Raw genomic sequence first — 56,446 nt, forward strand, 5'->3', positions numbered from 1 at the left:
GGTCACCCAACTGGTAGGCGTGCAGCACCGGATCGCGGCGCAGCAGCGCGGCCAGCTCGGCGCGGTCGTGTTCGGCGCGGACCGGCACCGGTCAGCAACGACCCGTGGGGAGGTTCTCGTCGGCCCACCGGGCCAGCTCGTCCAGCGCCGGCAGCAGGGCCGCGCCCCGCCCGGTCAACTGGTAGCTGACGCCCAGCGGGGGACCCTCGCGCACCGTGCGGCTGACCAGGCCGACCCGGGCCAGCTCACCGAGCCGGTCGGACAGCACCGACTCGCTGATGCCGGGCAGCGCCCGCGCCAGCTCGGCGAAGCCGGCCGGCCCCTGGGCGAGGGTGCCCAGGATCATGCCGTTCCACCGCTTGCCGAGGAACGCGAACGCCCGGGACAGCCCCCCGGGGCAGGCGCGGGGCCCGCCGTCGGTCGGGGAGCACGTCGTCATCGACCCAGCATACGTGGTCCGCAACTCACCCTAGCCACTTCGAAAAAACTAGCTGCTACTCTGGCCGCAGCACATCGTCGATCCGACCGGAGGACACCATGACCGACGTACTGCCCGACCACCTCATCACCCTCGACCCGCAGGCCCAGGCCCAACTGTTCACCGAAGCCCGCACCGCCAACACCTTCACCGACACCCCCGTCAGCGACGAACAACTCCGCGCCATCTACGACCTCGCCAAGTACCCACCCACCGCCATGAACGTCCAACCCCTGCGCGTCCTGTTCGTCCGCCCCGGCGACGGCCGCGACCGCCTCCTCACCCACGTCGCCGAGGGCAACCGCGCCAAGACCGCCACCGCCCCCGTCGTCGCCGTCCTCGCCGCCGACACCGACTTCCACGAACACCTCGACACCATCTTCCCCATCCGCCCCGGCATGCGCGAACACTTCGCCGCCGACCCCACCACCCGCGACGGCATGGCCCGCTTCAACGCCGGCCTGCAGGTCGGCTACTTCCTGCTCGCCGTGCGCGCCGCCGGCCTCGCCGCCGGACCCATGGGCGGATTCGACGCCACCGGCGTCGACAACGAATTCTTCACCGACACCGGCTGGAAGTCCCTGCTCCTGGTCAACATCGGCCACCCCGGCCCCGACGCCTGGCACCCCCGCCTGCCCCGCCTCGACTACGACACCGTCGTCCGGCACGCCTGACCCACCCCTGACGACCAGTGGCTGGCCCGCCGAGCACCCACCCCGCTCAGCCGGCCAGCCACTGGTCGTACCCCAACTTCGCCACCAACGCCAACACCACCACCAGCAACACCACCCGCACGAACCCCGCACCCCGACGCAACGCCATCCGCGCCCCCACCAGCGCCCCCACCACGTTGCACACCGCCATCGCCGCACCCAACGCCCACCACACGTGCCCGGTCAACCCGAACACCACGAGCGCACCCAGATTCGTACCCGCGTTCACCACCTTCGCCATCGCCGAGGCATGCACGAAATCCGACCCCAGAACCGCCGTGAACGCCAACACCAGGAACGTGCCCGTACCCGGCCCGATCAACCCGTCATACAGAGCGATACCCAGACCCGCCACCCCCACCGCCACCACCACCCGCACCGGCGTGCGCCGCTGCGGTGCCGCCACCACACCCAGCGACGGCCGCGCCAGCACGAACACCGCCACCGCCACCAGCACCACCAGCACCACCGGCCGGTACACGCCACCCGGCACCGCACCCGCCAACGCCGCACCCAACCCCGCCGTCAACACCGCCAACCCGGCCGCCGGCCCCGCCACCGCCCAGTCCAGCCTCGTCCGCCGCGCATACGTCACCGCCGCCGTCGACGTACCGAAGATCGCCGCCACCTTGTTCGTCCCCAACGCCGTCGCCACCGGCACCCCCGGCGCCGCCACCAACAACGCCGGCAACAACAACAACCCACCCCCACCCACCACCGCATCCACCCACCCCGCCAGGGCAGCCGCAGTCAGCAGAGTCGTCAACGACACAGGATCCACGGCCGGCCATTCTCCCCGCCCCACCCGGCCACCCACCCGCCCAGGTGGCCCACCTCACCGCCCACGCCGCCGCCGCAACCACACCCCCACCACACCCACCGCCACGAACACCAGCACCGAACAACACAGCAACTTGATCATCCAGCAACTGTCCCACGCCACGTAGGGTGCACACGTGCGCCTGGCCACCTTCAACCTGCTCCACGGCCGCTCCCTGACCGACGGACTCGTCGACCCCGACCGGCTCACCGCCGCCGTCCACGCCCTCGACGCCGACATCCTCGCCCTCCAGGAAGTCGACCGCGACCAGTCCCGCAGCGGCCACCACGACCTCACCACCATCGCCGCCCACGCCCTCGACGCCCCCGAACACCGCTTCGCCGCCGCCGTCGTCGGCACCCCCGGCGAACACTTCCGCCCGCTGCGCCACGACGACGACGGCCACGGCGAACCCTGCTACGGCATCGGCCTGATCAGCCGCCACCGGGTCCGCAGCTGGCACGTCACCCGCCTCAACCCCGCACCCGTACGCTCACCCCTCTACGCCCCCGGCCCCGGCGGCGGCCTCATCCTCCTGCGCGACGAACCCCGCGTCGTCCTCGCCGCCGTCCTCGACACCCCCCACGGCCCCCTCACCGCCGCCGCCACCCACCTGTCCTTCGTCCCCGGCTGGAACGCCTACCAACTCCGCCGCGTCGTGCGCGCCCTGCGCGCCCTACCCGCCCCCCGCATCCTCCTCGGCGACCTCAACCTCCCCGCCGGCCCCGCCCGCCTGCTCACCGGCTGGCAACCCCTCGCCCGCCACCCCACCTACCCCGCCACCGCCCCCCGCGTCCAACTCGACCACATCCTCGCCGACCCCCACGACCGGCACCGGCTACCCCCGGTCACCGCCACCGCCACCCCCCGCTCCACCATCTCCGACCACCGCCCCCTCGTCGTCGACCTCGGCTGAACCGCCCCCACCCGGTCACCCCCGTCCCACCGCCCGCTGCGCCGCCCGCAACGCGTTACGGAACAACATCGCCACCGTCGTCGGACCCACCCCACCCACCCGCGGCGTGATCGCCCCCGCCACCCGCGCACACGACTCGTCCACATCCGGCAACAACCGACGACCCTCATACCGCACCCCACCACCCACCACCACCGCACCCGGGCGCACATGCTCCGGCCGCACGATCCCCGGCACCCCCGCCGCCGCCACCAGGATCTCCGCCCGCCGCGTGTACCGCGGCCAGTCCGCCACCCCCGTGTGCACCACCGTCACCGCCGCGTTCGCCGTCGGCCGCTTCTGCGCCAACAACATCGCCAACGGACGCCCCAACGTCGCACCCCGACCCAGCACCACCACCTCCCGCCCCGCCACCGGCACCCCGTGGAACGCCAACAACGCCTCGATCCCCGCCGGCGTACACGGCAACGGCCCCGGCAACCCCAACGCCAACCGGCCCATGTTCACCGGATGCATCCCGTCCACGTCCGAATCCGGATCCAACACCTCCAACGCCCGGTCGTAATCCAGATGCCCCGGAACCGGATGCTGCACCAACACCGCGTGCACCCCGGCGTCGTCGTTGAAATCCCGCAACACCCGGTGCAGATCGGCCTGCGACGCCGACCCGGGCAGCCGCACGTGCGGCGACGCGAACCCCAACTCCGCCGCCTGGCGAGACTTGATCCGGATGTACCCGACGCTCGCGTCGTCGTCACCCACCAGCACCGTCGCCAACGCCGGCACCACCCCGGCCGCCCGCAACGCCGCCACCCCCTCGGCGACCTCGGCGAGAATCCGCTCCGCCACCGGCCCACCCGGCAACAACCGGGCCGTACCGGACATGGGGGAGAAGGACGAGGAAACAGACATGACCCACCTCGACCACGGAGGCCCAGGCGGTCGACCCCCGCGACGAGCTCCCCGATGGTTGACCCATCCCCGTGCCGCCAGTCGCATCCACCACCACCATGCCACAAACCCGCCGCACACACCGCCCGCCACCACCACACGCGCCGGGCCCGGCCGCCACACGACGACCGGGCCCGGCTGACCGACCCGCTACGAGACCGTGATCTGCGCGACCCCACCAGCCGGATTGCTGATGATGCCGACCATCGACCGGCGACACGACCCGATGAGCGGATCGTTCGCACACCCCGGGGCGCTGTAATCCACCGCCACCACCTGGATCCGATGATTGGCCACCGTCGGCGAGTAGTTGAACGGCGAACCCACCGGACAACTACTGCCGCTCCACTGCGAACCCAGCAGACCCAGATCCGTCCAGACACCCCCGGCATCCATGTCGTTGATCCAGATCCGCAGCGGCCGCCGGTCGTTGTGACAGTTGTACGTCAACAACGTCCGCACCCCGGTCACCCCCGAATCCGGCGGCGTGACCATCGCATCACCCGACCAGATCAGATTGACCCCCCACGGCCGACTGCCGTACACCACATAGTCGTTACGGCTGCGGTTGAACAACGCCTGACCACCCGCCGTGGTGATCAGATTCCACTCGTACACCGCGGTGGCCGACCACACCAGGTCGATGCCGTAACTCTGCGCACCCCACCGCAGGTAACCACCGCCCGGAACCCGCAACGCCACCTTCGTGGTGCTCGTGATCGGCGCATTCGTCGGCAGACCCTCCCCGTACACCTCCCACCGGGAATTCGGCCAGTCGGTCCAGTTCAGATTGATGCCGTAGTCGCGCTCCGCATACCGCAGCGCCTTCAGACCATTGCTCTGGTTACGCATCGGGCCGTACCCACCACTCCACGTCGGCAGGCCCTCCCAGTCGACGACCGCACTCGGCGGCGCCGCCGCCGACACACCCGACGCCGGAACCGCCGACACACCCGACCCGGCCGACGCCGGCACCGCACCGGTCAACCCGGCGAGGACCACCGCCACCACCAGGCAGAGCACTCTGTGAACACGGGACATGTCTCCTCCGAATCAAGACACCAGCACGGACACCCCTAACGGCGTTCCACCCCGTGCCATCCCGTTCCACCTCCCTCAGTACGCCGCACCCACCTCCTCCGGCGCCCGCCGCGCCATCGCGGCCAACAACGCCACACTGCCCCGCAACGTCTCCACATCCGGCGACGACGTCGACAACCGCACCGCATCCGGCACCGGCACCCCCACGACCGCATAGTCGGCCGCCGGACTGATCACCACCCGCTGCCGGGCCGCAGCGGACACGAACGCCCCCGCCGACCACCCACCCGGCAACCGCCACCACACGTGGTACGACCCAGGATCAGCACGCACGTCGAACCCGGCCAACACCTCCGCCACCACCGCCTGCCGCAGCCGCGCATCCTGCTGCTTGAGCCGCACGATCCGCTGCGCCGTACCATCGGCCAACACCGCGGTCGCACACGCCAACGCCACACCCGGCACCCCCCACGTACCGGAACGCACCGCCGCCGCGACCCGCCCGCTCAACCTGGCCGGACACACCAGCAAACCCAGATTGAGCCCCGCACCCACCCGCTTGGACAAACTGTCCACCAGGATCGTCTGCTCGGGAGCATGCGCGGCCAACGGCAACTCCCCGTCGCACAGAAACGAATTGATCCGGTCCTCGATCGCGACCAGACCCAACCGCGCGAGCCGCCCACCCAACTCGGCCCGCCGACCCGCCGACATCGTCATCCCCAACGGATTGTGCAACGAGGGCTGAAGGTAGACCGCCGCGAGCGGAGCCCGACGATGCGCCTGCTCCAACGCCGACCCACTCAACCCCTCCCCATCCATACCGATCGGCACCAACGTCACACCGTGCCGCGCCGCGATCGTCTTCACCACCGGATACGTCAACTCCTCCACCCCGAGCCGCTGCCCCGGCGCCACCAACGCCACCATGGCCGCCGCGATCGCCTGCCGCCCACTACCGGTGAACAGCAACCGCGCAGGATCCACCACCCACCCCGGCCGAGACAGGAAGGACGCACCGACCCGCCGCGACTCCCGCGTCCCGTCCACCGGCACCGGATGCATCGCCGCCTCCAAGCCCGCCGGCACCAGCACCCGCCCCAACGCCCGCGCCACCATCGACGACTGCCCCGGCAACACCGGAAAGTTGGCCTCCAGATCGACCAGGCCCACATCCCCCGACCACACCGAGGAATCCGCCACGAACGTGCCCCGCCCCACCGCCCCGGCCACCAGACCCCGCCGCGCGAGCTCCTGATACACCCGAGCCGCCGTCGACACCGCCATACCGTGACGCCGGGCGAACTCCCGCTGGGGGAGCAGCCGCTGCCCCGGCCGCATCCGCCCCGACCGAATGTCGGCCGCCACCGCATCGGCCACCAGCCGGAAATCGTCGCGCACCGTCACCCTCACCTCCACCGGACCAGGCACACCCACGCCCCCGCAGCGCCTCCGATCAATCCGACCACAACCTCGGTGCAATAAACAGACGCCCAACCACGGAAAACCCCCGAATGTCAGATTCCCGGCCGCAGACGCCGTTGACGCCACCAACCAAACCGATGCGAGACTCACCTCAATCACCCCATTGACTCGGTTCATTGAGAGGTGTGACCCGTGAGGACACCCACCACCACCCACCCGACCGAACTGCTCCGCCGCGCCACCGACGCCCTGTGGACCGACGGCGACCTCACCACCAGCCGCATCCACTTCGACGCCGCCTACCGCGCCGCAGAAGCCGCCGACGACCACCACACCCGCACCCTCGCCGTCACCGGCATGGGCGGCCTCTGGGTCCACGAACACCGCACCACCAGCGACGCCACCCTCCTCCTCCACCGCCTCCACCACGCCATCGCCACCACCGACCCCCACACCCCCCTCGGCATCCGACTACGCGCCCGACTCGCCGCCGAACACGACTACCGCACCGCAACCCACACCGACACCCTCACCCTCGCCACCCAGGCCCGCACCACCGGCGACCCCGTCACCATCACCGAAACCGCAAGCCTCGCCCACCACTGCCTCCTCGGCCCCGACCACACCCGACTACGCCACGAACTCAGCCAACACGCCCTCACCGCAGCCCTCGCCACCGGCCGCCGCAGCGACCTCCTGGTCGCCCTCCTCTGGCGCACCGTCGACCAGTTCCTCGACACCCACCCCCAAGCCGAACGCAGCCTCACCGAACTCCACACCCACCTCACCCACCGCGACCACCTCGCCGTGTCCTACGTCGCCCACGCCATCGACGTCATGCTCACCATCCGCGCCGGCAAACTCACCGAAGCCCACGCCCGCGCCGCCACCTGCGCCCAACGAGGCATCACCGCCGGCGACGCCGACACCACCGGCTGGCACGGCGCCCACCTGACCACCATCGCCTGGTACCAAGGCCACCTCGCCGACCACCTCCCGACGCTGCGCGAACTGGCCGTCTCACCCACCCTCAGCGCCGTCGACCACTCATACCAGGCAGCACTCGCCGTCGCCTCCGCCCTCGCCGGACACCGCCGCGAAGCCACCGCCGCCCTCGCCCGCCTCCGCCAACCCGACCTCACCACCCTGCCCCGATCCAGCAGCTGGCTCGTCACCCTCCACGGCATCGTCGAAGCAGCCCACCTCCTCGACGACGGCCACCTCGCCACCGAGGCCTACAACCTCCTCACCCCCTACGCCGACCGACCCATGCTGGCCAGCCTCGCCATCACCTGCTTCGGCAGCACCCAGCACGCCCTCGGCACCGCCGCCCTCACCGCCGGCGAAACCGACCGCGCCATCACCCACCTCCACGCCGCCGTACACGACAACCTCAGGCTCGGCCACCTCCCCGCCGCCACCCTCTCCCGCGCCCGCCTGGCCCAGGCCCTCGACCAGCGCCCCGGCCAACACGACCGCCGAGAAGCCGAACGACAACGCCACCTCGCCCACACCGACGCCACCGAACTCGGCATGACCCTCCCCACCCCACCACCACGCCCCCGCACCCCCCACCGCCCACACATCCGGTGCCACCGCCACGGCCGACACTGGCAGCTCAGCCTCGGCCACCGCACCGCCACCATCGACGACTGCGTCGGCGCCCGATACCTCGCCACCCTCATCGCCAACCCCGGACACGACATCCCCGCCATCCAGCTCGCCGGCGGCACAGCACCCACCACCGACCACCAACCCGTCCTCGACGACACCGCCAAACGGGCCTACCAGCGACGACTCCGCGACCTCACCGCCGCCATCGACGAAGCCGACGACGCCCACGACCCGCGCCGCGCCGAACAGGCCCGCACCGAACGCCAGTGGCTCATCGACGAACTCGCCGCCCACACCGGACTCCACGGTCGCGACCGCACCTTCACCGACAACACCGAACGGGCCCGCATCGCCGTCGGCAAGGCCATCCGCCGTGCCCTGGACCGCATCACCATCAGCGACCCCGTACTCGGCGACCACCTACGCACGACGATCAGCACCGGCACCCGCTGCTCCTACCGCCCGAGCTGAACCCGACACCAACCCCACCAACACCCGGTTCGTCCGGTTCGACCGCACCGCCGCCCGCTGCTGACCCGCCGTCACCTCGATGTACGTCTGCGACGACGCCAACGACGCATGCCCCAACAACCGCATGATCTCCGCCGCCCCCGCCCCGTCCTCGGCCAACCGGGTGGCGAACGTGTGCCGCAACGCGTGCAACCGGGCCCCCGCCGGCACCCGGTCGGTGATCCCCGCCCGCCGGTAACAGGAATCCACGAGATACTGCAACCCGCCCCGCCGCAGCGGCTCACCCCGCCGGTCCACCAACAACACCCCGTCCCGGCGTACGCTGCGCGCCCCGAACCGCCGCCGCCGACTGTCCAGGTAGGCCGACACCACCTCGTCCAGCTCCGGCTCCACCGGCACCACCCTCGGCCGGCCACCCTTGCCGTCCACCGCCACCCGCCGCTCACCGACCCGCCCCGACACCGACGACACCCGCAACGCCAACAGCTCCGCCAGGCGCAGCCCCGCGCACAACGCCAACGCCAGCACCGCCACGTCCCGCTCCGGCCACGGATCGCGCTGCCGCGCGTCCTCCCGCGACACCGATTCCAGGAGCACCTCCGGCGTGTCCTCACCCCGCAACGGCTTGGGCTGGGGGAGCGGGGTACGGGGACGCCCCACCGCCGGCATCGGGTTGCCCGCCACCACCTGCTCGGCCACCAGGAACGAGAAGAACCCGTTCCAGCTCGACCAGGCCCGGTGCACCGACGCCGCCGCCCGGGGCGCGGCGAACCGGGCGAACGCCGCCCGCATCAACCGCGGGGAGAGAGCGGAGATCGTCAGCTCGTGGGGGGACAGGGGAGGGGTGCACTCCTCGCCGGCCAGCGCCGCGACGGTCCGCAGATCCCGCCGGTACGCCTCCTGGGTGTGCGGTGAGGGTTTGCGGGCGGCGCGCGCGGTCAGGAACTCCTCGATGAGCAGCCCTACCGATTCGTCCTGTTTGTCATGCATAAGGGATATTATGCAGCTTTCTCGGGTTGTCGGCGACCGAGGGGAGGGGAGCGACGTCAGGCTGCTCCGCGGTGCGTGCGGACCGGGTCGCACCCGCCGACATCGCCCACGCTCTCGGCGGAGCACCAGCGCGTGGGGTCCTACGGCTGGACGTTGGTCCGGTCGGCAGTGGAGGCCGGCCATGCGCGGCCAACTGGCGCGTCCTGCCGCCTGGAAGACCGACGGCTCGCCCGTGGGGCCGGCGGCGGTGCGACCCCGCTGCTGCGGGTTTCCATCGCGCGGGTGTGAGAAGCAGCGGGGCGTGGCTGTGGAGACGGGCAGTCCGCCACCCGGGGGTCCGAATGCCGGCAGGGGCCCCTCTCCCGGTCAACTTTACATAATGTACATTATCGAATCGAGGCCATGGTGGTGGCGAGGGCGGTCGGGTGACCGTTTGCTCACCACGATGACCCGGCAGCCGCCGGGTCGACGGTCTCGGGGTCGGTGCCGGCGAGCACTTGTACTCCTCGACTTCGCGGACGCGGCCAGCCCCTCGTATCCCACATCGCGGGTGTAAAGGCTTGGTCGGCAATAGCGTGGCTAAAACCGGATCGGACGGGTGCCGGCGGTTGGCCGGGTTGAGGTCAAATGGAGACATGCCCCCCAACGTCCGGATGTCCCGAGCCGCTTCCCTTCCCAAACATGGTCCTGTCGTCCGTTTGCGCGACGGCAGCCGGAACCGCGTCATGCGCCTGGAGCATGCGCCGATCGACCTCAGGCCCGACCCGTGGCAGCGGTGGATCGCCGTCGGCCAGGTGGTCTCGGTGCTCGTCCTCGCCGCCGGCCTGTACCTGACCTATGAGGCCAACCAGGAAATCAGCAGGGCCAACCGCGAGCAGCGGCGCCTGACTGAACAAGGACAGATCACCGACCGATTCACCAAGGCCGTCGAGCAGCTCGGCCAATCCGGCCCGGAAAAGGTCGACGTACGCCTCGGCGCGATCTACGCCCTGGAACGCATCATGCGTGACTCTGCCGAGGACCAACCCGCCGTCGTTGACGTCCTTGCCGCGTTCGTCAGGGTGCATGCCCCTGCACCCCCGAAGCCCGCACGCCCGGTCCCACGTCCAACCGCCGACCGTCCTGCGGTCCCCCCGTCGGTGGATATTCAAGCCACACTAACGGTGCTGGGCCGTCGGGACATCACCCACGACGGCAGCACCCGGCTCGACCTCACCCGCTCGAACTTGTCGGGCGCGAACCTGACCCGTGCGAACCTGGCGCGCGTGGACTTGCGCGACGCATACCTGGCCGGCGCAAACCTGAATCTCGTGAACCTGAACAGCGCGGGTCTGCGCAACGCGTATCTGGCCGGCGTAAGCCTGGGCGGGGCGAATCTTGACGACGCATTCCTGACCAACGCGGACCTGACCAACGCGGACCTGAGCGGTGTGAATATGAACGAGACCGACCTGGGGAATGCGAAACTGGTAAGTGCGAACCTCGGAAGCGCGAACCTGGTGAGCGCGAATCTGACCAATGCGAACCTGACTGATGCGAGCCTGACTGATGCGGACCTGAGCGGTGCGTACCTGACCAATACGGACTTGAGCGGTGCGTACCTTGGCGGGGTGAAGGGCATGAATACCGACTCAGTGGGATGTGCCCGAGTGGACGACGAAACGGTGCTGCCTGATGGGGTGGCCCTGCCAGCAGTTATCCCGCCGCGGGATAGAGAGGGATGTTGAGTTGATCGGAGGAGTCTGAGCTGGCGGCGAATGCGAGGCGTCTGTCCGTGTCCTTCGGCTGACCCCCAGAACGGGCGGTCGTTTACGAGACCGCTGTGACCGGACCAGAATTAAGCCGTGTGCAGTACATCGAAAGGCGAACTTGCGAGCAGGTCAGACCTGAAGTGCGGCGCACAGCAGGCAGCGGGCTTCGTCCCGGCGGCCAGCGTCGGTGGAGAAAGGGTGCACTGCGGTCAGGACGCGGAGCTGTGCGCGGCACTGGCCCTGGCCGGCCGGCCAACAGCGTTGTTCGTGCTGCTGAAGTGCGGCATCCTGTCGTTCTACAGCGGTGGGTTCGCGACGGTTCCGATCGTGGGTTCCTGGTCGGTGTCGGTGCTGCTGGTGTACGGGGTGGTGCAGACGGTGCTGACGGCGGCGAAGCTGTTCACCGGGTGAGAGGGTGTGGCGACGGCGGTCAGAGGCCGCCGGCGACGCGTAGTACCGCGCCGGTGGTGTAGGTGGCGTCGGGTCCGAGTAGCCAGGCGACGGCGCCGGCGACCTCGTCGGGTTCGCCGGCGCGGCCGAGGGGAATGCGGTCGGCGGCGGTGTCGGCGCGGTCGGGTACGCCGGAGTCGGTGTGGATGTCGGTGCGGATGATGCCGGGGGCGACGGCGTTGACCCGGATGCCGCGGGGGGCGAGTTCCTTGGCCAGGCCGATGGTGAGGGTGTCGGTGGCGGCTTTGACGGCGGCGTAGTGGATGTACTCCCCCGGGCTGCCGAGGGTGGCGGCGGCGGAGGAGATGTTGACGATGGCGCCGCCGTGGGTGAGGCGGTGGGCGGCCTGTTGGGCGCAGAGGACGTAGCCGATGAGGTTGACGTCGACGACGCGCCGCAGGTCGTCGGGGCGCAGCGCGGTGAAGGGGCCGATGGGGCTGGTGATGCCGGCGTTGTTGACCAGGGCAGTGAGGGGGCCGAGGTCGGCGGCGGCGGTGAAGAGGCGGTCGACGTGGGTGGGGTCGGTGGTGTCGGCGGGGACGGCGACGGCGCGGCGGCCGAGGCGGTGGATGTCGGCGACGACGGCGGCTGCGGCGGCGTGGTCGCGGCGGTAGCCGATGGCGAGGTGGTGGCCGGCGGCGGCGAGTCGTCGGGCGGTGGCGGCGCCGATGCCTCGGCTGCCGCCGGTGATGACGGTGACCGCGGTCATTGTTCCTGCTCCCCTGCCGGTCCGGTGTGCGGTGGGGTGACGGTACCTCCGTCGGGGGTGTGGTGGGCAGGGTGTGGGTGCTCACGTGGCGCGGTGGCGCGGCGCTGTGCGTGGTGATCGCTTACGCTCTCCGCGTTTCGGACGGATCGGATCGGTGGAGGTGTGTGGTGGGTGTGAGTGTCGGTGATCTGGTGGAGGATTTCGTGCTGCCGGATCAGACGGGTACGCCGCGGCGGTTGTCGGAGTTGTTGGCGGCGGGACCGGTGGTGTTGTTCTTTTATCCGGCGGCGATGACGCGTGGGTGTACGGCGGAGAGTTGTCACTTCCGGGATCTGGCGGCGGAGTTCGCGGCGGTGGGGGCGCAGCGGGTGGGGATCAGTCGGGATCCGGTGGAGAAGCAGGCGGAGTTCTCCCGGATGCACGGGTTCGACTATCCGTTGTTGTCGGATGTCGACGGTGCGGTGGCGCAGGCGTTCGGGGTGCGGCGGCGGTTGCCGTTGGGGCCGTTGAGCACGCGGCGGATGACGTTCGTGATCGGTCGGGACCGGCGGGTGCTGGCGGTGGTGCACAGCGAGTTGGGGATGAACGAGCATGCGGACGAGGCGTTGCGGGTGTTGGGGGGCTGATCGTCCGGTTGTCGCGGTGGGCTGGTATCAAGGCAGGATCAGACACGTGTACGAAAGAGGGTTGTGATGGCGGGCCAGGGTTTGTCCGATGACGAGGTGCGGGGTATCCGGGAGGCGTTGGCGGCGGGGCGGAAGCCGAAGGTGGTGTTCACCGCGTCGGCGGGGCAGATCGCCGGGCAGGTGGGTCAGGTGGTGGAGGTGACCGATCCGGCGGTGTCGGACGAGTTCGTGGTGGTGCGGTTCGGGCGCGACGAGTTGCCCTTCTCCCCCGCTGATCTGGCGGTGGCGCCGCGGGGGGCGGGTCGTCGGGTGGTGGAGGCGAAGTCGGAGCCGGTGGTGGAGCAGGTGGAGCCGGCGGTGAAGGCGGAGCCGGAGTTCGTGTTGGACACGCCCCGGGTGCCGGTGCCGCGTCGGGAGGAGTCGAGGGTGGAGCAGCAGTCGGTGCCGGTGGAGAAGCCGGCGGCGCGTCGGCCGGCGAAGGTGGCGAAGCCGAAGGGGCCGGCGGGGTTGACGGTGACGTTGGCGTATGCCGACGGTGAGTGGACGGTGGCGGCGCAGCAGGGGGCGAAGGCGTTGGCGAAGCCGTACGTGGTGAAGCCGGCGGAGGCGTTGCGGATGGTGGCGTTGGTGGATGTGCCGGGGGTGCAGGAGGCGGTGGAGCAGATCCTGTCGGCGGAGCGGTCGGAGGCGGAGCAGCAGGCGGAGAAGTTGCGGGCGGAGTTGGCGGAGATCGAGGCGCGGTTGGCGGAGTTGCGTGAGGCGCGGTGAGGTGGGGCCGGTGACGGCTGTGGTGGGGGCCGGTCGGGGGCAGCAGGCCCGCAGGCCCCCGGCCGGGGTGGGTCAGAAGTAGTCGCCGAGTTGGGCGGGGCCGCCGGCGGCGAGCAGGTCGAGTGGGGTGGGGTCGGTGCCGGTGGGGTGGTGCAGCAGGCCGGCCTGGGCGACGGTGCGGGCGGTGGCGGCGCCGGTGTAGAGCAGGGCGAAGCCGCGGACGGTCAGGTGCAGGTCGGCGGGGGTGGTGGTGCGGCGTAGTTCGGCGTGGCCGTCGGTGATCTCCAGGTGCCAGGTGCCGGTGTTCCAGTCGGCGAGGGGGTCGTCGAGGGTGAAGGTGACGGTGCCGTGCAGGTGTGGCGGCCAGCCCCGGTCGCGGATGGCGCGGGTGACGTCGACGGGGCGGTGCATCCAGGTGTCCTGTTCGTGTTCGCGGGCCTTTTCCACGGGAAGGTGGGGGGTGAGGGGGTCGCCGGGGAGCAGGGTGAGGCGCAGGGTGGGGGCGACGCTGTGCCAGCTGGCGAGGATGCCGACGAGTTCGCGGGCGGCGTCGGCGGTGGTGGCGGCGAGGTCGTCGACGGTGATGGTGCCGTCGTCGCCGTAGTGGTTGCGGCGGTCCCAGCCGGCGTAGCCGACGAGGTGGCCGTGGTGTTCGACGAGGGTGAGGCCGTCGTAGGGCAGGGTGTTGTCGGTGGTGTGGCGGGTGCGGTGGTGTTCGTGCAGGGGGCCGCTGCGGGCGAGTAGGCCGCGGCGGTGGCGGGTGGTGTGGGTGTGCAGTTCGTCGACGGCGGTGAGGTCGGCGGGGGTGCCGGGGCGGACGGTGAGGTGTGGGCTGGGGCGGTGGCGGGTGAGCAGGGCGGTGGGGAGGTTGACGGTGCGTAGGGTGCCGGCGGTTTCCCAGCCGCAGGCGCGGTAGGGGGCGGCGACGGTGGGGAACAGCGCGCTGACGGCGGCGCCCCGGTCGTGTGCGTCGCGGAGGAGGGTGGTGAGTAGGGCGCGGGCGATGCCGCGGCCGCGGGCTTCGGGGGTGACGGCGACGCCGGCGATGTCGGCGGCGGCGATGGTGCGGCCGTCCCACCACTGGTGGTGGTGCAGGTCGACGGCTTTGCCGATGAGGCGGCCGGTGTGGTCGAACGCGCCGTAGCGGGTGGTGCCGGGGGTGGTGGTGGGTGGTGGTTCGGGTTGCGGGTCGGAGCCGAAGGCGGTGCGGCCGAGGTGCCAGGCGGCGGCGTGGTCGTCGGCGGTGAGTTCCCGGACGTGGGGGTCGTGCGGCATGCGGCGACGATAGCGGTGGGTGGGCGGGTGGGCGACGGGTTTGTGGTGGACGCGTTGCGGGGCCGGTGCGACCCCCTCGCTCCGGCCCCGCGTCCCCGCGCCCCTCGCGCGTCTTTTCAGTGTTGCGGGATGTTCTGTACCCCGATTCGCTTGCGGAACACCCAGTAGGTCCAACTTTGGTAGGCGAGGACGATCGGGGTGAAGACGACGGCGACCCAGGTCATGATTTTCAGGGTGTAGGGGGTGGAGGCGGCGTTGGTGGCGGTGAGGGTGCCGGCGGGGTCGCCGGTGGAGGGCATGACGTTGGGGAACAGGGCGGTGAAGAGGGTGGCGACGGCGAGGGCGATGGCCAGGGCGGTGCCGGTGAAGGCCCAGCCTTCGCGGCGTGCCCGGGCGGCGGCGAGTGCGCCGAGCAGGGCGAGGGCGGCGCCGACGGCGAGGGTGATGGCGGCGGGGTTGGCGCGGATGGTGAGGGTCCAGGTGAGGAAGGCGACGGCGGCGACGGCGGTGCCGGTGCCGAGGGTGACGGCGAGGGTGCCGGCGCGGTGGCGGATGTCGCCGGTGGTCTTGAGGGCGAGGAACACCGCGCCGTGGGTGAGGAAGAGGCCGAGGGTGGTCAGGCCGCCGAGCAGGGCGTAGGGGTTGAGCAGGTCGACCAGGCCGCCGACGTATTCGTGGTCGGCGGAAAGCGGTACCCCGCGGAAGATGTTGGCGAAGGCGACGCCCCAGAGTAGGGCGGGGATGGCGGAGCCCCAGAAGATGGCGTGGTCCCAGCGGCGTTTCCAGGCGGCTTCGGGGCGCTTGTGGCGGTATTCGAAGGCGACGCCGCGGGCGATGAGGGCGAGCAGGATGAGCAGCAGCGGCAGGTAGAAGCCGGAGAAGAGGGTGGCGTACCACTCGGGGAAGGCGGCGAACATGGCGCCGCCGGCGGTGATGAGCCAGACCTCGTTGCCGTCCCAGACGGGTCCGATGGTGTTGATGAGGACGCGGCGTTGCCGGTCGTCGCGGCCGAGGACGGGTAGGAGCATGCCGACGCCGAAGTCGAAGCCTTCGAGGATGAAGTAGCCGGTGAAGAGCACGGCGACGAGGAGAAACCAGATGGTGGTGAGTTCCACGGTGGGGCTCCGGGTCAGTAGGCGAAGGCGAGCGGGCGCTCGGCGTCGTCGGTGTCGTCGGGGGTGGGGGTGACCTCGGGTACGCCGGCGCGGGCGTAGCGCAGGAGGAGTTTGAACTCGATGACGGCGAGGACGGCGTAGATGAGGGTGAAGGCGGTGAAGGAGGTGAGGACTTCGGTGAGGGAGACGCTGCGGGAGACGCCGTCGCGGGTGAGCATCTCGCCGAAGACGATCCAGGGTTGGCGGCCCATCTCGGTGAAGATCCAGCCGAAGGAGTTGGCGAGCAGTGGTAGCACGGGCATGATCAGGCCGGCGCGCAGCAGCCATCTGTTGGTGGGGGTGCGGCCCTTGCGTTGGCTCCAGAGGATGAGCAGGGCGATGGCGGCGGCGGCGAGCCCGAAGCCGATCATGAAGCGGAAGCTCCAGTAGGTGACCGGGATGATCGGGGTGTAGCTGCCGGGGCCGTACTGGCTGGCGTACTGGGCCTGGAGGTCGTTGATGCCGTGGACGGTGCCGTTGGGGTCGCCGGTGCCGAGGTAGGACAGCAGGTAGGGGATCTTGAGGGCGAAGACCTCGCGGCTGCCGTCGAGGCTGCCGACGGTGAGTACGGAGAACGAGGCGGGGCTTTCGGTGGTGTAGAGGCCTTCGGCGGCGGCCATTTTCATGGGCTGCACCTGGGTCATGATCTTGCCTTGGATGTCGCCGGTGAGGACGACGAGGGTGGCGGAGATGAGCACGACCCAGGCGCCGAAGCGGGTGGCGTGGCGGTAGGCGTCGGTGTCTGGGTTGTCGCGGCGGCGCATGACGTGCCAGAGGCCGACGGTGGTGACGAGGGCGCCGGCGACGAGGAAGGAGCCGGCGAGGGTGTGCGGGAAGGTGATGAGGGCGACCTTGTTGGTGAGGACGGCGACGAAGTCGGTGAGTTCGGCGCGTCCGGTGTCGGGGTTGAAGCGGTAGCCGACGGGGTTCTGCATGAACGAGTTGGCGGCGAGGATGAAGTAGGCGGACAGGTTGGTGCCGATGGCGGCGGCCCAGATGCTGGCGAGGTGCAGGCGTTTGGGGAGCCGGTCCCAGCCGAAGATCCACAGGCCGATGAAGGTGGATTCGAGGAAGAAGGCGACGAGGGCTTCGATGGCCAGGGGTGCGCCGAAGATGTCGCCGACGAAGCGGGAGTAGTCGGACCAGTTCATGCCGAACTGGAATTCCTGCACGATGCCGGTGACGACGCCCATGGCGAAGTTGATCAGGAAGAGTTTGCCGTAGAACTTGGTGAGTTTGAGGTATTTCTCGTCGCCGGTGCGGTGCCAGCGGGTCTGGAGGATGGCGACCAGGACGGACAGCCCGATGGTCAGTGGTACGAAGAGAAAGTGGTAGACGGTGGTGACACCGAACTGCCAGCGGGCGACGTCCAACGCGTCCACCGGGATCCCCCTGCCATTGATACTACGAGACGTAGTAGATACTACCGCGCGTCGTAGGCCGTGGGGCAGGGTCGGGGGTCCCGACCCGACCCGGGACCAATGACCCTGATCACCACAGGCCGCACGACCCGGCGTTCGGTCCTCCCCCACGCCCGTGCGACCATCGGCGACTGATGGACACCCCGCGCCCCGGCTGGCAGCCACCACGGTTCTGGCGTGCCGCCCAACTGCTCGCCCGGCTGGTCGTCGCCCTGTTCGCCCGGCTGGAGGTCAGCGGGGACGTCCCCGAACACCTGCGTCGGGGGCCGCTGATCCTGGCCGCCAACCACATCAGCCCCTTCGACCCGATCGTGCTGGGCGCGGCCTGCCGGGCCCGGGGCGTCTCGCCCCGCTTCATGGCCACCGGTGGGCTGTTCCGCACCCCGGGGCTCGGCGCGTTGATGCGCCACGCCGGGCACCTGCGCGTCGACCGGGGCAGCAGCGCCGTACGCCGGGCCCTCGACGACGCCGCCGCGGCGGTCACCGCCGGGTCGGTGGTGCTGGTCTACCCGGAGGGACGCATCGGCCTGGACCCCGGCATGTGGCCCGAACGCGGCAAGACCGGCACCGCCCGCCTCGCCATGGCCTGCGACGCCCCCGTGGTGCCCGTGGCCCAGTGGGGATCGCACGAGGTGCTGCCCTACCGGGCGCCCCGGGGCATGCTGCGCGCGTTGGCCCGGACGCTGGTGCGCCGCCCGGTGATCCGGGTCCGCTTCGGCGCGCCGCTGCACCTGGCCGACCTCTCCCCCGTCGCGCCCGGCGCGGCCCGCCGGGGCACCGACCGGATCATCGACGCGATCACCGACACCCTGGTGCCACTGCGTCCCGACGAACCCGACCGGCCCCGGCACGTCGACCCGGGACGTCCCGTCGACACCAGCCGGGTCCACCGCCGCCCCACCTCGGCCTGACCCGTCGCCGGTCGGCCACCCGCCGGCCACGCCGGGCGGGCATACTGCGCTGCGTGTCGACCCGAGCCGGCTACCTGGACGCCCCCACCCCGCTGGCCTTCGCGCACCGCGGTGGCGCCGCCGACGGCGACGAGAACACCGTCGCCGCGTTCGCCCGGGCCGTCGACCTGGGCTACCGGTACGTGGAGACCGACGTGCACGCCACCGCCGACGGGGTGTGCGTGGTCTTCCACGACTCCACCCTGCGCCGGGTCACCGGGCAGCGGGGCCGCATCGCCGACCTGCGCTGGGCCGACCTGGCCACGGTGCGGGTCGGCGGCGCGGCGGTCGTGCCCCGCCTCGACGACGTGCTGGCCGCCTGGCCGCAGGTCCGGTTCAACATCGACGTGAAGGCCGACGGTGGCGTCACCCCGGCGGTCGAGGCGGTGACCCGGGCCGGCGCGGCCGACCGGGTGCTGCTCGCGTCGTTCAGCGACGCCCGGCTGGCGCGGCTGCGCGCGGCCACCGGCGGCCGGGTCGCCACCGGCCTGGGTGCGCGCGGGGTGGCGCGGCTGTGGTGGGCGTCGCGACACGGCCGGCCGGTGCGGTTGCCGCCGTCGGTGGTGGCCGCGCAGGTGCCGCCCCGCTACGCCGGGGTGCCGGTGGTCGACCGCCGCTTCCTGGCCTACTGCCGCCGGCTGGGCGTGCACGTGCACGTCTGGACGATCGACGAACCTGCCCGGATGCACGACTTACTGGATCGTGGCGTGGATGGCATCATGACCGATCACGTCGGCGTGCTGCGCGACGTCTACCGCAGCCGCGGCCTCTGGGCCGCCTGAGCCCCGAGGACCCCGATGGCCGACCCGGTCACCACCACCCCCACCACCGTCGACACCCCGGCGGGCCTGCGCCGGGAGCGGCGCGGCTGGTACCTGTACGACTGGGCCAACTCGGCCTTCCAGACCACCGTCATCACGGTGTTCCTCGGCCCGTTCCTCACCACCGTCACCGAGTTGGCCGCCGGCTGCGAACTCGGCGCGGACACCTGCGACGGGTACGTGCACCCGCTGGGCGTCCGGGTCGCCGCCGGCTCCTACTACCCGTACCTGATCTCGCTGTCGGTGCTGTTGACCGTGTTCGTGCTGCCGGTGGTCGGGGCCATCGCCGACCGGACGGTGCACAAGAAGCGGCTGCTGGCCGGGGCCGCGTTCACCGGCGCCGGGGCGACCATCGCGATGGCGCTGGTCACCGGCGACCGGTACCTGCTCGGTGGGGCGTTGTTCCTGGTCGCCAACATCGCCTTCGGCGCGGCGGTGGTGGTGTACAACTCGTTCCTGCCGCAGCTGGCCGGACCGGACGAACGCGACGCGGTGTCCAGTCGCGGCTGGGCCATCGGCTACCTCGGCGGTGGTCTGCTGCTGGCGTTGAACCTGGTGGCGGTGACCCTGCTCAGCGAGGACGACAACCCGCAGCGCACCCTGGACCTGGCCCGTTGGTCGATCGTGTCGGCCGGGGTGTGGTGGGCGGTGTTCACCCTGGTGCCGCTGCGGTGGCTGCGGGAGCACCCCACCGCCGAGGCGCTGCGCGGGGCGGGCCGCAACGTGGTCACCGACGGGTTCCGGCAGCTCGGCCGGACCCTGCGGGAGATCAAGGCGTATCCGTTGACGCTGTTCTTCCTGCTGGCGTTCCTGGTCTACAACGACGGCATCCAGACGGTGATCACCCTGGCCAGCCAGTACGGCACCGAGGAGCTGCGGCTGGGGCAGAGCACCCTGATCGTGACGATCCTGCTGGTGCAGTTCCTCGCCTTCGGCGGGGCGTTGGCGCTGGGGGCGTTGGCCCGGCGCATCGGGGCGTGGAAGACGGTGCTGCTGTCGCTGGTGCTGTGGACCGGGGTGATCATCGGGGCGTTCCGGTTGCCCGCCGAGGCACCGCTGCCGTTCATGATCCTCGGTGGGGCGATCGGTCTGGTCCTCGGCGGCAGCCAGGCGTTGAGCCGGTCGCTGTTCAGCCAGCTCATCCCCGCCGGCAAGGAGGGCGAGTACTACGGGTTCTACGAGATCAGCGACAAGGGCACCAGTTGGCTCGGCCCGCTGGCGTTCGGCCTGGTCTTCCAGCTCACCTCCTCCTACCGGGTGGGTCTGGTCTCCCTGCTGATCTTCTTCGTGGTGGGGTTCGCGTTGCTGGCCGCCGTGCCGATCCGTCGGGCCATCGTCGCCGCCGGCAACACCCCGCCCCGGGTGCTCTGACCATCGGCCCGATCCACCCGCGCCGATGGGCTAGGCTGCCCCGACGTGACCGACGACGCCGCTGCCACCCCCACCTGCCTGGCCCGTCCCCTGCCCGGCCCGCATGACGGGGGGACCGGGTGCGCCGCCGCGCGGGGCGTCGACGGCCGCCCGTTGCACGCCGCCGCGTTGAAGTTCTTCTGGGGTCCGATGGACTGCGGCAAGTCGACGATGGCGTTGCAGATGAACTACAACCACGCCCGGCAGGGCCGGCGGGGGCTGGTCACCACCCGCATCGACAGGTCGTTGGGGCCGCGGGTCACCACCCGCATCGGGTTGGCCCACTCGGCGGTGGAGGTGACCGACGGGCTGGACCTGCGGGCCCTGGTCCGCGACACCTGGGCCGAGGGGGTCCGCATCGACTACCTGATCTGCGACGAGGCGTCGTTCTACGACGTGGCGCACGTCGAGCAGATGGCCGAACTGGTCGACGGCTACGACGTCGACGTGTACGCCTTCGGTCTCGCCACCGACTTCCGGTCCGACCTGTTCCCGGCCGCCCGGCGGCTGTTCGAACTGGCCGACGAGGTGGCCCGCATCCAGGTGGAGGTGCTGTGCTGGTGCGGGCGGGAAGGGCTGCTCAACGCCCGCGTCGTCGACGGGCGGGTGGTCCGCGAGGGCGCGCAGGTCGTCATCGGGGACACCGTCGACACCGCCGACGTGCGCTACCAGGTGCTGTGCCGGCGACACTACCGCTCCGGCGACCTGGGTCCGCGCGCCTGACCGGGCCGGCCGGTCAGTACGGGTCGCCGCAGACCCGCCACTTCCCGTCCTCCTTCACCACCGGCAGCCGCCGCTGCTCGTCGGCCCCGCCGTCGCGGGTGACCCGCACCGCCACCTCCCCCGCCGGCCGGCCTCCCCGGGTGCGTACCGACACGTCGAGGATCTCGTAGCCGGTGACCACCGGCGGGGTGCGGACCCACCCGGCGAAACCGACCTCGCTCCACCGGCTGCGGGTCGGCGCGCACAACCGCCGGTACGCCTGGTCCACCTCACCGGCGGACAGCTCCCGCAGGAACCCGTCGGCGGTCTCCCGCACCGGGCCGGTGGCGCCCGCCACGACCTGCACGTTCCACAGTCCCAGCCCGGCCACCCCGACCAGGCACAGCCCGACGGCGAGACCGGCCAGGAACAGGCCGGTACGCACCGGGCGACGTCGCCGCGCCGGTCGGGTCCACGCCTGCTGAACGCTCATCACCTGCGACGGTAGGCGGGCGGGCCGGGACCGCGCAGGCGGTTCGCCCCCTGTCGCGCCGCCGGGGCGATCGTCTACGGTCGGCGCACACCCCTGGTGAAGGAGCGACGGATGAGCCGCTACGTGCAGCCGGTGCCGGACATTGACGACCCGTACGCCGGTGACCGGCTGCTGCGGTCGTGGCTGACCCGGCAGCTCGGCGCGGACGGGCACACCGCCGCCCGGGACCGGCTGACCGCGCTGGCCGCCGACGTCACCGGGCCGCTGCGCGCCGCGCACGCCGACGCCGAGGCCCACCCGCCGACGCTGGTCCGCTACGACCCGTGGGGCGCGCGCGTCGACCGGATCGCCACCAGCGCCGGCTGGCAGGCCCAGCGGGCCGCCGCCGCCCGGCACGCCGTGGTCGCCCTGCCCTACCTGCCGGCGGCGCGTGGCACGTGGGGGGCCGCCGCCCGTGTCGTCCAGCATGCCCTGCTGCACCTGTACGGGCCGGAGTCGGCGACGTTCTCCTGCCCGGTGGCGATGGCCGACGGGGCCGCCGCGCTGCTGAGCACCCCCGACGTCGACGCGGGGGTGCGTGACGCGTGGCTGCCGCGGCTGGTCGCCACCGACCCGGACACGGCGATCGTCAGCGGGCAGTGGATGACCGAGTCGCAGGGCGGCTCCGACCTGTCCGGCACCGGCACCCTCGGCCGGCCGGCCGCCGACGGGTCGTGGCGGCTGACCGGGGAGAAGTGGTTCTGCTCGGCCGCCGACGCGGCGATGGCGGTGGCGTTGGCCCGGCCGGAGGGCGCCGGCCGGGGCAGCCGGGTCCTCGCCCCGTTCCTGGTGCCCCGCTACGCCGCCGACTCGCCGCTGGCCGGTGCGACCGCCACGCCGGACGGTCCCGCTCCCGGGGTGGTGGTGCGGCGGCTCAAGGACAAGCTGGGCACCCGGGCGTTGCCGACCGCCGAGATCGGCCTGCGGGACGCGTACGCGCTGCCGTTGGGTGACCCGGCGGTGCCGGGGCTGGTGCGGGCGATGACCCTGGTGGTGGTGACCCGGGTGCACAACGCGTCGGCCGCCGCGTCGGGGATGCGCCGGGGCCTGTCCTACGCGCTGGCGTACGCGCGCACCCGGCGGGTGGCCGGCGGGCTGCTGGCCGACAATCCGCTGCACCGGGCCACCCTCGGCGCGTTGGCGGTCGACGCGGCGGGCGCGTTCGCGCTGGCCGGGCACGCGTTCGCGTTGCTCGGCCGGGTCGAGGTCGGCGGCGACCCGCAGGCCGCCGCGGAGCTGCGGGTGGTCGCGCCGCTGGCGAAGCTGGCCACCGGACGGCTGGCGGTGTCGTCCGCCGCCGAGTACGTGGAGGCGTTCGGTGGGGCCGGCTACGTCGAGGACACCGGCGTACCGAGGCTGCTGCGCGACGCGCAGGTCCTGCCGATCTGGGAGGGCACCACCAACGTGCTGGCGGTGGACGTGCTGCGGGCGGTCACCCGCCAGGACGCGGCCGGGCCGCTGCTGGCGCGGCTCACCGCCGCCGCCGACGTGGCGCGTCCGTTGTCCCCGGCCCTGGCCGGCACCCTGGCCACGGTGGCCGCGGAACTGCGGGCCACCGTCGGTGAGGTCACCGCCGATCCGGCGTCGGCGACGGTCCTGGCCGGCGCGCGTGGCCTGGCCCTGCGGATGGCGTACGCGCTGGCGGCGGCGCTGCTGGTGGAGCACGCCGCATGGGGTGACGGGCAGGCCGAGGTGGCCGCCCGGTTGTGGACGTGGCGGTGGCTGCGGCACGAGGACATCTCCGCCGACGCCCACCACCACCTCGACCTGCTCACCTGACCCGGGTCAGCGCACCGTGCAGGAACAGGTCGACCAGGTCGGTGGGGGGCGACGCCGTGCCGGCCAGCGGGCCCGGTGGGGACAGCAGGCCGAGGAACAGGTCGGCGAGCTGGTCGGGCGGGAGCCGTAGCCGGTCGGCGTCGGGGACGAACAGGGCGGCCACCGCCGACCGGACCGCCGTCGCCGCCGCGCCGGCCGGTGGCGGGTCGGGGCGGGCGCGGCCGGCGGCGTGCAGGGCACCGAGCACCGCGCCCAGCCGGGCCAGGTGGGCGTGGACCGCCACGGCGGCCTCGGTGAGCCGACCGGCGAGGGGCTGGCGTCGGTCGATGCGGGCCAACCGGTCGAGCAGCGGGTCGGGGCGCAGGACCTCGGCCACGCAGGCGTCGATCAGCGCCTGCTTGTCGGCGAAGGCGCGGAACACGGTCGCCTCGCCGATTCCGGCGGCCCGTGCCACCTCGGCCGCGGTCAGGGTGGTGCCCCGGCGGGTCAGCAGGGGCAGCGCGCTCTGCACGATCATGGCGCGGCGGCGGTCGGCGGCCATGGCCGGCGCGCGTCGTCGGCGTCCCCCGGGTGCCGTCATGGCACCACACTCGGGAGTGAGCGCTTACTCCGTCAACCGGTTTTCCTCAGCCGCGCCGCCGGGCCCGCGCCGCCCAGATGACGTACGCCGGGTCCCGGTCGAGGTTGTGCCGGTCCCGGTCGTAGCGGCGGGTGGTCCGCGGGTCGGCGTGCCCCATCGCGTCCTGCACGTCCTCCAACGGCACCCCCTCCTCGCGGGCTGTGGTGGCGAAGGCGTGCCGCAGCGAGTGCGGGGACAGTTTCGCCGCCGCCGCGATGCCCGCCGTGGCGGCCAGCCGGCGCACCAGCCGGAACACCGAGTGCCGGTCGAGTCGACCGCCGGTGGTGGTGGCCAGCAGCGGCCCGGTCAGTTCCGCCACGCCGACCCCGGCCGCCGCCGCCCGCTCGGCCAGATAGGCGTCGAGGGCGTACGCGGTGCCCGGGGTGAGTGCCCGACGGCGGGACTTGCCGCCCTTGCCGACGAACCGGATGCTGCGGTGCCCCCGTTCCGCGCCGAGGTCGGCCAGGTCGAGGGAGACCAGTTCACCGACGCGCAGGCCGAGGTCGGCCAGCAGGGCGACGGCGGCCCGGTTGCGGGCGGCCGTCGGTCCGGTGTCGGCGTCGGCTGCGGCCAGCAGCGCGTCGACCTCCTGCGGGGTGAGGCCGACGGTGGCCGAGTGGTCCCGGTCGATGCGCGGCCGGTCGGCCCCGGAGACCGGATTGGCGTCCACCGCCCGCAGCTTCAGAAGGAACTCGTACCAGCTGGACAGGGCGGACAGTTTCCGGGCGACGGTGGCCGGGGTCAGCGGCCGGCCGCTGCGCGCCGCGGGGGTGGCCTCCAGGTGTCGGGCGTAGGCGTTGACGTCGAGGAAGGTGGCCCGCAGCGGATCCAGGTCGCCGTCGGCGCACCAGGTGAGCCAGCCGGCGATGTCGCGGCGGTAGGCGTCGCGGGTGTGTGCCGACAGTCGACGGTTACGCAGCCACGCCTCGGTGAAGTCGACAGGTGTGCCGGTCAGCGCCGGGCGGGTCGGGGTGCGGGGCAGGACGGGGCCGTCGGGACGCAGCATGCGAGAAAGACTCTCAGCCCCGGTGGGTAATCACGGGCAGGCGCGCCCGAGTGGATCGCCCGACGCCCGGGCGCGACGGTGTTCGGCCCGGTGGGGGCCGGTCCGGCCCCCACCGTGGGCGTGCCGGTCAGGCGGTGATCTGCCGGTGTCCGTTACCGGCGGTGACCGGGACCCGACGCGGCTTGGCCCGCTCGGCGATCGGGATGCGCAGCGTCAGCACCCCGTGCTCGTAGGCGGCCTCCAGCCGGTCGGTGTCGAGGGTGTCGCCGAGGAACAGTTGCCGGGAGAAGGTGCCCATCGGCCGTTCGGCGGCGACCAGTTCGATGCCGTCGGAGGTGGGACGGCGGCGCTGCGCGCGGACGGTCAGCACGTTGCGCTCCACCGTGCAGTCGATGCTGTCGGGGTCCACCCCGGGCAGGTCGAACGCGGCGTGGAAGTAGTCACCGTCGCGCCAGGCGTCCAGGTGCATCACCGCGGGGCGGCTGGTGGTGCCGAAGAACTGTTCGGCGAGCCGGTCGATCTCACGGAAGGGGTCGGTACGCATCAGCATGGTCGTGCCTCCTCGGTTTCCTCGGGCCGAAGGTTTCCAGTGGACTTGAGTCGGGGCGACTCAAGTCGTACTTCAGTATTTACCTCGTCCCGGCGCGCCCGTCAACCCGCCCGTGCCGCCGTCGTCGGTCACGGCCCGGTACGCCAGTAGACCCCCTGGTCGCGGCTCAGCAGGGCCTCGTCGATCAGGTACCGGCGGACCGTCACGTGGTCGGTGCCGCCGCCGTCGCACCACCGGCGCAGCACCTCGTCGACCGCGCGCTCCGGGTAGCGCACCCCCGGGGTGAACGACGTGACGATGCGGGCCAGCAGAAGCCGCCGCCGGCCCCGCTGCGCCGGCAGACCCCGCAGCACCCCGTCGCGCAGGAAGATGCGTGACACCCGCTCCGCCGGTTGCTCGGCCGCCCGCTGCGGCTGCGGCGTCCGGGCGGCGTCACGCAGCCGTACCGCGTCCACCCGCAGTTCCCCGTCGTCCTCGACGACCCACCCCGCGTCGGCCAGCCGCCGCACCGCCGTGACCACCTGACGCAGCGGCAGGTCGGCCCGCCCGGCCACCGCCGCGACGTCACCGCCACCGAGCACGATCGCCGCGAAGACCCGTCGGCGTGCCTCGTCGGCGAGCGCGCCCGCCAGCGCCTGTGCTGTCATGCCGGTCACCCTGCCAGCCGGTCGACGCGAGCCGCCAGACGTTTTCCGCACCGGCCGGGGCGGAGCCGGTGCGCGGCGGTCAGGAGGACTGGACCTCGTCGAAGAGGGCGAGGGCCGCGGCCGGGTGCGGGCCGACCAGGCGTTCCAGACCGGCCGTGGTGATCGCCGCCCACCTGCCGGCCCGGGCCCACATCCGTTCCTCCCAGGCCCGCACCACCCCGTCCAGGTCGTCGGGGGCGGCGGCGACGGACTCCGCGAGCTCGGCGCCGTCGAGCATCGCCAGGTTCGCCCCCGCCCCCAACGGCGGCATCAGGTGCGCGGCGTCACCGAGCAGCGTCACCCCACGCACGTGGGCCCAGGTGTGGGACACGGGAAGGACGTGGATCGGGCGGTGGACGAACGCGGTGCCCCGACCGACCAGGTCGCGCACCGGTTGCGCCCACCCGTCGAACAGGGCGAGCAGGGCCGACCGTGCCGCCTCCACGTCGGCCGGGTCCAGCCCCGCGTGCCAGTCCAGTGGCGCGCGGAGCTGCACGTACACCGTGACGTGGCCGCCGCTGTTGCGTTGGGCGACGACCCCGCGGTTCACCCCGTACACGGCGACCGCGCCGTCGCCGATCAGCTCGGCCAGGTCCGGGTGGCGGGTGTCGACGTCGTCGAGGGAGGTCTCGACCGCGGTGACGCCGGTGTACCGCGGGGTCACCGGCGACACCGCGGGCCGCACCCGCGACCACGCGCCGTCCGCGCCGACCACGAGATCGAACGCTTCCTGCCGCCCATCGGCGAGGTGCACGAGCGCGCCGTCCCCGGGCACCACCCGGGTCACCTTCTGCCCCCACCGCACGTCGAGCGAATCGAGCAGCAGGTCCCGCAGTTGCCCACGGTCGATCTCCGGATTGGCCCGCTCGTCCGGTCGGGGTCGCCAGTCCCGCAGCACGGTTCCCGCCGGGTCGAGGATGCGCATGGCCTGCCCCTCGGGACGCGACAGCTCCCGGAACCGGGCCGTCAGCCCCGCCTTGTCCAGCGCCAGCTGGCCGAGCCCCTCGTGCAGGTCCAGCGTGCCGCCCGGGGGACGGGCGTCGGGCCCGCGATCGCGTTCCAGGACGACGACGGGATGGCCGAGGCGGTGCAGGACCCGGGCGAAGGTGAGGCCACCGGGGCCGGCGCCCACCACCGCGATACGCTGTCTCATGGCGATACACTGTATCGACGCGGACCGTCTCGACGCCACCAGCCGGAGGTGACCATGACCGTGTGGGACCGGCCGGAACCGCCGCCTCCCCCGGCGCCGCTCGACCGGGAACGGATCGTCGCCGCCGCCGTCGCGCTGGCCGACGAGGGCGGCCTGACGGCGGTGTCGCTGCGTAAGGTCGCCGCCCGCCTCAACGCCGGCCCGATGCGGCTGTACGGTCACCTCTCCACCAAGGACGAGTTGCTCGACCTGATGGTGGACGCCGTGCACGCCGAGATCCTCCCCGGCGAACCGCCCGCCGACTGGCGGGAGACGCTGCGGGTCGTCGCCCACCGCACCCGGCGGACCGTGCTGCGGCACGAGTGGCTGGCCGACCTGCTCGGCGGCCGACCCACCCTGGGACCGAACGGCCTGGCCGTGACCGAGACCCAACTGGCCGCCCTCGACGGGATCGCCGACACCGACACCGTCCTGCGCACCGTGGAGACCGTCGGCGCCTACGTCATCGGCGCACTGCGGCGGGAGATCGCCAACCTGCGGGCGGAACGCGCCACGGGTCTGTCCAAACGCGACTGGCAGCGCGCCCACGGCCCGCACGTGACGAGGATGCTGACCACCGGCCGCTACCCGGCGCTGGCCCGGGCCGTGCACGACGGCACCGAGGTGGACGCCGAGACGTCCTTCACCACCGGCCTGGACTGGGTCCTCGACGCCGTGGCCGCCCGACTGCCCGGCTGACTCCGACCAAAGGAGCGAGCAGGAGTGCGACGCCCGGCGTACCGCCCAGCAGCACCGCTGCGCCATCTGCGGCATTCATGAACGCGACCTGCCCTCCCCTCCTGTCGGCCGCCCTCGACTTCGACGGCACCCCCACCGCCGACGCCGTGCGCCTGGTGGTCGATCACTGCCACGAGACCGGACGGGTGCGCGGGCTGCTCTGCGTGAGCTGTAACGCCGCCCTCGGCCACTTCAGGGATTCCCCTCGGGCTCTTCGCGCTGCTGTGCATTACCTGGAGCAGGCTCGCAGGTAAGCACCCTGATGGGTGGAAGACCCGGCGGTACGCCCATCCGGTGAACTCCGGGCGAGGGGGCCACCAGGCAGGTGCCGTCATGCGGAGCAACTCCCTCTGAACCCCGTCAGGGCCGGGCCGGGAACCCATCGCCCCCTTGCAGGAAAACCCGCCCAGCGGCTGACCGACCCTCCACCGGCAACGGGGCACCCGCGTGCCCCCGAAGAGGCGGACGATACGACCAATTCCTATAGCCAGGTAGGGAAATAACAGAACAGACATTATGGTGCTCCACCGTTATGCCCGTTTTGGCTGCTCTGATTAACGGTTTGTCATTATCGGTAATTCGTTAACTCACCAGCACGGGTCCGTGACCACCGGGGCGGGCCGTCGCCGCCCGCCCGCCATGCCCCCGCACCCGGGCCACTGACCATCCGCCCGGGTGCGGGGTGACGTGGTTCAGGCCGTGTGGCGGATGATCGAGCCTGCGATCCGCCCGGTGAGCCCGGGGGCGAAGAACGGGTGGTGGCCCATCCCGGGCACGATCTCCAGTTGCGCCGTGGGGATCTGCGCCGCGAGTGCCCCACCATGGGCCGGCGGGAACAGCGGGTCGTCGCTGCCGTGCAGGACCAACGTCGCGGCCGTGATGCCGGACAGCGACGCCCGCCGGTCGTCGTCCCAACGCCGACCGGCCAGATCGTGGTTCGCCGCGGCGGCGAGGTTGCCGGCCCGGTCGTGACAGTGTTCGACGAACCGCCGCGCGGCCGGCTCGTCGAAGGGCAGCACGTCACCGTTGAGCACCCGCCAGGTCTGCACGTCGGCGTCCACCCGCTGCTGCGCCGTCGCCCGGGGTGTCCTGGCCGCGCCCATCAGGTGGTCGAGGAACCGTGCCGTCGGAGGCGGGAGTTCACCCTCCGCGGCCGGTTGACCCGCCAGCGCTCGCGCCCACGCGGGGCCGGGGTTGTTCCCCATCGGGGAGGAGGCCATGGCCGTCAGCGTGCGGACCCGGGCGGCCCGGTGCACGGCGAGCCACTGCCCGATCGCCGCACCCAGCGACGTCCCCACGATGTGCGCGGCGGCGACACCGTGCGCGTCCAGGACGGCGACCGCGTCGCAGGCCAGGTCGGCGAGCGCGTAGGGGTGCGCCGTGAAGTCCAGGGAGTCGGAACGGCCGGTGTCCCGGTGATCGAAGCGGATCACCTGCCGACCGCTGTTCACCAGGGCTTCGACCAGTTCGTCGGGCCAGCCGATGCCCTGGGTGGACGTGCCCATAACCAACAGGACGGTGGGGTCGTCCGGGCGCCCGAAACGCTCGGTCCACAACCGGACGGCCCCGCGAACGAACTTCTCCTCGCCAGTAAGCATGGCGGCACGGTAGCGGTCACCGGTTCACACGTATGCCACTACCCATTGTGGTGGAAAAACGCGCCCGTGAGATAATAGAGGGGCAGGACGGGGTCTGCGGCGAGCCGGCTGCGATCGTCGACCCGCCGGCCCGAGAATCGACGGATGGCGACGGCCCTGCGCTACCACGCGGCTCTGCACTACTACGTGGTCCACGACGGTGCCGGCGAGCCGGAGGGGTTGCTGGCCGAGGAGTTCCTCCTCGGGGCAGACCACTCCTGCGTCGGGTTGGTGGGTGGTGGCTGGAGCCGCTCGGAGCGCCGGTGGCACGACGCGTCGGCCACCAGCCGGCGGCTGCGCGTCGACCCCGCGCTGCGGGCCCGGGTGACGCCCGTCAGCCGGGACGGGGCGGCGACTCTCTACCGGGAGTTCTGCGGTACCGCCCTGCCGGACGAGGCCGCGCTGCGGACGTGCTTCGGTGCGCCTTCCGCGCCGCCGTCACCGCCCCTGTCGCTGCATCGGCCCGAGGCCACACCGGGGTTCCGCGAGACGCGCACCTACCGGATCCTGTTCCCGGCGCGCTGGCCCCGGGTGGGCTCACGCTGCTCGGCGAGGCGTGGCAGATGCCGCTCACCGGCGATCTCGCGGATACCCGGGTACGCGTCCTGGGCACGGTGTGCCGTCAGGTCGGCCGGGACGCCTTCCGCTGGGAACTGCGCCGCATCGCCGCGGGCGCCGCGTGGGGACTGGACGTGACGTGTGACCTGACGGGCGACCGTGACGAGGCGGTCGGTGTGCTCCTGCGCGCCCTGACGACGCAGGTGCAACTCCAGGGGCTGGTGCCCGTCACCGTCGACCGGTTCCGCTGAGCGCTACGGCTGCGCGAGGCGGTGGGCTGAGGATCGAGCCGTGGCCAGGCGGGGTGGGGGACGACGACGTCGGGTCCGGGTCGGCTAGGGCTGCGGGTGGCGCAGCAGGGCCAGTGACCGGTCGAGCCACTCGGTCAGCAGCGTGCGTTCGGCGTCGGTGAGGCCGGGTAGGTCCGGCGTCAACGCCGCGAGGGTCACCGCGACCGTGCGCGGGGTCGGGTCGGGGGTCACCGGGGCGGCGGTGAGGATGCCGCCGAGGACGGCGTCGAACACCGCGTCGCCCAGTCCGGGGTCGCGGTGCGGCGCGGGGGTTCCCAGCAGGGTGAGGATGACGCCGGTGCCGGCGGCGTGGATCATCATGGTGGCCCGCTGCTCGTCGACCCGCAGCCGGCCGGCTGCGGCGAGCCTGCGCACCCGGGAACGCAGCACCGCCAGGCCCGCCAGCGACGCCGGGGACGGGTCGCCGGGGCCGCGCGTGCCGAGCAGCCGGAACAACTCGGGGTTGGCCAGGCCGAACTCCAGGTGCGTGCGCCACCCGGCACGCAGGTCGGCCACCGGGTCCTGCGGCGTGGCGTGCGTGGCCACCGCCTTGGTGGCGACGTAGCTGGCCAGCACGTGTTCGGCGACGGCGTCGACGAGGCCGTTCTTGTCCCCGAACAGCCGGTAGATGGTGGGTGCCTGCACGCCCGCGGCCTGGGCGACGGCGCGGGTGGTCACCGCGTGCGCCCCGTGCTCGCGCAGTAGGCGGGCGGCTGCCGTGACGATGTCGGATCGCACGTCGTCGCGGGGTGGGGTGTCGGGCGTCACGGTCACGAATCAACGATAACAGGACCCTGTTAGCGGTGAAGTATCAGTGTTAGCGTCAGCGCAGTAACACTGATACGTCGAAGGGGTCACGCTCGTGTTCGTCATCACCGGTGCCACCGGGCAGCTCGGCTCCCGGATCGTCGACCAACTGCTGGCCCGGGTGCCCGCCACCACCGTGGGGGTGAGCGTGCGCGACGTCGGCAAGGCCGTCCACCTGGCCGAACGCGGCGTGCGGGTCCGCCGGGGGGACTTCACCGACCCCGCCACGCTGGAGCACGCCTTCGTCGGCGTCGACCGGGTGCTGATCGTGTCCGCCGCCATCCGGGGCGGCGACGCGGTCACCGCGAACCGGGCCGCCGTCGACGCCGCCCGCGCCGCGGGAGCCACCCGCATCCTCTACACCAGTCACCAGGCCGCCTCCCGCGACTCGCTCTTCCCCGCCCAGGTCACCCACGCCGCCACCGAGGAGCACCTGGCTGCGACCGGGGTGCCGTTCACCGCCCTGCGCAACGGTTTCTACGCCGGTGCCCTCGGGTTCGTCATCGGCGACGCCCTGACCACCGGCCGCCTGGTGGCACCGGCCGACGGGCCGGTGTCGTGGACCGCGCACGACGACCTGGCCGAGGCCGCCGCCCTCGCGCTGGCCGGTCAGGGCGTGCTCGACGGCGTCACCCCCGCGTTGACCGCCGGGGAGGCCCTCGACCTGATGGACGTCGCCGGCATCCTCACCGACCTCACCGGACGCACCGTCACCCGGCTCGTTATCGACGACGACGAGTGGCGGGCCGCCGCCGTCGCCCGGGGCATGCCCGGGGCCGCCGCCGACTTCACCCTCGGCATGTACCGGGCCGCCCGGCGGGGCGAGTTCGCCGTCACCGACCCGACCCTTGAGGCTCTGCTCGGCCGGCGTCCGACGCCCGCCCGGTCGGTGATCGAGGCTCTCGTCGCCGCCGCGCCGCAGCCCGTACGTCCGGCCTGAGCCGCGCCACACGGTCCGGCGCGCGGGGCACGGCGGTGCGAGGATCGGTGGCATGCCCACCCAGGAACGGCTGACCGGTCGCGGGGTCCGCGACGCCGTCGACGAACTGACCCGCACGCTCGGCCCGCACACCGACCGGGACTGGAGCGGCCCCGCCGGGGACCTCGACTGGTCGTGCTGGACGACCGCCGCGCACGTCGCCCACGACCTGCTCGGCTACGCCACCCAGCTCACCGGTCGGCCCGACGCCGGGTACCTCCCACTCGACCTGCGGGTACGCCCCGACGCCACCCCGGCGCAGGTGCTGGTCGTGGTCGCCGCCTGCGGAGGGCTGCTCACCGCCGCGCTCGACACCGTCCCCGCGAACACCCGGGCCTGGCACTGGGGGCCCTGCGACCCGGCCGGCTTCGCCGCCATGGGCATCGCCGAGACGCTGCTGCACACGTACGACATCACCCGCGGTCTGGGGGTGACGTGGCGGCCGCCGACGGCGCCCAGCGCGGCGGTGCTGGGGCGGCTGTTCCCCGACGCGCCCACCGGCGACCCGGCCGACGTGCTGCTGTGGATGACCGGGCGGGCCACCCTGGGTCAGCGGCCCCGCCGCACCGCGTGGACCTGGCGGGCCGCCGTCGACTGACCCGGCGGCTACCCCGGCGGTCGCCGCCACGGCCAGCGGAACCGGGGGCGTCGTGCCGGGGGCGCGGGCGTCGGAGCGGACGGAGCGGGGACAGCGCGGGCGGCACGGTGGGCCCGCCACCCGCGCAGCACCGCCTCGGTGTCGACCGGTCGGACCGCCACCCGGGGCCCTGCGGGATACCGCAGCCACGCCACGATCTCCTGGTTGAGCAGGCCGACGAACTCCCGGACCGACTCCTCGGTGGGCAGGTCACGGACCTCGTCGGGTACCTGCTCGACCCGGCGGCGCAACTGCAACGGGGTGGGCAGCAGCAGGTCGGTGGGCAGCGCCTCCCGCTCCAGGAAACTGGTGATCCACCAGGACTCGTCGTAGGGGACGTCGCGGCCGGGGATCGGCTTGCCCATGCCGGGCAGGTTGTCGAACTCGCCCCGTTCCTGGGCGCTGCGGATCTGCGCCTCGACCGAGGCCTCCCACGCGTCCACCATCCTCCGGACACCTCCCCCGCCACCGTATCCGCCCGGCCGTCACCGGTGCAGCGCCCGCGGGGCGGGCGGCATTCCCCGGGTTCAGCGGTGGTGCCGCACGTGCCGGTGCCCGTCGAGGGGAAACGGCGGCCGGGCGGGCAGCACCTCGACGAACGGGAAACCGCTCTTCTCCGCCACCCGGCACGACGCCGGGTTGTCCAGCTGGTGCAGCAGCTCCAGGCGGGCCAGCCCGGTCGCGGCGAACCGGGTGAACGCCCACCTGCTCACCGCGTCCACCGCGCGGGGCGCCACCTGACGGCCGCGTGCCGGCCCGGCCGTCCAGTAGCCGACCTCCGCGTCGGCGCGGCCCGGCACCACGTCCTTGAGCAGGACGCAACCGACCACCCGGTCGCCGTCGGACGCGGGTTCGCAGACGGCGAAGCTGAACCGGCGGCCCGCCGCCCAGCCCTGCCGGTTGCCGTCGACCCAGCGTCTGGCCTGCGCGGGGGTGGTCAGCGGGTTACGGGTCCGGGCCCGCAGCTGCGGGTCGCGGTGCGCCTCGACCAACGCGTCGACGTCGTCGTCGCGCCAGCAGCGCAGGAGCAGTCCGGGTGCGGTGACGGTGGGGGCGGCCCGCAGGGTCACAGACATCTGAGCAGTGTGGCCGTTGCCCCGCCCGTCCGGAAGCCCCACCGGGGTCGGGCACCACGGGGCGTCGCGGACCGACGGCGCGGCGTAGGGTGCCGGGCAGGGACGACGGGACGGGGGCGGCGATGGTCACGGTCGGTGCGGTGGCGGGAATCGCCCTGGTGGCGCTCGGTCTGGTGCTCACCCCGGGGCCGAACATGGTCTACCTGGTGTCCCGGTCGGTCAGCCAGGGCCGCCGGGCCGGGCTGGTGTCCCTGCTCGGGGTGGCCGCCGGGTTCGGCGTCTACCTGGCCGCCGCCGTCGCCGGCATCGCCACGGTGTTCGTGCTGGTGCCGCCGCTGTACACGGCGGTGAAGCTGGCCGGGGCGGCGTACCTGCTGTGGTTGGCGTGGCGGACCCTGCGCCCCGGTGGGCGCTCGGCGTTCACGCCGCAGGAACTGCCGGTGGACCGGCCGCGCCGGCTGTTCGCCATGGGCCTGCTCACCAACCTGCTCAACCCCAAGATCGCCATCCTGTACGTGTCGTTGCTGCCGCAGTTCGTCGACCCCGCCCGGGGTGACGTGGCGGTGCAGAGCCTGCTGCTCGGCGGCACCCAGATCACCGTCGCGTTGACGGTGAACGCGCTGATCGTGCTGACCGCCGGGTCGGTGTCGGCGTTCCTGGTGCGCCGGCCGGGCTGGGCGCGGGTCCAGCGGTGGGTGACGGGCAGCGTACTCGCCGCGATGGCGGTGCGGATCGCTGCGGACCGGTCCCGGGCCGCGGTGGCGACCGGTTGATCCGTTCAGACCGGTGCCGGCCGGGGTGCCGCCGTCGGCAGTTCCCGGTTCACCGGGCCGTCGACCGCGGCCACGGCCAGTCCGATCGCGTAGAACATCACCGACAGGTTCATGTCGGTGAAGCCGTAGAACGGGGCGAGGGCGAGGGCGACCACCGGCACCACGCTCAGCCACCGGCCGGCCGCGGACACCGCGACGGCAGTGCTGCGGACCAGCACCACGAGCAGGGCCAGCAGCGTCAGCAGGGCGGGGATGCCGTGGCTGTACATGGTCAACCAGACCTGCCCCTGGGTGCCGAGGGGTTCCGCGCCGGTGGTCGTGTCGGCGCTGCGCGGGGCGCCGTAGCCGAGCAGCGGCGAGTGCAGGACCGCGTCGAGGGTCTGCCGGTACAGGTCGGCGCGGTCGCGGGTCGAGTCGGTGTTCTCCACCCGGTTCATGATCATGTCGCCGACCGGGACGACCAGGGTGACCACCCAGGCCACGGCCATCCCGGCGGTGATCGTGCCGATCAGCCGGACGTCGCCACGCAGCAGCGCCCGCAGCCCCAGATAGGCCAGGCCCACCCCGAGGCCGATGAACATGCCCCGGTTGAGGGTGAGGAACGCCGGCACCATGGCCAGCGGCAGGGACACCAGCAGCACCCGGCGCAGCGCTCCGGTGCGCACCGCCGACAGGTACGCCAGCACGCACGGCACGAGCAGTGCGAACCCCGTACCCCAGTTGTTGGTGTACGGGTACGGGGCGGCCGTGCGGTAGTACGGGTTGCGGCCGGTGGGGTTGAACTCGGTGGAGTGCACGTGGGTGACCGCCCGGATCATCCGCTGCCCGGCCAGCCCGTCGGGCAGCAGCACCTCCACCGGGGTGGTCAGCGCCAGCCGGGGGGCCAGCACGCCGACCCAGCCGAGGGCCACCATCCCCAGCCAGAAGAGCAGCACGGGTTGGAACAGCCGGTCCCAGCGGGCCCCCTGCCGGGCGGCGGTGTAGACGTACAGGTAGACCACCAGGGCGGTGACGACGAAGCCCAGCCGCAGGCCGTAGACGAGCAGGCTGCTGGCCTTCTCCAGCCGGGTGGCGCTGACCACGATGAGGCCGACGAGGACGAACCACAGCGCCGAGCCGGGCGGCCAGGACACCCGGCCGTGGGTGAGCAGGACCACCGCCAGCAGCATCCCGAACAGCGTCCAGCCGAGGTAGAGGCCGCCGAGCAGCCACCACAGCGGCATCGCCGCGAACATCAGGTGCAGCGGCCAGAGCGGCAGCGTGCGCGGTGCCGTCGTGTTCCTCGTCCCCACCGGGGCAAGGTTAGGCGGGCAGGGGCCGGCCGGTCATCGGCGGAGTGGCTGTGACGGACGCCGTCGGGGCCGGTTCCTCGCGGATCACCGCGACGCCGCCGGCCGGCAGGACCACCGTGCCGTCGGCGGGGGTGTCGATGAGCAGGTCGACGCCGGTGACGGGCACCCGCTGCGGCCGGTCGGTGTGGTTGAGCAGGAACAGCCAACTGCCCTGCTCACCGGCGCGGCGGACCGCCTCCACCCCGGGTGGGGCGTCCGGGCAGACCGGGGCGAGGCCGGCGGTCCGGGCCACCTCGGTGAGCAGCCGCCGGTAGGTGCGGTCGTCGGGCCGGGTCGACAGGTACCAGGCGGTGCCGTCGCCGGTGCGGTGCCGGGTCACGGCCGGTCGGCCGTCGAGGACCCCGCCGACGTACGTGTAGACCGGTTCGGCGCCGCACAGGTGGACGGTCTCCGACCAGATCTGACCCGTCCCGCCGCCGGAGAGCAGCACCTGTTCGTCGGCGGCGAGCGGGTGGAACTCCTCCACCCGCAGGCCGAGCAGATCCCGGTACGCGCCGGGGTAGCCGCCGAGGTGCACCCGGCCGTACGGGTCGGCCACCCCGCTGAGGTAACTGACCAGCAGGTGTCCGCCTGCCTCGACGTGGGCGCGGACCCAGCCGGCGGTGGCGTCGTCTGCCAGGTAGACGGCGGGCAGGACGAGCAGCCGGTACCGGTCGAGCGGGTCGCCGGGGACGACGACGTCACAGCCGTACCCGGCCCGCCACAGCGCCCGGTGCGCGGCGGCCAGCTCGGCGTGGCCGTCGAGCAGGGTCGAGGGCATGCCGGGGTGGCGCAGCGCCCAGCCGCTGGCGGCGTCGAAGGCCAGTGCGACCGACGCGGTCACCTCGCCGGCGGTGACCTCGGCGAGCCGGTCGAGGTGCTCGCCGAGGCGGACCGCTTCGCGGAAGACCCGGGTGTCGGGGCCGGTGTGCGGCACCAGCGCGGAGTGGAAACGTTCCGCGCCGCCGGCCGGGGCCCGCCACTGGAAGAACATCGCCCCCTGGGAGCCGCGGGCGACGTGGGACAGGCTGTGCCGGGCCATCCGGCCGGGTTCCTTGGTGTGTGAGCGGCCGGTGGTGTGGATCTGGCTGGCGGCGCTCTCCATCAGCAGCCAGGTGGCCGGCCCGTCGACGGGGGCCGGGCCGCGTCGGGTGGTGGCCCGGCGGCGGCCGTGTCGCGCCCAGCCGCGGGCCAGGTCGGCGGCGAGGGCGGTCTGCTCCTCGGCACCGCCGTCGACGGCCGACGGGTAGTGGTCGACGGCGACCAGGTCCACCTCGGCCGCCCAACGGGCGTGGTCGACCGGCACCCAGTCGCCGAGGACGTAGTTGGTGGTGACCGGCAGCGCCGGGTTGGCCGCGGTGAGCAGGTCACGTTGTTCGACGTACGCGGCGAGCAGGGTGTCGGACCAGAACCGCCGGAAGTCCAGCAGTTGGCCGGGGTTGCCGAGGTACTGGGTGGCCCGGGGGGTGCTCACGTACGCCCAGTCGGTGTAGTGCTGGCTCCAGAAGCTGGTGGCCCAGGCGGCGTTGAGGGTGTCCAGGTCGCCGTGGTGTTCGACGAGCCAGCGGCGGAACGCGGCCTCGGCGTGCGGACAGTGGCAGGTGGTGCCGTACTCGTTGTGCACGTGCCACAGGGCGACGGCCGGGTGGTGGGCGTAGCGGGCGGCGAGGGTGGCGGCGATGCTCCGGGCGGCGGCCCGGTAGGCGGGGGCGGCGGCGCAGTAGGTGTCGCGGCTGCCGTGGTGCAGTCGGACGCCGTCGGCGGTGACCGGCAGCGCGTCGGGGTGCGCCAGGGAGAACCAGGGCGGTGGGGAGGCGGTGGGGGTGGCCAGGGCGACCCGGATGCCGCCGTCGTGCAGCAGGTCCAGCACCTCGTCGAGCCAGCCGAGGTCGTAGCGACCGGGGGCGGGTTCGAGCCGGGACCAGGCGAACACGCCGACGGTGACCAGGTTGACCCGGGCCCGGCGCATCAGGGCGACGTCCTCGCGCCAGGTGGCGGCGGGCCACTGCTCGGGGTTGTAGTCACCGCCGTAACAGAGCCGCCCGTCGTCCCACATACCCACCATCCCGTCGACTTTGTTTGATAGGTGTCCAAACTATGGATGCGATTTACCCATGTCAATCGGGTTGACCGCGAGTCAATCGAAGTCTCTCGTTGACAGTTCGTTGGGAAAGCAAAGAAACTGTCGGTACCGCCGGAAACGCCCCGAGGAGAGCCGATGCCGTACCGACCGCCACTGGTCCCGTACGAGACGTTCGTGGCCGACCCGCCCGACCTGCCCGTACGGGAACCGGGCGAGGACGGGGTCGCCACCGTCGGCCGGGCCGAGGTCGTCGCCACCGACGGGCACGGCGTCACCGTCAAGGCCACCCTGTCCGACGGCGGCAGCCTGGTGGTCCGCCTCGACGCCGCCGGCCACGGCGTGATCCGGGTCCGCCTCGCCGAGGACCCGCAGGCCCGCAGCCGCTCCGCCCGCGCGCTGCCCCTGGTCCACCCCCGCAACCATCCCGCCGCGATCACCGTGGACGACACCCACGTGCTCATCGACGCCGGCGCGGTCGTCGCCGAGATCCGCCTCGACCCCTGGCACCTGCGGTTCCTCACCCCCGACGGGCAGGTGCTGCTCGACCAGGACGCCGGCACCCGGGACATCAGCGGCCGACGCCGCACCCTGCCGTTCGGCCGCAGCAGCGTCGACGGCGCGCCCGTCGCCTGGCACGAGAGCTTCGTGGCGTTCGGCGACGAACGGTTCGTCGGCTTCGGGGAGAAGTTCACCCCACTGGACAAGCGCGGCCAACGGGTCCTGATGTGGAACTACGACGCCTTCGGCGGCGAGTCCGAGCGGTCCCACAAGAACGTGCCGTTCTACCTGTCCGACCGGGGCTACGGGGTGCTCGTCGACAGCGGCATGCCGGTGCAGTTCGACGTCTGCCAGTCCACCCACAGCGCCGTGCAGATCCTCGTCCCCGACGACCTGCTCGACTACTACGTGCTCGCCGGCCCCACCCCCGTCGAGGTGCTGGACCGGTTCGACGAGCTGACCAGCCGGCCGTACCTGCCGCCGAAGTGGGCCTTCGGGGCGTGGATCTCCTCCGGCTTCTACCCCGACAGCCAGCAACGGGTGCTGGAGCGGGCCCGCCGCATCCGGGAACGCGACATCCCCTGCGACGTGCTGCACCTGGACTGCTACTGGCAGGTCGCCGGCCGCTGGTCGGAGCTGCGCTGGGACGAGGCGGCGTTCCCCGACCCGGCCGGGATGCTGGCCACCCTCGCCGGGCAGGGGTTCCGGGTGTGCCTGTGGATGAACCCGTACCTGATGACCGACAGCCCGCTGTACGCCGACGCGGCCCGCGCCGGCTACTTCCTGCACCGCGCCGACGGCAGCACCTACGTGGCGGACGTGTGGCACGGCAGCTACCCGGCCAGCGCCATCGTCGACTTCACCAACCCCGACGCCGTCGCCTGGTTCCGGGGGCTGCTGCGGCCCCTGCTGGAGCAGGGGGTGGCGGTGTTCAAGACCGACTTCGCCGAGGGGGTGCCGGCCGACGCGGTGGCGCACAACGGCATGACCGGCGTCGAACTGCACAACGTCTACACCCTGCTGTTCAACGACATCGTCGCCGACCTCACCGAGGAGGTAGCCGGGCACCGTACGGTGTGGGCCCGCTCGTCGTACCTGGGCGGGCAGCGGCACAGCGCGCAGTGGAGCGGCGACGTCAACGCCACCTGGCCCGGCCTGGCCAGCACCCTGCGCGGCGGCCTGTCGCACGGGCTGTCCGGGGTGCCGTTCTGGAGCCACGACACCGGCGGCTTCCACGGCACCCCCGAGGCGGACCTGTACGTGCGGTGGACCCAGTTCGGGGCGCTGTCGCCGCTGGTCCGGCTGCACGGCACCACCAGCCGGCTGCCCTGGGACTTCCCCGCCGGGGCCGAACGTGACGCGGTCGCCGCGCTGCGGCTGCGCTACCGGCTGATGCCGTACCTGTGGTCCGCGGCGGTCCAGGCGGCGCGCACCGGCGCGCCGATGATGCGGGCACTGCTCGTCGACACCCCCGAGGACCCGACCGCGTGGACCACCGACCTGCAGTACCGGCTCGGCACCGACCTGCTCGTCGCCCCGGTCACCGACCCGTCCGGGCGGCGGGCCGTCTACCTGCCCACCGGCGACGACTGGATCGACGCCGGCACCGGCGAACGGCACGGCGGCGGCCGGCACCGGCGGGTGGCCGTGCCGTTGCACCGGCTGCCGCTGTTCGTCCGGTACGGCGCGCTGGTGCCGCTCGTCGCGGCCTCGGGCACCGTCGGCGACGGCCCGTTCGACGACGTCACCCTGGTCAGCTGGGGTGGCGTGGACGCCCGTACGGTGCTGCACGACGTCGACGGCGACACCGTGGTGCAGGCGCTGCGCGACGGCGACACCCTGCGGGTACGCACCGACGGGCCGCTGCGGGTCCGCCGGCTGAGCGTGGTCGGCGACGACGCCCCCCGCCGGCTGCTGCTCAACGGCGAACCGGTCGCCCCGACGCCGTTCACCCCGTGGTTCCCGCCGGACTGACCCCACCGGGCCGGGCGGCTGTCCGGGCTGCGGACGTGCCGCTAGAGTTAGTTGAGTTTCCAGCCGAACAGACGCACCGACGGCGCACCGGCCCGCCGACGGCGTCGCCCACCGGCCGACCCGGCGTGCCCGTGCGGGGTCGACGGTGGGCGACGACGCACCGGCACGGCACCACCCACCGTCGGGCGCAGGGAGCGGACAGACCGTGATCAGCATCCACAACGAACCGCAGCCGACCGACCTGGGCGACGTCCGGGTGGCCAACCGGGCTGTGGTCCTGCGGCACGTCCGCCTGCACGCCCCCTGCTCCCGGGCCGACATCGCCGCCACCACCGGGCTCAACAAGGCCACCGTGTCCAGCCTGGTCACCGAACTGCTCGACAGGCGGCTGCTCCGCGAGACCGGGCTGACCGGCAACCGGGTCGGCCGCCCGGCCACCATGCTCGTCCTCGACGGCTCCCCGTACGCGGCGCTGGGCCTGCAGATCGGCGCGGACGACCTGGTGGTGGTCGCCGTGGACCCGGGCGGCAACCGGCTGCTCACCTGGCGGCGGGCGTTCCCCGCCCCGACCGCCGACCCCGCCGACACCGTCCGGGCGCTGGTCACCCTGGCCCGCCGCGCGATCGGCCGGGTCACCGGGCAGGGCCGCACCGTGCTCGGCCTCACCGTCGGGGTGCCCGGCCTGGTCGACACCGCCGGTGCGGTGCCCCTGGCCAGCGGCCTCGGCTGGCGGGACGTGCCGCTGGCCGCCGACCTGCGGGCCGCACTGCGGGAGACCGGGTTCACCGTCACGGTGGACACCGACGCCAACCTCGCGGTGCTGGCCGAGCAGCGCCACGGCGCGTACGCCGGCGCCACCGACCTGGTCCACGTCACCGGCGGGGTCTCCGTCGGCGCGGGAGTGCTCGCCGGTGGCCGGCTGCTGCGCGGCGGCCGGGGCCACGCCGGTGAACTCGGCCACCTCTGCCTCGACCCGGCCGGGCCACCGTGCCCGTGCGGCCGACGCGGCTGCCTGGCCGCGTCGACCGCGCTGCCGGCCGTGGTGGCGCGCCTGCTGCCCGACGCCACCCACGACGGTCCCGTCACCGACTACCTGCCGGAACTCGACCGGATCGTGGCCTCGGCCCGGCAGGAGGAGCCGGCCGTGCTGGCCGGGCTCGCCGAGATCGGAAGGCAGCTCGGGCACGGGGCGTCGATCCTGGCGAACCTGCTCAACCCGGAGGCGATCGTGGTCGGCGGGCACTTCGCCACGCTGGCGCCCTGGCTGCTGCCGGCCGCCCGCGCGGAGCTGGTCGCCCGGACCCTCGCCCCGCAGGCCGGGGGCTGCCGCCTCGACGCCTCCACGCTGGACTCCGCCGCCCCCGCGCTGGGCGGTGCCACCGCCGCGTTGGCCACCATCGAGGCCGGTCGACTCCCCGTCGGCTGATCCGGGGGCCGGTCCCCTCTTGACCGGCCGACGCGCAGGTGCCAACCTCGAACCGCCGCCCCGTCGTTCGGGCACCCGGGGCGGCACGTTTTCCGCAGTCGTCGAAGCGCTTCGCCGCTCCGGGCCGGCGACCGCCACCACCCTCACTCCGCGATGCCGCACGTCACCACGGCCGTCGAAACGCTTCGACCGCCGGCCGGACGCCTCACCGCGAGCCACCGGAAGGTAACCGCAGATGAACGACCCCACCGGACCGTCCCCCGAAACGCACGCCGAGGAGCTGCTGGCCCAGCTCACCCTGCCGGAGAAGATCGGCCTGCTGCACCAGTGGCAGGCCCCCGTGCCCCGGCTGGGCCTGCCCGGCTTCCGCACCGGCACCGAGGCGCTGCACGGGGTCGCCTGGCTCGGCCCGGCCACCGTCTTCCCGCAGGTCGTCGGCCTGGCCAGCAGCTGGAACCCCGACCTGATCCGGGCCGTCGGCGACGCCGTCGGCGCCGAGGTGCGGGTCAAACACCAGGCCGACCCCGCCGGCGTCGGGCTCAACGTGTGGGCGCCGGTGGTCAACCCTCTGCGCGACCCCCGCTGGGGCCGCAACGAGGAAGGCTGGTCGGAGGACCCGTGGCTGACCGGCCGGCTCGCCACCGCCTACGCCTCCGGGCTGCGCGGCGACCACCCCCACCGGCTGCGCACCGCCCCGACGGTGAAGCACTTCCTCGGCTACAACAACGAGACCGACCGGGCCACCACCTCCAGCGACCTGCCACCCCGGGTCCTGCACGAATACGAACTGCCCGCATTCCGCGCGCCCCTCGCCGCCGGCGCGGCGGTCGCCGTGATGGCCTCCTACAACCTGGTCGACGGGGTACCCGCGCACCTGAGCCCACTACTGAACGACGAACTGCGCCGGTGGACCACCGACGAGGTGATGGTCGTCGGTGACGCCGGGGCGGTCACCAACATCGCCGGCATCCAGCGCCACCTGCCCGACCACGTCACCGGATTCGCCGCCGCCCTGCGCGCCGGCATCGACAACTTCACCGAGGACGACACCGACAGCGCACCGACCGTCCAACGCATCACCGAAGCCCTGCACCGGGGGCTCGTCGACGAATCCGACGTGGACCGGGCGGTCCGCCGCATCCTCAGCGTCCGCATCCGCCTCGGCGACCTGGACCCACCCGGGCAGGACCCGTTCGCCGGGGTCTCCCCCGACGTGCTCGACAGCCCCGCCCACCGGGACCTGGCCCGCGAGGCCGCCCGCCAGTCGATCGTGCTGCTCGACAACGACGGGCTGCTGCCACTGCCCACCCGCACCCCACCCCGGGTCGCGGTACTCGGCCCGCTCGCCGACACCGTGTACGAGGACTGGTACAGCGGCACCCTGCCGTACGCGGTCACCGTCCGGGAGGGCCTGGCCCGGGAACTGCCCACCGTCACCCACCACTGCGGAGCCGACCGGATCGCGTTGCGCGTCGGCGACCGGTACGTCCGCTGCCCCCGCTCCTCCGAGGGCGGGCCGCTGACCGCCGACGACGGCCGCGACGGCACCTGGTTCGACGTGTTCGACTGGGGGCAGGACGTGGTGGCGCTGCGCGCCGTCGCCAACGGCCGGCACGTCGGCGCCGACGACGACGGGGCACTGGCCAACGACCGCCCCGGACCGGGCGGCTGGATCGTGCGGGAGACGTTCCGCTTCCGACGCCGCCCCGACGGCACCACCCTGCTGCACCACCTCGCCACCGGCGCGTACGTGCGGGTCGACGAGGACGGGCGGCTGCGCGCCGACGCCACCGACCCGGACACCGCCACCGCGTTCACCGTCGAACCCGTCGCCGACGGCGTGGCCGAGGCCGCCGCGCTGGCCGACGCCGCCGACGTCGCCGTCGTCGTCCTCGGCAACCACCCGATGGTCAACGGCCGGGAGACCGAGGACCGCGTCGACCTGGCCCTGCCCGCCGGGCAGGAGCGGCTGCTGCGCGCCGTATACGCCGCGAACCCGCAGACGGTGCTGGTGCTCACCAGCAGCTACCCGTACGCGGTGGGTTGGGCGCACGAGAACCTGCCGGCGGTGCTGTGGTCGGCGCACGGCGGGCAGGAACACGGCACCGCCATGGCGCAGGTGCTGCTCGGCGTCGCCGACCCCGGTGGCCGGCTCACCCAGACCTGGTACCCCGACGCCGCCGACCTGCCCGACCTGCTCGACTACGACGTCATCGGCACCGACAGCACCTACCTCTACTACCGGGGCGAACCCCTGTACCCGTTCGGCCACGGCCTCAGCTACGCCCGGTTCCACTACGCTGACCTGCGGGTGGACCCGTCGACGGTGACCGCCGGGGACGAGGTGGAGGTGAGCGTCGAGGTCACCAACACCGGCGACCGGGAGGGTGAGGAGACCGTGCAGCTCTACACCCGGCAGCGACGCTCCCGGGTCAAGCAGCCACTGCGGCAGCTCCGGGACTTCACCCGGGTCACCCTCGCCCCCGGCCAGCGGCGCACCGTCACCCTGCGGCTGCGCGCCGACGACCTGACCTGGTGGGACGAGGAGCGCGGCGGCCCGGTGCTGGAGGACGCCACCCACACCCTGCTGGTCGGCCGCTCCGCCCGCGACATCCGCGCCGTCGGCGCGGTGACCGTGCACACCCGCGCCGCCGCGCCGCGGCCCCGCCCCACGGTGGCCGCCGGCGGCACCCGGTGACCGGCGCGTCCGGGCGCAGCCGCAAGTCGCCCGACCAGGTCACCATCGTCGACGTCGCCCGGCACGCCGGCGTGGCGGTCAGCACCGTGTCGTACGTGCTCAGCGGCAAACGGGCCATCTCCGAGGTGACCCGCACCCGGGTGCTGGCCAGCATCCGCGAACTGGGCTACCACCCCAACGCCGGGGCGCGGGCGCTGGCCAGCCGACGCGCCAACACCATCGCCCTGGTGCTGCCGTTGCGCGCCGGCATGCAGGTGCCGGTGGTGATGCAGTTCGCCATCGCGGTGGTCACCACGGCCCGCCGGTTCGACCACGACGTCCTGCTCGTCACCTCCGACGAGGGGCCGGCGGGGCTGCGCCGCATCGCCGGCAGCGCCATGGTCGACGGGATGCTGGTGATGGACGTCGAACTGGACGACTCGCGGGTGCCGCTGCTGCGGGACCTGACCCGACCCAGCGTCCTGATCGGCGTCCCCGCCGACCCGACCGGCCTGACCTGTGTGGACCTGGACTTCCACCGCGCCGGCCAGGTGTGCGTGGAACACCTTGCCCGGCTCGGGCACCACCGGGTGGCGCTACTCGGCGCCCCCGCCGCCGTCTACGACCGGGGCACCGGCTTCGCCCACCGCACCCGCGCCGGGGTGACCGCCGCCGCCGACCGGCACGGCGTCACCGTCGTCACCCAACCCTTCGAGGAGGGACCCGCCGCGATCCGTCAGGAACTCGCCGACCTGCTCGACCGGCACCCCGACCTGTCGGCGCTGGTGGTGCAGAACGAGGCGGCCGTCGGGCCGGTGCTGGCCTGCCTGCCCACCCTGGGACGGCGGGTGCCGCACGACATGTCGGTGGTGGCGATCTGCCCCGACCAGTTCGCCGAACAGGCCGCGCCCCGGATCACCTCGGTGCCGGTGCCCGCCGAGGAGATCGGCCGGCAGGCGGTGGCGTTGCTGATGCGCAAACTGCACGACGAGCCGGTGCCGGAGGTGACGCTGCTGCCGCCCCGGTTGACCATCCGGGACAGCACCGCCGCGCCGACGGCCCGGACCCCCCGGTGACCGGCGGGCCACCCCCGTCGGCGCACCGCATCTGGGACGACGCACCGGCCGTCGACTGGACCGACGCCTTCCTCACCGGCAACGGCGAGTACGGGCTGATGGTCCCCGGTGACCCGCACACCGAACGGCTGGTGGTCAACCACCACCGGTTCGTGCTGCCCAACGGCACCCACGACGCGCGGGCCCCGCAGCTGGCCGCACTGCTGCCCCGGATCCGGGAACTGGTCCTCACCGGCCGCCGCGCCGAGGCCGGTGAACTGCTCACCGGCGGCCGGGACCTGGCCTGGACCCAGTCGTACCATCCGGGGTTCGCGCTGACCGTCGACGCTGCCGTGACGACGGTGCGGAACTACCGGCGGCACACCGACTTCACCACCGGTGAGGTGGAGGTGCGGTGGTCCGGGCGGCGGCGACGCAGCTTCGTCTCCCGCGCCGACCGGCTGGTCGTCACCCACCTCGACCAGGGCGACTGTGTCGTCGGGGCGACCGGTGACCTGCCCGGTCGCCCCGACGCGGTGCACTACGACACCACCGCCTACCGCCACGACGGGCTGGTGTTCCTGCGGGTACGTGGCCGCTACCCCGACGTCGGCGGCGCGTACGGCTTCGAGGCGGTGACCCTGGTCCGCGGTGCCGCCGAACCCGCCGGTGACCGGGTGCTGGTACGCGGGCCGGCGCTGCTGACCACCGCCCTGGAGCGCACCGCCACCGCGGCGTGGCCCACCGCCGCGCAGCAGCGGCGACTCGCCGCCGGCCCGGCCGACTACCCGACGCTGCTGGCCCGGCACGTCACCCGGCACACCGGCCCCTACCGGCGGGTAGACCTGGATTTGGCGGTGCCGGCGGCCGACCGGGACCTGCCTGTGGGTGCGCTGCTCGCCCGGCAGGCCACCGCCGGTGACCGGTGCGATCCGGCGCTGCTGGAACGACTCTTCCACGCTGGCCGGTACCTGCTGTTCAGCGCCAGCGGGGTGCTGCCGCCCCGGCTGACCGGCATCTGGACGGGTTCCTGGGACGCGGCCTGGGCGGGGGACTTCACCACCGACGCGAACCTCAACCTGCAACTGGCCGGCGCGAACATCGGCGCGTTGCCGGAGGTGACCGCCGCGCACGCCCGGCTGGTCCGCGCCCAGGTCGACCACTGGCGGGACAACGCCCACGCCGTCTACGGGGCACGGGGCCTGCTGGCGCCCAGCCGCACCGACGGTGAACACGGGCACCTGTTCCACGTGCACCCCCACTGGCCGTTCACCGCGTGGCTGGCCGGCGCGCACTGGCTGCTGCACCCGCTCTACGAACACCACCAGGTGACCGGGGAGCCGCTGGGGGAGGTGGCGGGATGGCTGGCCGAGGTGGCCGACTTCTTCACCGACGTGCTCACCGACGTCGACGGGCAGCCGGCGCTGGTGCCGTCGTACTCGCCGGAGACCGGTCCGCCCGACGGGGCCGGCCGGCCGGTGCCGGTCGCCGTGAACGCCACCATGGACGTCGCCGCCGCCCGGCACGCCATGACGGTCGCCGCCGAGGTGACCGGGTCGCGGCGGTGGGCGGCGGTCCGGGCCCGGCTGCCCGGCTACCGCATCGACGCGCGGGGCGCGCTGGCCGAGTGGGCGTGGCCCGGCTACCGCCCCGACGACGACCACCGGCACGTCAGCCACCTCTACCCGGTGTGGCCGACCGGGGAGATCGACCCCGAGGACACCCCGGAGTTGGCGGCGGCGGCGCACCGGGCGTTGACGGTCCGCGGCGACGAGGACGGCTCCGCCCACGGCACCCTGCACCGGGCCCTGGTGGCCGCCCGGCTCGGCGACGGGCCGCTGGTCGGGGCGTACCTGCGGCGGATCGTCGCGGCGGACATGTTCTTCCGGTCGCTGATGAGCGCCCACAACCCGGGCCGGGTGACCTACAACGCCGACGCCGCGCACACCCTGCCGGCGGTGCTGATCGAGGCGCTGGTGCAGACCCGCCCGGGTCTGCTGCGGCTGCTGCCGGCGCTGCCGCCCGGCCTGCACCGGGGGACGCTACGCGGGGTGACCTGCCGTGGCCGGCTCACCGTCGAGGAGCTGACCTGGGACGACCGTCGGGTCACCGCCCGGCTGGTCGCCGCGACCAGCCGACGGATCCGCGTCCGCAGCCCCCACGGGGACACCGGCTGCGACCTGCCGGCCGGCACGCCGGTGCGGGTGACCCACCGCCGGTGACCCGCCGGATCACAGTGCGTCGGGCCGGCACAGGGCGGGATGCCGCTGGCCGGGCCGCGCGTACCAGGGGGTGGCGTCGGGGGCGGCGGCGGTGTCCAACCGCAGCCGCGCCCACTCGTCCAGATCCGGCAGCGCGTCGGGGGTGAACCAGGCGACCTCGGTGGACTCGTCGCCGTCGGCGCGGGGCCGCCCACCCACCGGCCGGCACCGGAACCACACGTTGAGGTACTCGCAGGCGTCACCGTTGGGGTAGACCACCGGGTGGGTGGCGACCCCGGCGATCCGGTCGACGACGACCCGGACGCCGGTCTCCTCCCACACCTCCCGCACGACCGCGTCGGCGGGCTGCTCACCCGGGTCGACCACGCCGGCCGGCAACGACCAGCGGCCGTTGTCGCCACGGCGGGCCAGCAGCACCCGACCGGCGTCGTCGTGGACCACCCCGGTCACCCCGGGCAGCAGCAACAGGTCGTGTCCGACGTGGGCACGTAACTTCACGATGTACGGGGAGACGGCCACCGGCCCACCGTAAACGGTCACCGGCGGCGCGGGTCGACCGGTGGTGGGGGTGTCCCCGGGCAGCCTCTAGACTTCCCCGTCGATGGACCCGCAGCCCACCACCCCCGCCGACCTGCGTCCCTGCGCGCACTGTGGACGTGACGTGCCGCAACGCTCCGGTGCGGGACGCCCCTTCCGGTACTGCCGGGACAACGACGGCGCCTGCCAGCGGGCGTCCCGCAACTCGCGGATGCGCCACCGCAACGCCCCCGGCCTGCCCGGTCAGGTGGCCCGCACCTGGGAGGTCGTCGACCGGCTCGACCAGGTGGTGGAAACCCTCACCGAGGCGTTGCACGCCGAGTTGTCCCCGGCGGGGGTGCAGCGGCAGCTCGCCCAGGCCCGCGCCGACGCCGCCGCCGAGATCGCCGCCGCGCACACCGCCCGCGACGAGGCCCGCGAGGCCGCCGAGACGGCCGCCGCCGACACCGCCCGCGCCCGTCAGGAGACCCGGGCCGCGCTCGCCGCCGCCGACACGGCCCGCCAGCACGCCGAGCACGCCGACGCCGCCGCCACCGCCGCCCGGGAGCAGGCCGAACAGGCGCTGACCGCCGCCGACACGGCCCGTCGCGACGCCGCCGCCGCGCAGGCGCTGCGGGTGCAGGCCGAACGGGACCGCGACGCCGCCCGCCACGAGCTGCGGACCCTGCGCGCCGAACGGGACACCGCCCGGCAGCTCGCCGCCGACCTGACCGTCGACCGGGACGCCGCCCGCGCCGACGCCGCCCGGCACGCCACCGACGCGCAGCGGGCCGTCGCCGACGCCGCCGCCGCCCGTCAGGAGACCCGGCAGGCGCACGCCGACGCCACGGCGGCCCGCGCCGACGCCACCGCCGCCGCCGACCGGACCCGGCAGGCCGAGGACGCGGCGCAGGCGGCCCGCCGCGACGCCACCGCCGCGCGCGCCGACGCCGACACCGCCCGCGAGGAGGCCGCCGCGCGGACCGCCCGCGCCGCCGAGGAACTCGCCGCCGCGCTGGCCCGGGTGGACGCCCTGACCGGCGAGCTGGAGCAGGCCCGCGCCGAGGTGGCGCAGGCGCACCGGGCATCGGTCGCCGACCGGGCCCGACTGGCCGAACTGGACCGCGCGCTGACCGACCGGGACGCCGCCCAACGCCGCGCCGCTCAACTCGCCGACCAGGTCAGCGACCTGGCCACCGCGTTGGCGCGGATCAGCGCTCAGTCGTCGGGCTGAACCACGCCGGCCGGGGCGGCCTGCACCTCGACGCGGGTGTCGTGGAACGTCGGCCCACCACCGAGGTCGGTGTCCCGGACCGCGGTGACCGCGTTGACGGTGCTGCCGCCGGGACTCAACCGCGCCCAGTACGCCTTGTAGGTGAACGCCAACCCCGGGCGGGTGGCGTCGTCCACGGCGACGGTGGCCAGGAACTCCCCCCGGTCGTTGTGCACCCGCGCCGGATCGCCGTCGGCCAGGCCCCGGGCGGCGGCGTCGACGGGATGCAGGTGGATGCGGGGCGGACCGGTGCGGTCGCGGTGCCACGGCAGCGACGCGAACGTCGAGTTGAGGAAGAACCGGCCCGCCGGGGAGATCAACGCCAGCGGGAACCGGCGGGCCAGTCCCACATCACCCACCTCCACCGGCGGGGTGTACCCGACGAGCGGGTCGACGCCCTGCCCGGTCAGCCGCGGATCGTGGAACCGGGCCCGCCCGTCGTGGCTGGGAAACCCACCCTCGGCGTACGGGGCGGAACCGACGGCCACGCCGGTGGCCCGCACGTACGTCCGGCGGGTCAACTCGTCGTAGTCGACGCCGGTGCCGTCGAGCAGTTGCCGAGCAAGGTCCTCGTCGCTGTCGCCCAGCCGGGGATGGTCCAACCCGAGTGCGGCGGCGATCCGCCGGAAGATCTCCGTGTTGGGCAGCGCCTGCCCCGGCGGGTCGAGCACCGGCCGGTTCAGGGTGGCGTAGTGGTGGCCGTAGGAGGTGTGCAGGTCGAGGTGTTCCGGCTGCATGGTGGCCGGCAGCACCACGTCGGCGAAGTCGCAGGTGTCGGTCCAGCGTTGCTCCAGCACCACCGTGAACAGGTCGGCGCGGGTCAGGCCGGCACGCAGCCGGTTCTGGTCGGGGACGGTCGCGACCGGGTTGGTGTCGAAGACCACCAGCGCGGTGACCGGCGGATCGGCCTCGTCGGTGAGCGCCTCGGCGAGCCGACTCATGTTGATCGACCGGGCCGGCGGGGCGGGCATCCCGGCGGGCCGGGCGACCCGGTCGGCGTCGATGCGGTGGTGCCCGCTGGTGGTGGCCAACGCCCCACCACCGGGATACCGGAAGTCCCCGGTGAGCAGGGGGATCGCCGCGATGGCCCGGACCGCCTGCCCGGCCCCGGCGTGCCGTTGCAGACCCAACCCGATCCGGATGGCGGTGGGGCGGGTGCCGGCGATCCGCTCACCGAGGTCCCGCACCACGTCCACGTCGAGACCGCACTCGGCGGCGGCGCGATCCACCGGCCACCCGTCGAGGCGGGCCTGCAACCGGTCCCAGCCGACGGTGTGCGCGGCCACCCACGACTCGTCGACCGCGCCGGCGTCCCGGATGTGCCGCATCAACCCCAGCGCGAGCGCGGCGTCGGTGCCGGGCAGCGGCGCGACGTGCGTGTCGCTGCGGGCGGCGGTGTCGGTGCGCAGCGGATCGATGGTGACGACGTGCGCGCCGCGCTGCTGGGCCTGCCGCACGAACGGCCAGTGGTGCAGGTTGGTGGAGAGCAGGTTCGCCCCCCACAGGACGACCAGTTTCGCCTCGACCACCGACTCCGGTTCGAAACCGACGGACCCGCCGTAGACCGACCCGAGGGCGGCCCGGGACGCGGCCGTGCAGATGGTGGTCCGCAGCCGCGACGCCCCCAGGTGCGCGAACAGCCGCGGACCCATCGACCAGCCCTGCACCAGTCCCATTGTGCCGGCGAAGTAGTAGGGCAGGACCGACTCCGGGCCGTGCACGTCGATGCTGGCGCGCAGCCCGTCGGCGACCCGGCCGATCGCCTCGTCCCAGCCGGCCGGCCGGTACGACACGGGCCCGACACCCTTCGGGCCGACCCGCACCAGCGGGGTGGTCAGCCGGTCGGGCCCGGTGACCGCGTCGAGGTAACGGTTCACCTTGCCGCACAACGCGCCCCGGGTGAACGGATGCTCCTGGTCGCCGCGCAGCGCCACCGGTCGCCCGTCGGTGACGGTGAGCTGCCAGACGCACGTGTCGGGGCAGTCCAGGGGACACGCGCCGGGATGCACGGTGGTGGCCATGCCGCGGATGCTATCGTCACCGGCCGCCCCGCGACGGCCCGTCCCGGCTGCCCCGTCGGCCCGCGACGGCTACCATCGCGGTGCACACACCGATGTCGACCCGGCCGGGGCGAACCCGCCGGGTCGGTGTGGTGGCCGGCTACCCTTGCGGGGGTCGTCCCACCCGCCGGGGCGGGAATGCCCCGGCGGTGACCGGCCGTTACACCGGAAGACCAGCACCACGAGCGAGGGGAAGTCGAACATGGGCGAGCGCATGCTGCGCGGTAGCCGGCTGGGCGCGGTCAGCTACGAATCCGACCGCAACACCGAGCTCGCGCCGCGCCAGACCCGCGAGTACCTCTGCGCCAAGGGCCACCAGTTCGAGGTGCCGTTCGCCGTCGACGCCGAGGTCCCCACCACCTGGGAATGCAAGTTCGACGGCAGCGTCGCCCGACTCGTCGACGGCACCGAACCGGAACAGAAGAAGGCCAAGCCGCCGCGCACCCACTGGGACATGCTCCTGGAGCGGCGGTCCATCGCCGAACTGGAGGACATCCTCGCCGAACGGCTCCAGGAGGTCCGCACCCGCCGCGGCCGCGCCTGACCCACACCGCGACGACGACGCCCCCGGGACCTCCCGGGGGCGTCGTCGTGTGTCCGGTGTTCAGGGCCGGCGGGGTTCCACGATCTCCCCCTCGATGGCCCGACCCCCGTCGACCACATGCGGGGCCACCACGTCCTCCTCGGCCGGCGGCGCCGCCGGGTCCCCCCGCCGCACCCGCACCGTACGCGGACCGAACAGGTCACCGGCGACCATCGACGACACCCGCCGCTCGGTGGCCCGCTGCACCCCGGCCCGCGCCAACCGGCGCACCGGCGGCACCAGCAGCAACACCCCCACCAGCCCGCTGAGCAGGCCGGGGATCGCCAGCAGCAACGCCCCGGCCAACCCGACCAGCCCGTCGGTCACCTGCCGGCCCGGCGGCTGCCGGGAGTCCACCGACGTGCGGAACCCCCGCCAGGCGCGCATCCCCTCCCGGCGCAGCAACACCAGCCCCAGCAGGGACGCGGCGAACACCAGCAGCACCGCCGCACCGAACCCGACGGCCCGGCCCACCCCGATGAACACGGCCAACTCCGCCACCACCGCCAGCAGCAGGGCCGGCGGCACGAACCTCAGGTATCGGCGCATCTCACCTCATCCGCATCGCGCGGCACCCGCTCACCGCCACCGGCCGGACAATGCCCGCAGGGCGACAGGCCCGCCCCTCCAGCATGCCACGCCCCCACTCACGGCCACCGGTCGTGACCGCGACGCCACCGCACCGGCCGCCGGTCCCGCAACCCCCAGGTGGTGATCCGCCACAACGCCTCGGCCACGATCAGCGGGCTCATCTTGCTCGCCCCCCTCTCCCGCTCGGCGAACGTGATCGGCACCTCCACGATCCGCACCCCCGCCCGGTGCGCCAACCGCGACAACTCCACCTGGAACGAGTACCCCTGCGAACACACCGACTCCAGCCGCATCGCCCGCAACGCCGACAACCGGTACACCCGGAACCCGCCTGTCGCATCCGACACCGGCATCCCCAACGCCATCCGCGCGTACAGGTTCCCGCACCGCGACAGCAGCAGCCGCCGCCACGGCCAGTTCACCACCCGCGCCCCACCCACCCACCGCGACCCGATCACCACGTCGGCGTCGCGGGCAGCCGCCAGCAACGCCGGCAGGTCCTCCGGGGCGTGCGACCCGTCGGCGTCCATCTCCACCACCGCGTCGTAGCCGTGCTGCCGCGCCCACCCGAACCCGGCCAGGTACGCCGCCCCCAGCCCCTGCTTGCCGGGCCGGTGCAGCACGTGCACCTGGGCGTCGGTGGCGGCCATCGCCTCGGCCAGAGTTCCCGTACCGTCGGGGCTGTTGTCGTCGGCGACCAGCACGTCCACCGCCGGTGCGGCCCGGCGGACCCGGGCCACCACGTCGGCGACGTTGTCGGCCTCGTTGTAGGTGGGGATCACCACCAGCACCCGGCCCACCCCCGGCGCTCCCCCGGCTGCCTCGCCCACCGTCTCCCCCGTTCCTGCCGGCTCACCCGGCGGCGGTGACCTCCCGGCGACGCCGCAACACCCCCGCGACGACCAGGGCCGCGACCGCCAGCCCGGTCAACGCCACCTCCGGCCACCGTCCGGCCCGGGTGGCCGGGGTACGCCCGTCGGCGAGCGTCACGTCCCGCACCACCACCGCCCGGGTGTTGAACCCGGTGGCGTCGCTTACCCGCCCGTCCGGGGCCACGAACCCGGACACCCCCACCGTCGAGGCCATCAACGCCGCACGGCCGTGTTCCACCGCCCGCAACCGCACCATCGCCAACTGCTGCCGGGCCTCCGCCACGTCGAACGTGGCGTTGTTCGTCTGCACCACCAGCAGCTGCGCCCCACCGTCGACGGTGTCCCGCACCAACCCGTCGTAGGCCACCTCGAAACAGATCACGTCCCCGAGCACCACCGCACCCGCGTCGACCACCCCCGGCGTGGACCCCGCGACGAAATCCGCCCGCACCCGGTCGACCTGCTTGGACACCGCACGCGCCAGCGACCGCATCGGCACGTACTCGGCGAACGGCACCGGATGCCGCTTGACGTACACCTGGGCCAGATCCGGGCCGCTGCCCGGCCGCCACAGGATGCCCGCGTTGCGGACCTCACCGTCACCCGGGCCGGCGAGCACCGCACCGACCAGGATCGGCGCACCGATCGCGTCGGCGGCCTGCGAGATCCGCGCCCCGGCCGCGGCACTGCGCAACGGGTCGATGTCCGAGGAATTTTCCGGCCACACCACCAGGTCGGGACGCCGTTCGACGCCCGAACCGACACGCTCGGCCAACCGCAACGTCGCGTCGACGTGGTTGTTCAGCACCGCCTGCCGCTGGGCGTTGAAATCCAGACCCAACCGGGGCACGTTGCCCTGCACGATCGCCACCCGCACCGTACGGCCGCCCGTGCCGGTGCCCGACGGCACCAGCCACCCCGCCGCCACCAGCACCACCACACCCGCCACCACCCCCGCCACCCGCTGCCACCGCACCCCCGGCCACCGCCGCCACACCGCCACCAGCAGCAACCCGCCGACCACCGCCACCACCCCGGTGACCAGCGGCGCACCACCCAACCACGCCCATCCCAACAGCGGCGACGAATCCTGGCTGAACGCCAGCCGACCCCACGGGAACCCCCCGAACGGGGTACGGTCCCGCAGCGCCTCCTGCCCCACCCACAACACCCCGGTCACCGGCGGCCACGCCCACCGCCACCGGTCCACCACCGGCGACACCCACGCCGTCGCCGCACCCAGCACCGCCAGGTAGCCGGCCTGCAACAGCGACAGCAGCACCCACGGCAGCAGCCCGGTGTGCAGGTTCGTCCACGCCAACAGCGGAGCGAACAACGCCACCCCGGTCAGGAAACCCAACCCGGCGCCCGCGCGCAGCCGACGCCGGTGCGTCGCCGCCGCCAACCCGGCCACCCCGACCGCCGCCAACGGCCACCAACCGTACGGCGGGAACGCCACCAGCATCGCCAGCCCGGCCGCCACCGCCACCGGCACCGCCACCCGCAGCGGCAACGGCGACCGGACCGGCCGCACCACGGTCGGGGTACGCGTCTCATCCCGGTCGAGCGTCGTCACCGGCACCTCACCACGATCACGGGCCGAAGGCTACCCGCCCCGGCCCGGTACCCCGACGCCACCGAGCCCGAACCGGCCGAGGTCACCCCGGCCCCACTCGCCCTGAACCCGGGGGCCGGCCGTGGTGGGCGGACACGAAATCGGGGCGCGGCCTAAGCCGCGCCCCGATGCTCCCAGGCCCTTCCCGGCCGGTGGGGCGAGAATGAGCGACGCCGACCTTCGGACCGACCCGACGGTGGACTGGCTGCCCCCGCCTGGCCGTTGTCTACTGGCCGTGCCTCTCACCCTGCCCGTACACCGGTAACCGCGGCCGGTTCGCGCCGCCCCGCCGACCCCCGCCCGCTGGACCTGGCCGCCGCGACGCGATGCACCAACAATGTCGCTCGGCCAGCGG

Annotated in this window: 53 protein-coding genes and 1 riboswitch (1 of these 54 cut by a window edge); of the genes, 25 read left to right on the forward strand and 28 right to left on the reverse strand. The window is 73.4% G+C overall.

The genetic code is table 11. The features are described 5' to 3' along the window. A protein-coding gene (locus ACN260_RS13850) for a GNAT family N-acetyltransferase (RefSeq protein WP_422756354.1) crosses the window boundary here: on the reverse strand, nucleotides 1-88 show its 5' end (the start). It extends 707 nt beyond the left edge of the window; the window shows 88 of its 795 coding nt (coding positions 1-88); the start codon lies at nucleotides 86-88; its stop codon lies beyond the left edge, outside the window. 3 nt (nucleotides 89-91) lie between these two features. Beyond that, entirely contained in the window at nucleotides 92-439 is a 348-nt protein-coding gene (locus tag ACN260_RS13855) for a winged helix-turn-helix transcriptional regulator (RefSeq protein WP_422756355.1), read from the reverse strand. A 98-nt stretch (nucleotides 440-537) separates the two neighbouring features. Between ACN260_RS13855 and ACN260_RS13860 the strand changes: the two genes are divergently transcribed. Continuing rightward, the gene (locus ACN260_RS13860; protein ID WP_422756356.1) at nucleotides 538-1,152 is read left to right on the forward strand and encodes a malonic semialdehyde reductase; all 615 of its coding nucleotides are present in this window, start codon (nucleotides 538-540) and stop codon (nucleotides 1,150-1,152) included. Nucleotides 1,153-1,198: 46 nt separating this feature from the next. Here ACN260_RS13860 and ACN260_RS13865 read toward each other — a convergent pair whose 3' ends face one another. Further along, nucleotides 1,199-1,957 (reverse strand): sulfite exporter TauE/SafE family protein, encoded by a 759-nt coding sequence (locus tag ACN260_RS13865; RefSeq protein WP_422756357.1) that lies wholly within the window; start codon nucleotides 1,955-1,957, stop codon nucleotides 1,199-1,201. Between the two features lie 190 nt (nucleotides 1,958-2,147). Here ACN260_RS13865 and ACN260_RS13870 point away from each other — a divergent pair, with 190 nt between their 5' ends. Then, nucleotides 2,148-2,927, forward strand: a complete 780-nt coding sequence (locus ACN260_RS13870; RefSeq protein ID WP_422754194.1) for an endonuclease/exonuclease/phosphatase family protein — start codon at nucleotides 2,148-2,150, stop codon at nucleotides 2,925-2,927. Between the two features lie 15 nt (nucleotides 2,928-2,942). Here the strand turns inward: ACN260_RS13870 and ACN260_RS13875 are convergent, their stop codons facing one another. The 3 genes from ACN260_RS13875 to ACN260_RS13885 all read right to left on the reverse strand — a co-directional run bounded on the left by ACN260_RS13875 (nucleotide 2,943) and on the right by ACN260_RS13885 (nucleotide 6,494). Next, the gene (locus ACN260_RS13875; RefSeq protein WP_422754195.1) at nucleotides 2,943-3,839 is read right to left on the reverse strand and encodes a bifunctional 5,10-methylenetetrahydrofolate dehydrogenase/5,10-methenyltetrahydrofolate cyclohydrolase; all 897 of its coding nucleotides are present in this window, start codon (nucleotides 3,837-3,839) and stop codon (nucleotides 2,943-2,945) included. A 13-nt stretch (nucleotides 3,840-3,852) separates the two neighbouring features. Next, nucleotides 3,853-3,934: riboswitch (ZMP/ZTP riboswitch) on the reverse strand. Nucleotides 3,935-4,028: 94 nt separating this feature from the next. Further along, the gene (locus tag ACN260_RS13880; RefSeq protein WP_422754196.1) at nucleotides 4,029-4,919 is read right to left on the reverse strand and encodes a hypothetical protein; all 891 of its coding nucleotides are present in this window, start codon (nucleotides 4,917-4,919) and stop codon (nucleotides 4,029-4,031) included. A gap of 75 nt (nucleotides 4,920-4,994) precedes the next feature. After that, on the reverse strand, nucleotides 4,995-6,494 hold the full coding sequence (locus tag ACN260_RS13885; RefSeq protein ID WP_422754197.1) for a PLP-dependent aminotransferase family protein: 1,500 nt from the start codon (nucleotides 6,492-6,494) through the stop codon (nucleotides 4,995-4,997). Nucleotides 6,495-6,536: 42 nt separating this feature from the next. Between ACN260_RS13885 and ACN260_RS13890 the strand changes: the two genes are divergently transcribed. Next, nucleotides 6,537-8,429 carry a hypothetical protein gene (locus ACN260_RS13890; RefSeq protein ID WP_422754198.1) on the forward strand — a complete coding sequence of 631 codons (1,893 nt, stop codon included), beginning with the start codon at nucleotides 6,537-6,539 and terminating at the stop codon, nucleotides 8,427-8,429. Here the strand turns inward: ACN260_RS13890 and ACN260_RS13895 are convergent. Beyond that, entirely contained in the window at nucleotides 8,379-9,419 is a 1,041-nt protein-coding gene (locus ACN260_RS13895; RefSeq protein ID WP_422754199.1) for a tyrosine-type recombinase/integrase, read from the reverse strand. The genes ACN260_RS13890 and ACN260_RS13895 overlap by 51 nt on opposite strands. A 725-nt stretch (nucleotides 9,420-10,144) precedes the next feature. On the opposite strand from ACN260_RS13895, the gene ACN260_RS13900 reads away from it, so the two are divergent. After that, nucleotides 10,145-11,146: a pentapeptide repeat-containing protein gene (locus tag ACN260_RS13900; RefSeq protein WP_422756358.1), complete on the forward strand. Its 1,002-nt coding sequence runs from the start codon at nucleotides 10,145-10,147 to the stop codon at nucleotides 11,144-11,146. A 222-nt stretch (nucleotides 11,147-11,368) separates the two neighbouring features. After that, nucleotides 11,369-11,581, forward strand: coding sequence for a hypothetical protein (locus tag ACN260_RS13905; RefSeq protein ID WP_422756359.1), 213 nt, complete (start codon nucleotides 11,369-11,371; stop codon nucleotides 11,579-11,581). 19 nt (nucleotides 11,582-11,600) lie between these two features. Here ACN260_RS13905 and ACN260_RS13910 read toward each other — a convergent pair whose 3' ends face one another. Then, nucleotides 11,601-12,329, reverse strand: a complete 729-nt coding sequence (locus ACN260_RS13910) for an SDR family oxidoreductase (RefSeq protein WP_422756360.1) — start codon at nucleotides 12,327-12,329, stop codon at nucleotides 11,601-11,603. A gap of 173 nt (nucleotides 12,330-12,502) precedes the next feature. Between ACN260_RS13910 and ACN260_RS13915 the strand changes: the two genes are divergently transcribed. Both ACN260_RS13915 and ACN260_RS13920 read left to right on the forward strand, forming a co-directional pair. Beyond that, entirely contained in the window at nucleotides 12,503-12,955 is a 453-nt protein-coding gene (locus ACN260_RS13915; RefSeq protein ID WP_422756361.1) for a peroxiredoxin, read from the forward strand. Nucleotides 12,956-13,021: 66 nt separating this feature from the next. Then, on the forward strand, nucleotides 13,022-13,723 hold the full coding sequence (locus tag ACN260_RS13920; protein ID WP_422756362.1) for a hypothetical protein: 702 nt from the start codon (nucleotides 13,022-13,024) through the stop codon (nucleotides 13,721-13,723). A gap of 72 nt (nucleotides 13,724-13,795) precedes the next feature. Here ACN260_RS13920 and ACN260_RS13925 read toward each other — a convergent pair whose 3' ends face one another. The 3 genes from ACN260_RS13925 to ACN260_RS13935 all read right to left on the reverse strand — a co-directional run bounded on the left by ACN260_RS13925 (nucleotide 13,796) and on the right by ACN260_RS13935 (nucleotide 17,534). Further along, nucleotides 13,796-14,998, reverse strand: a complete 1,203-nt coding sequence (locus ACN260_RS13925) for a GNAT family N-acetyltransferase (RefSeq protein ID WP_422756363.1) — start codon at nucleotides 14,996-14,998, stop codon at nucleotides 13,796-13,798. Nucleotides 14,999-15,114: 116 nt separating this feature from the next. Next, complete coding sequence (gene cydB / locus ACN260_RS13930) at nucleotides 15,115-16,113, reverse strand: cytochrome d ubiquinol oxidase subunit II (RefSeq protein ID WP_422756364.1); 999 nt, start codon at nucleotides 16,111-16,113, stop codon at nucleotides 15,115-15,117. A gap of 14 nt (nucleotides 16,114-16,127) precedes the next feature. Further along, the gene (locus ACN260_RS13935) at nucleotides 16,128-17,534 is read right to left on the reverse strand and encodes a cytochrome ubiquinol oxidase subunit I (protein ID WP_422756365.1); all 1,407 of its coding nucleotides are present in this window, start codon (nucleotides 17,532-17,534) and stop codon (nucleotides 16,128-16,130) included. A 173-nt stretch (nucleotides 17,535-17,707) separates the two neighbouring features. Here ACN260_RS13935 and ACN260_RS13940 point away from each other — a divergent pair, with 173 nt between their 5' ends. The 4 genes from ACN260_RS13940 to ACN260_RS13955 are packed head-to-tail and all read left to right on the forward strand — an operon-like array spanning nucleotide 17,708 to nucleotide 21,477. Beyond that, nucleotides 17,708-18,484 (forward strand): lysophospholipid acyltransferase family protein, encoded by a 777-nt coding sequence (locus ACN260_RS13940; RefSeq protein WP_422756366.1) that lies wholly within the window; start codon nucleotides 17,708-17,710, stop codon nucleotides 18,482-18,484. Between the two features lie 53 nt (nucleotides 18,485-18,537). Next, nucleotides 18,538-19,305, forward strand: a complete 768-nt coding sequence (locus ACN260_RS13945; protein WP_422756367.1) for a glycerophosphodiester phosphodiesterase — start codon at nucleotides 18,538-18,540, stop codon at nucleotides 19,303-19,305. A gap of 15 nt (nucleotides 19,306-19,320) precedes the next feature. Further along, complete coding sequence (locus ACN260_RS13950) at nucleotides 19,321-20,715, forward strand: MFS transporter (RefSeq protein WP_422756368.1); 1,395 nt, start codon at nucleotides 19,321-19,323, stop codon at nucleotides 20,713-20,715. Between the two features lie 45 nt (nucleotides 20,716-20,760). Next, entirely contained in the window at nucleotides 20,761-21,477 is a 717-nt protein-coding gene (locus ACN260_RS13955; protein ID WP_422756369.1) for a thymidine kinase, read from the forward strand. 13 nt (nucleotides 21,478-21,490) lie between these two features. Here the strand turns inward: ACN260_RS13955 and ACN260_RS13960 are convergent, their stop codons facing one another. Further along, nucleotides 21,491-21,949: a hypothetical protein gene (locus tag ACN260_RS13960; protein WP_422756370.1), complete on the reverse strand. Its 459-nt coding sequence runs from the start codon at nucleotides 21,947-21,949 to the stop codon at nucleotides 21,491-21,493. Nucleotides 21,950-22,060: 111 nt separating this feature from the next. Between ACN260_RS13960 and ACN260_RS13965 the strand changes: the two genes are divergently transcribed. Then, entirely contained in the window at nucleotides 22,061-23,767 is a 1,707-nt protein-coding gene (locus ACN260_RS13965) for an acyl-CoA dehydrogenase family protein (RefSeq protein WP_422756371.1), read from the forward strand. Here ACN260_RS13965 and ACN260_RS13970 read toward each other — a convergent pair. The 5 genes from ACN260_RS13970 to ACN260_RS13990 form a co-directional block, all read right to left on the reverse strand. Then, nucleotides 23,760-24,347: a TetR/AcrR family transcriptional regulator gene (locus tag ACN260_RS13970; protein ID WP_422756372.1), complete on the reverse strand. Its 588-nt coding sequence runs from the start codon at nucleotides 24,345-24,347 to the stop codon at nucleotides 23,760-23,762. The two genes, ACN260_RS13965 and ACN260_RS13970, sit on opposite strands and share 8 nt — an antisense overlap. A 46-nt stretch (nucleotides 24,348-24,393) precedes the next feature. Continuing rightward, a complete protein-coding gene (locus ACN260_RS13975; RefSeq protein WP_422756373.1) occupies nucleotides 24,394-25,392 on the reverse strand; it encodes a tyrosine-type recombinase/integrase in 999 nt (332 codons plus the stop codon). Nucleotides 25,393-25,519: 127 nt separating this feature from the next. Then, on the reverse strand, nucleotides 25,520-25,942 hold the full coding sequence (locus ACN260_RS13980) for an Hsp20/alpha crystallin family protein (protein WP_422756374.1): 423 nt from the start codon (nucleotides 25,940-25,942) through the stop codon (nucleotides 25,520-25,522). A 128-nt stretch (nucleotides 25,943-26,070) separates the two neighbouring features. Beyond that, on the reverse strand, nucleotides 26,071-26,589 hold the full coding sequence (locus tag ACN260_RS13985) for a DUF2087 domain-containing protein (RefSeq protein ID WP_422756375.1): 519 nt from the start codon (nucleotides 26,587-26,589) through the stop codon (nucleotides 26,071-26,073). 79 nt (nucleotides 26,590-26,668) lie between these two features. Then, nucleotides 26,669-27,781 carry an FAD-dependent oxidoreductase gene (locus tag ACN260_RS13990; protein WP_422756376.1) on the reverse strand — a complete coding sequence of 371 codons (1,113 nt, stop codon included), beginning with the start codon at nucleotides 27,779-27,781 and terminating at the stop codon, nucleotides 26,669-26,671. Between the two features lie 54 nt (nucleotides 27,782-27,835). Here ACN260_RS13990 and ACN260_RS13995 point away from each other — a divergent pair, with 54 nt between their 5' ends. Next, the gene (locus ACN260_RS13995) at nucleotides 27,836-28,519 is read left to right on the forward strand and encodes a TetR/AcrR family transcriptional regulator (protein ID WP_422756710.1); all 684 of its coding nucleotides are present in this window, start codon (nucleotides 27,836-27,838) and stop codon (nucleotides 28,517-28,519) included. 77 nt (nucleotides 28,520-28,596) lie between these two features. Then, nucleotides 28,597-28,812: an endonuclease VII domain-containing protein gene (locus ACN260_RS14000; RefSeq protein WP_422756377.1), complete on the forward strand. Its 216-nt coding sequence runs from the start codon at nucleotides 28,597-28,599 to the stop codon at nucleotides 28,810-28,812. Nucleotides 28,813-29,250: 438 nt separating this feature from the next. Here ACN260_RS14000 and ACN260_RS14005 read toward each other — a convergent pair whose 3' ends face one another. Then, on the reverse strand, nucleotides 29,251-30,156 hold the full coding sequence (locus ACN260_RS14005; RefSeq protein WP_422756379.1) for an alpha/beta fold hydrolase: 906 nt from the start codon (nucleotides 30,154-30,156) through the stop codon (nucleotides 29,251-29,253). Between the two features lie 144 nt (nucleotides 30,157-30,300). Here ACN260_RS14005 and ACN260_RS14010 point away from each other — a divergent pair, with 144 nt between their 5' ends. Beyond that, on the forward strand, nucleotides 30,301-30,891 hold the full coding sequence (locus ACN260_RS14010) for a hypothetical protein (RefSeq protein ID WP_422756380.1): 591 nt from the start codon (nucleotides 30,301-30,303) through the stop codon (nucleotides 30,889-30,891). Nucleotides 30,892-31,088: 197 nt separating this feature from the next. Here the strand turns inward: ACN260_RS14010 and ACN260_RS14015 are convergent, their stop codons facing one another. Continuing rightward, nucleotides 31,089-31,817, reverse strand: a complete 729-nt coding sequence (locus ACN260_RS14015) for a TetR/AcrR family transcriptional regulator (protein ID WP_422756381.1) — start codon at nucleotides 31,815-31,817, stop codon at nucleotides 31,089-31,091. 88 nt (nucleotides 31,818-31,905) lie between these two features. Between ACN260_RS14015 and ACN260_RS14020 the strand changes: the two genes are divergently transcribed. Together ACN260_RS14020 and ACN260_RS14025 are read left to right on the forward strand one after the other, a co-directional pair. Continuing rightward, entirely contained in the window at nucleotides 31,906-32,790 is an 885-nt protein-coding gene (locus tag ACN260_RS14020) for an NAD(P)H-binding protein (RefSeq protein WP_422756382.1), read from the forward strand. Nucleotides 32,791-32,842: 52 nt separating this feature from the next. After that, entirely contained in the window at nucleotides 32,843-33,427 is a 585-nt protein-coding gene (locus tag ACN260_RS14025; protein ID WP_422756383.1) for a maleylpyruvate isomerase N-terminal domain-containing protein, read from the forward strand. 8 nt (nucleotides 33,428-33,435) lie between these two features. On the opposite strand, the gene ACN260_RS14030 is transcribed toward ACN260_RS14025, so the two are convergent. Beyond that, the gene (locus ACN260_RS14030) at nucleotides 33,436-33,912 is read right to left on the reverse strand and encodes a DUF1992 domain-containing protein (RefSeq protein ID WP_422756384.1); all 477 of its coding nucleotides are present in this window, start codon (nucleotides 33,910-33,912) and stop codon (nucleotides 33,436-33,438) included. A gap of 81 nt (nucleotides 33,913-33,993) precedes the next feature. Next, complete coding sequence (locus tag ACN260_RS14035; RefSeq protein WP_422756385.1) at nucleotides 33,994-34,542, reverse strand: GNAT family N-acetyltransferase; 549 nt, start codon at nucleotides 34,540-34,542, stop codon at nucleotides 33,994-33,996. A gap of 122 nt (nucleotides 34,543-34,664) precedes the next feature. Between ACN260_RS14035 and ACN260_RS14040 the strand changes: the two genes are divergently transcribed. Continuing rightward, entirely contained in the window at nucleotides 34,665-35,315 is a 651-nt protein-coding gene (locus ACN260_RS14040) for a LysE family translocator (protein ID WP_422756386.1), read from the forward strand. A gap of 5 nt (nucleotides 35,316-35,320) precedes the next feature. On the opposite strand, the gene ACN260_RS14045 is transcribed toward ACN260_RS14040, so the two are convergent. Together ACN260_RS14045 and ACN260_RS14050 are read right to left on the reverse strand one after the other, a co-directional pair. After that, nucleotides 35,321-36,607 carry an O-antigen ligase family protein gene (locus ACN260_RS14045; RefSeq protein WP_422756387.1) on the reverse strand — a complete coding sequence of 429 codons (1,287 nt, stop codon included), beginning with the start codon at nucleotides 36,605-36,607 and terminating at the stop codon, nucleotides 35,321-35,323. Nucleotides 36,608-36,617: 10 nt separating this feature from the next. Beyond that, a complete protein-coding gene (locus ACN260_RS14050) occupies nucleotides 36,618-38,711 on the reverse strand; it encodes a beta-galactosidase (protein ID WP_422756388.1) in 2,094 nt (697 codons plus the stop codon). 153 nt (nucleotides 38,712-38,864) lie between these two features. Here ACN260_RS14050 and ACN260_RS14055 point away from each other — a divergent pair, with 153 nt between their 5' ends. The 5 genes from ACN260_RS14055 (at nucleotide 38,865) to ACN260_RS14075 (ending at nucleotide 48,581) form a co-directional block, all read left to right on the forward strand. Beyond that, nucleotides 38,865-41,201, forward strand: coding sequence for a TIM-barrel domain-containing protein (locus ACN260_RS14055; protein WP_422756389.1), 2,337 nt, complete (start codon nucleotides 38,865-38,867; stop codon nucleotides 41,199-41,201). Nucleotides 41,202-41,406: 205 nt separating this feature from the next. Beyond that, complete coding sequence (locus ACN260_RS14060) at nucleotides 41,407-42,627, forward strand: ROK family transcriptional regulator (RefSeq protein ID WP_422756390.1); 1,221 nt, start codon at nucleotides 41,407-41,409, stop codon at nucleotides 42,625-42,627. A gap of 235 nt (nucleotides 42,628-42,862) precedes the next feature. Continuing rightward, nucleotides 42,863-45,325 (forward strand): glycoside hydrolase family 3 C-terminal domain-containing protein, encoded by a 2,463-nt coding sequence (locus tag ACN260_RS14065; RefSeq protein ID WP_422756391.1) that lies wholly within the window; start codon nucleotides 42,863-42,865, stop codon nucleotides 45,323-45,325. Beyond that, on the forward strand, nucleotides 45,322-46,380 hold the full coding sequence (locus ACN260_RS14070; RefSeq protein ID WP_422756392.1) for a LacI family DNA-binding transcriptional regulator: 1,059 nt from the start codon (nucleotides 45,322-45,324) through the stop codon (nucleotides 46,378-46,380). The genes ACN260_RS14065 and ACN260_RS14070 overlap by 4 nt, the downstream gene beginning before the upstream one ends. Further along, a complete protein-coding gene (locus ACN260_RS14075) occupies nucleotides 46,377-48,581 on the forward strand; it encodes a glycosyl hydrolase family 95 catalytic domain-containing protein (RefSeq protein ID WP_422756393.1) in 2,205 nt (734 codons plus the stop codon). Before ACN260_RS14070 ends, ACN260_RS14075 begins: the two co-directional genes overlap by 4 nt. A 9-nt stretch (nucleotides 48,582-48,590) precedes the next feature. Here the strand turns inward: ACN260_RS14075 and ACN260_RS14080 are convergent, their stop codons facing one another. Continuing rightward, the gene (locus ACN260_RS14080) at nucleotides 48,591-49,100 is read right to left on the reverse strand and encodes an NUDIX hydrolase (RefSeq protein WP_422756394.1); all 510 of its coding nucleotides are present in this window, start codon (nucleotides 49,098-49,100) and stop codon (nucleotides 48,591-48,593) included. Between the two features lie 82 nt (nucleotides 49,101-49,182). Here ACN260_RS14080 and ACN260_RS14085 point away from each other — a divergent pair, with 82 nt between their 5' ends. Then, nucleotides 49,183-50,331, forward strand: coding sequence for a hypothetical protein (locus ACN260_RS14085; protein ID WP_422756395.1), 1,149 nt, complete (start codon nucleotides 49,183-49,185; stop codon nucleotides 50,329-50,331). On the opposite strand, the gene ACN260_RS14090 is transcribed toward ACN260_RS14085, so the two are convergent. Further along, nucleotides 50,316-52,391: a molybdopterin-containing oxidoreductase family protein gene (locus tag ACN260_RS14090; RefSeq protein WP_422756396.1), complete on the reverse strand. Its 2,076-nt coding sequence runs from the start codon at nucleotides 52,389-52,391 to the stop codon at nucleotides 50,316-50,318. The two genes, ACN260_RS14085 and ACN260_RS14090, sit on opposite strands and share 16 nt — an antisense overlap. A 241-nt stretch (nucleotides 52,392-52,632) precedes the next feature. On the opposite strand from ACN260_RS14090, the gene ACN260_RS14095 reads away from it, so the two are divergent. Continuing rightward, nucleotides 52,633-52,974, forward strand: a complete 342-nt coding sequence (locus ACN260_RS14095; protein ID WP_007070998.1) for an RNA polymerase-binding protein RbpA — start codon at nucleotides 52,633-52,635, stop codon at nucleotides 52,972-52,974. Nucleotides 52,975-53,034: 60 nt separating this feature from the next. Here the strand turns inward: ACN260_RS14095 and ACN260_RS14100 are convergent, their stop codons facing one another. The 3 genes from ACN260_RS14100 to lnt form a co-directional block, all read right to left on the reverse strand. Next, nucleotides 53,035-53,562 carry an FxsA family protein gene (locus ACN260_RS14100; protein WP_422756397.1) on the reverse strand — a complete coding sequence of 176 codons (528 nt, stop codon included), beginning with the start codon at nucleotides 53,560-53,562 and terminating at the stop codon, nucleotides 53,035-53,037. A gap of 98 nt (nucleotides 53,563-53,660) precedes the next feature. Beyond that, on the reverse strand, nucleotides 53,661-54,434 hold the full coding sequence (locus ACN260_RS14105) for a polyprenol monophosphomannose synthase (RefSeq protein WP_422756398.1): 774 nt from the start codon (nucleotides 54,432-54,434) through the stop codon (nucleotides 53,661-53,663). A gap of 22 nt (nucleotides 54,435-54,456) precedes the next feature. Beyond that, nucleotides 54,457-56,052, reverse strand: coding sequence for an apolipoprotein N-acyltransferase (lnt, locus tag ACN260_RS14110; protein WP_422756399.1), 1,596 nt, complete (start codon nucleotides 56,050-56,052; stop codon nucleotides 54,457-54,459). Nucleotides 56,053-56,446: the final 394 nt, after the last annotated feature.

Origin of the sequence: Micromonospora sp. WMMD708 (genome assembly GCF_049315245.1) — a bacterium.
Taxonomy (GTDB): Bacteria; Actinomycetota; Actinomycetes; order Mycobacteriales; family Micromonosporaceae; genus Micromonospora; species Micromonospora wenchangensis.

Bases quoted from the DNA above. Each gene is read 5' to 3' on its own strand.
- ACN260_RS13995 (WP_422756710.1), top strand. From the start codon at position 27,836: ATGACCGTGTGGGACCGGCCGGAACCGCCGCCTCCCCCGGCGCCGCTC.
- ACN260_RS13880 (WP_422754196.1), bottom strand. From the start codon at position 4,919: ATGTCCCGTGTTCACAGAGTGCTCTGCCTGGTGGTGGCGGTGGTCCTC.
- ACN260_RS14095 (WP_007070998.1), top strand. From the start codon at position 52,633: ATGGGCGAGCGCATGCTGCGCGGTAGCCGGCTGGGCGCGGTCAGCTAC.
- ACN260_RS13855 (WP_422756355.1), bottom strand. From the start codon at position 439: ATGACGACGTGCTCCCCGACCGACGGCGGGCCCCGCGCCTGCCCCGGG.
- ACN260_RS13980 (WP_422756374.1), bottom strand. From the start codon at position 25,942: ATGCTGATGCGTACCGACCCCTTCCGTGAGATCGACCGGCTCGCCGAA.
- ACN260_RS14100 (WP_422756397.1), bottom strand. From the start codon at position 53,562: ATGCGCCGATACCTGAGGTTCGTGCCGCCGGCCCTGCTGCTGGCGGTG.
- ACN260_RS13985 (WP_422756375.1), bottom strand. From the start codon at position 26,589: ATGACAGCACAGGCGCTGGCGGGCGCGCTCGCCGACGAGGCACGCCGA.
- ACN260_RS14065 (WP_422756391.1), top strand. From the start codon at position 42,863: ATGAACGACCCCACCGGACCGTCCCCCGAAACGCACGCCGAGGAGCTG.
- ACN260_RS13975 (WP_422756373.1), bottom strand. From the start codon at position 25,392: ATGCTGCGTCCCGACGGCCCCGTCCTGCCCCGCACCCCGACCCGCCCG.
- ACN260_RS14085 (WP_422756395.1), top strand. From the start codon at position 49,183: ATGGACCCGCAGCCCACCACCCCCGCCGACCTGCGTCCCTGCGCGCAC.
- ACN260_RS13875 (WP_422754195.1), bottom strand. From the start codon at position 3,839: ATGTCTGTTTCCTCGTCCTTCTCCCCCATGTCCGGTACGGCCCGGTTG.
- ACN260_RS13900 (WP_422756358.1), top strand. From the start codon at position 10,145: ATGCGCCTGGAGCATGCGCCGATCGACCTCAGGCCCGACCCGTGGCAG.
- ACN260_RS14040 (WP_422756386.1), top strand. From the start codon at position 34,665: ATGGTCACGGTCGGTGCGGTGGCGGGAATCGCCCTGGTGGCGCTCGGT.
- ACN260_RS13965 (WP_422756371.1), top strand. From the start codon at position 22,061: ATGAGCCGCTACGTGCAGCCGGTGCCGGACATTGACGACCCGTACGCC.
- ACN260_RS13860 (WP_422756356.1), top strand. From the start codon at position 538: ATGACCGACGTACTGCCCGACCACCTCATCACCCTCGACCCGCAGGCC.
- ACN260_RS13990 (WP_422756376.1), bottom strand. From the start codon at position 27,781: ATGAGACAGCGTATCGCGGTGGTGGGCGCCGGCCCCGGTGGCCTCACC.
- ACN260_RS14000 (WP_422756377.1), top strand. From the start codon at position 28,597: ATGAACGCGACCTGCCCTCCCCTCCTGTCGGCCGCCCTCGACTTCGAC.
- ACN260_RS13950 (WP_422756368.1), top strand. From the start codon at position 19,321: ATGGCCGACCCGGTCACCACCACCCCCACCACCGTCGACACCCCGGCG.
- ACN260_RS14005 (WP_422756379.1), bottom strand. From the start codon at position 30,156: ATGCTTACTGGCGAGGAGAAGTTCGTTCGCGGGGCCGTCCGGTTGTGG.
- ACN260_RS13970 (WP_422756372.1), bottom strand. From the start codon at position 24,347: ATGACGGCACCCGGGGGACGCCGACGACGCGCGCCGGCCATGGCCGCC.
- ACN260_RS13895 (WP_422754199.1), bottom strand. From the start codon at position 9,419: ATGCATGACAAACAGGACGAATCGGTAGGGCTGCTCATCGAGGAGTTC.
- ACN260_RS14030 (WP_422756384.1), bottom strand. From the start codon at position 33,912: ATGGTGGACGCGTGGGAGGCCTCGGTCGAGGCGCAGATCCGCAGCGCC.
- ACN260_RS14090 (WP_422756396.1), bottom strand. From the start codon at position 52,391: ATGGCCACCACCGTGCATCCCGGCGCGTGTCCCCTGGACTGCCCCGAC.
- ACN260_RS14025 (WP_422756383.1), top strand. From the start codon at position 32,843: ATGCCCACCCAGGAACGGCTGACCGGTCGCGGGGTCCGCGACGCCGTC.
- ACN260_RS13960 (WP_422756370.1), bottom strand. From the start codon at position 21,949: ATGAGCGTTCAGCAGGCGTGGACCCGACCGGCGCGGCGACGTCGCCCG.
- ACN260_RS14055 (WP_422756389.1), top strand. From the start codon at position 38,865: ATGCCGTACCGACCGCCACTGGTCCCGTACGAGACGTTCGTGGCCGAC.
- ACN260_RS13940 (WP_422756366.1), top strand. From the start codon at position 17,708: ATGGACACCCCGCGCCCCGGCTGGCAGCCACCACGGTTCTGGCGTGCC.
- ACN260_RS13925 (WP_422756363.1), bottom strand. From the start codon at position 14,998: ATGCCGCACGACCCCCACGTCCGGGAACTCACCGCCGACGACCACGCC.
- ACN260_RS14050 (WP_422756388.1), bottom strand. From the start codon at position 38,711: ATGGTGGGTATGTGGGACGACGGGCGGCTCTGTTACGGCGGTGACTAC.
- ACN260_RS13920 (WP_422756362.1), top strand. From the start codon at position 13,022: ATGGCGGGCCAGGGTTTGTCCGATGACGAGGTGCGGGGTATCCGGGAG.
- ACN260_RS13910 (WP_422756360.1), bottom strand. From the start codon at position 12,329: ATGACCGCGGTCACCGTCATCACCGGCGGCAGCCGAGGCATCGGCGCC.
- ACN260_RS14035 (WP_422756385.1), bottom strand. From the start codon at position 34,542: ATGTCTGTGACCCTGCGGGCCGCCCCCACCGTCACCGCACCCGGACTG.
- ACN260_RS14010 (WP_422756380.1), top strand. From the start codon at position 30,301: ATGGCGACGGCCCTGCGCTACCACGCGGCTCTGCACTACTACGTGGTC.